This window comes from Methylobacterium sp. BTF04, assembly GCF_010692745.1.
Classification (GTDB): domain Bacteria; phylum Pseudomonadota; class Alphaproteobacteria; order Rhizobiales; family Beijerinckiaceae; genus Methylobacterium.
Genome location: NZ_JAAHTB010000033.1, coordinates 1 through 51,561, shown reverse-complemented (window position 1 = coordinate 51,561; position 51,561 = coordinate 1). Strand labels below are relative to the sequence as shown.

At 67.3% G+C, this 51,561-nt stretch carries 48 protein-coding genes; 23 read left to right on the top strand and 25 right to left on the bottom strand.

What is annotated here, in order from left to right:
• Positions 1 to 122: 122 nt before the first annotated feature.
• From G3T14_RS17570 to G3T14_RS17560, 3 genes are all read right to left on the bottom strand, one after another.
• Entirely contained in the window at positions 123 to 1,667 is a 1,545-nt protein-coding gene (locus tag G3T14_RS17570) for a GMC family oxidoreductase (protein WP_163643830.1), read from the bottom strand.
• Entirely contained in the window at positions 1,664 to 3,100 is a 1,437-nt protein-coding gene (locus G3T14_RS17565; protein WP_163643829.1) for an alpha/beta hydrolase, read from the bottom strand. Before G3T14_RS17565 ends, G3T14_RS17570 begins: the two co-directional genes overlap by 4 nt.
• Before the next feature lie 79 nt (positions 3,101 to 3,179).
• The gene (locus G3T14_RS17560; protein WP_163643828.1) at positions 3,180 to 4,406 is read right to left on the bottom strand and encodes an acyl-CoA dehydrogenase family protein; all 1,227 of its coding nucleotides are present in this window, start codon (positions 4,404 to 4,406) and stop codon (positions 3,180 to 3,182) included.
• 570 nt (positions 4,407 to 4,976) lie between these two features.
• Here G3T14_RS17560 and G3T14_RS17555 point away from each other — a divergent pair.
• Positions 4,977 to 6,101: a PAS domain-containing protein gene (locus tag G3T14_RS17555; RefSeq protein ID WP_163643827.1), complete on the top strand. Its 1,125-nt coding sequence runs from the start codon at positions 4,977 to 4,979 to the stop codon at positions 6,099 to 6,101.
• A gap of 111 nt (positions 6,102 to 6,212) precedes the next feature.
• Here the strand turns inward: G3T14_RS17555 and G3T14_RS17550 are convergent, their stop codons facing one another.
• From G3T14_RS17550 to G3T14_RS17530, 5 genes are all read right to left on the bottom strand, one after another.
• Positions 6,213 to 6,635 (bottom strand): FKBP-type peptidyl-prolyl cis-trans isomerase, encoded by a 423-nt coding sequence (locus G3T14_RS17550; RefSeq protein WP_163643826.1) that lies wholly within the window; start codon positions 6,633 to 6,635, stop codon positions 6,213 to 6,215.
• A gap of 60 nt (positions 6,636 to 6,695) precedes the next feature.
• Positions 6,696 to 7,853, bottom strand: a complete 1,158-nt coding sequence (locus tag G3T14_RS17545; RefSeq protein WP_246733405.1) for a GNAT family N-acetyltransferase — start codon at positions 7,851 to 7,853, stop codon at positions 6,696 to 6,698.
• Positions 7,853 to 9,220: a lipopolysaccharide biosynthesis protein gene (locus tag G3T14_RS17540; RefSeq protein WP_348645300.1), complete on the bottom strand. Its 1,368-nt coding sequence runs from the start codon at positions 9,218 to 9,220 to the stop codon at positions 7,853 to 7,855. Before G3T14_RS17540 ends, G3T14_RS17545 begins: the two co-directional genes overlap by 1 nt.
• Positions 9,221 to 9,350: 130 nt before the next feature.
• A complete protein-coding gene (locus G3T14_RS17535; protein ID WP_246733402.1) occupies positions 9,351 to 10,250 on the bottom strand; it encodes a GDSL-type esterase/lipase family protein in 900 nt (299 codons plus the stop codon).
• Complete coding sequence (locus G3T14_RS17530) at positions 10,208 to 11,308, bottom strand: OpgC domain-containing protein (protein ID WP_163643822.1); 1,101 nt, start codon at positions 11,306 to 11,308, stop codon at positions 10,208 to 10,210. The genes G3T14_RS17535 and G3T14_RS17530 overlap by 43 nt, the downstream gene beginning before the upstream one ends.
• A gap of 273 nt (positions 11,309 to 11,581) precedes the next feature.
• Here G3T14_RS17530 and G3T14_RS17525 point away from each other — a divergent pair, with 273 nt between their 5' ends.
• Positions 11,582 to 13,108, top strand: coding sequence for an ATPase domain-containing protein (locus tag G3T14_RS17525; RefSeq protein WP_163643821.1), 1,527 nt, complete (start codon positions 11,582 to 11,584; stop codon positions 13,106 to 13,108).
• Positions 13,095 to 14,135, top strand: a complete 1,041-nt coding sequence (locus tag G3T14_RS17520) for a sensor histidine kinase (protein WP_163643820.1) — start codon at positions 13,095 to 13,097, stop codon at positions 14,133 to 14,135. Before G3T14_RS17525 ends, G3T14_RS17520 begins: the two co-directional genes overlap by 14 nt.
• 15 nt (positions 14,136 to 14,150) lie before the next feature.
• Here the strand turns inward: G3T14_RS17520 and G3T14_RS17515 are convergent, their stop codons facing one another.
• From G3T14_RS17515 to G3T14_RS17505, 3 genes are read right to left on the bottom strand one after another with little or no spacing between them, the layout of a single operon-like run.
• Positions 14,151 to 14,534 carry a hypothetical protein gene (locus tag G3T14_RS17515; RefSeq protein WP_348645299.1) on the bottom strand — a complete coding sequence of 128 codons (384 nt, stop codon included), beginning with the start codon at positions 14,532 to 14,534 and terminating at the stop codon, positions 14,151 to 14,153.
• Positions 14,531 to 16,075, bottom strand: a complete 1,545-nt coding sequence (locus G3T14_RS17510) for a peptidase S10 (protein WP_163643819.1) — start codon at positions 16,073 to 16,075, stop codon at positions 14,531 to 14,533. The genes G3T14_RS17515 and G3T14_RS17510 overlap by 4 nt, the downstream gene beginning before the upstream one ends.
• 33 nt (positions 16,076 to 16,108) lie before the next feature.
• Complete coding sequence (locus tag G3T14_RS17505; RefSeq protein WP_163643834.1) at positions 16,109 to 16,561, bottom strand: DNA polymerase III subunit chi; 453 nt, start codon at positions 16,559 to 16,561, stop codon at positions 16,109 to 16,111.
• Positions 16,562 to 16,813: 252 nt separating this feature from the next.
• On the opposite strand from G3T14_RS17505, the gene G3T14_RS17500 reads away from it, so the two are divergent.
• A complete protein-coding gene (locus G3T14_RS17500) occupies positions 16,814 to 17,056 on the top strand; it encodes a hypothetical protein (RefSeq protein WP_163643818.1) in 243 nt (80 codons plus the stop codon).
• 18 nt (positions 17,057 to 17,074) lie between these two features.
• Here the strand turns inward: G3T14_RS17500 and G3T14_RS17495 are convergent, their stop codons facing one another.
• The 6 genes from G3T14_RS17495 to tpiA form a co-directional block, all read right to left on the bottom strand.
• Positions 17,075 to 18,241, bottom strand: coding sequence for a glutathionylspermidine synthase family protein (locus G3T14_RS17495; protein ID WP_163643817.1), 1,167 nt, complete (start codon positions 18,239 to 18,241; stop codon positions 17,075 to 17,077).
• A complete protein-coding gene (locus tag G3T14_RS17490) occupies positions 18,241 to 18,876 on the bottom strand; it encodes a DUF1190 domain-containing protein (RefSeq protein WP_163643816.1) in 636 nt (211 codons plus the stop codon). Before G3T14_RS17490 ends, G3T14_RS17495 begins: the two co-directional genes overlap by 1 nt.
• Before the next feature lie 126 nt (positions 18,877 to 19,002).
• Positions 19,003 to 19,401 (bottom strand): DUF350 domain-containing protein, encoded by a 399-nt coding sequence (locus G3T14_RS17485; RefSeq protein ID WP_163643815.1) that lies wholly within the window; start codon positions 19,399 to 19,401, stop codon positions 19,003 to 19,005.
• A gap of 13 nt (positions 19,402 to 19,414) precedes the next feature.
• Positions 19,415 to 21,043 carry a CTP synthase gene (locus tag G3T14_RS17480; protein WP_163643814.1) on the bottom strand — a complete coding sequence of 543 codons (1,629 nt, stop codon included), beginning with the start codon at positions 21,041 to 21,043 and terminating at the stop codon, positions 19,415 to 19,417.
• 231 nt (positions 21,044 to 21,274) lie between these two features.
• Entirely contained in the window at positions 21,275 to 21,676 is a 402-nt protein-coding gene (gene secG, locus G3T14_RS17475) for a preprotein translocase subunit SecG (RefSeq protein WP_163643813.1), read from the bottom strand.
• Between the two features lie 97 nt (positions 21,677 to 21,773).
• Positions 21,774 to 22,538: a triose-phosphate isomerase gene (tpiA, locus tag G3T14_RS17470; protein ID WP_163643833.1), complete on the bottom strand. Its 765-nt coding sequence runs from the start codon at positions 22,536 to 22,538 to the stop codon at positions 21,774 to 21,776.
• A 204-nt stretch (positions 22,539 to 22,742) separates the two neighbouring features.
• On the opposite strand from tpiA, the gene G3T14_RS17465 reads away from it, so the two are divergent.
• The 7 genes from G3T14_RS17465 (at position 22,743) to glp (ending at position 30,519) form a co-directional block, all read left to right on the top strand.
• On the top strand, positions 22,743 to 24,644 hold the full coding sequence (locus G3T14_RS17465) for a peptidylprolyl isomerase (RefSeq protein ID WP_163643812.1): 1,902 nt from the start codon (positions 22,743 to 22,745) through the stop codon (positions 24,642 to 24,644).
• A gap of 6 nt (positions 24,645 to 24,650) precedes the next feature.
• Positions 24,651 to 26,174, top strand: a complete 1,524-nt coding sequence (trpE, locus tag G3T14_RS17460; protein WP_163643811.1) for an anthranilate synthase component I — start codon at positions 24,651 to 24,653, stop codon at positions 26,172 to 26,174.
• Positions 26,175 to 26,267: 93 nt separating this feature from the next.
• The gene (locus G3T14_RS17455) at positions 26,268 to 26,882 is read left to right on the top strand and encodes an aminodeoxychorismate/anthranilate synthase component II (RefSeq protein WP_163643810.1); all 615 of its coding nucleotides are present in this window, start codon (positions 26,268 to 26,270) and stop codon (positions 26,880 to 26,882) included.
• Between the two features lie 38 nt (positions 26,883 to 26,920).
• On the top strand, positions 26,921 to 27,934 hold the full coding sequence (trpD, locus tag G3T14_RS17450; protein WP_163643809.1) for an anthranilate phosphoribosyltransferase: 1,014 nt from the start codon (positions 26,921 to 26,923) through the stop codon (positions 27,932 to 27,934).
• Positions 27,935 to 27,944: 10 nt separating this feature from the next.
• Positions 27,945 to 28,796, top strand: coding sequence for an indole-3-glycerol phosphate synthase TrpC (trpC, locus tag G3T14_RS17445; RefSeq protein WP_163643808.1), 852 nt, complete (start codon positions 27,945 to 27,947; stop codon positions 28,794 to 28,796).
• A gap of 11 nt (positions 28,797 to 28,807) precedes the next feature.
• The gene (gene moaC, locus G3T14_RS17440) at positions 28,808 to 29,293 is read left to right on the top strand and encodes a cyclic pyranopterin monophosphate synthase MoaC (RefSeq protein WP_163643807.1); all 486 of its coding nucleotides are present in this window, start codon (positions 28,808 to 28,810) and stop codon (positions 29,291 to 29,293) included.
• The gene (gene glp / locus G3T14_RS17435; RefSeq protein ID WP_163643806.1) at positions 29,290 to 30,519 is read left to right on the top strand and encodes a gephyrin-like molybdotransferase Glp; all 1,230 of its coding nucleotides are present in this window, start codon (positions 29,290 to 29,292) and stop codon (positions 30,517 to 30,519) included. Before moaC ends, glp begins: the two co-directional genes overlap by 4 nt.
• Before the next feature lie 88 nt (positions 30,520 to 30,607).
• Here glp and G3T14_RS17430 read toward each other — a convergent pair whose 3' ends face one another.
• The 4 genes from G3T14_RS17430 to G3T14_RS17415 form a co-directional block, all read right to left on the bottom strand.
• Complete coding sequence (locus G3T14_RS17430) at positions 30,608 to 31,951, bottom strand: UDP-glucose/GDP-mannose dehydrogenase family protein (protein WP_163643805.1); 1,344 nt, start codon at positions 31,949 to 31,951, stop codon at positions 30,608 to 30,610.
• Positions 31,952 to 32,256: 305 nt separating this feature from the next.
• Positions 32,257 to 34,332, bottom strand: a complete 2,076-nt coding sequence (locus tag G3T14_RS17425; RefSeq protein ID WP_163643804.1) for a right-handed parallel beta-helix repeat-containing protein — start codon at positions 34,330 to 34,332, stop codon at positions 32,257 to 32,259.
• Positions 34,333 to 34,506: 174 nt separating this feature from the next.
• Positions 34,507 to 34,716, bottom strand: a complete 210-nt coding sequence (locus tag G3T14_RS17420) for a DUF1127 domain-containing protein (protein WP_163643803.1) — start codon at positions 34,714 to 34,716, stop codon at positions 34,507 to 34,509.
• Positions 34,717 to 35,086: 370 nt separating this feature from the next.
• Positions 35,087 to 36,952 carry an ABC transporter ATP-binding protein gene (locus tag G3T14_RS17415; protein WP_163643802.1) on the bottom strand — a complete coding sequence of 622 codons (1,866 nt, stop codon included), beginning with the start codon at positions 36,950 to 36,952 and terminating at the stop codon, positions 35,087 to 35,089.
• Positions 36,953 to 37,047: 95 nt separating this feature from the next.
• On the opposite strand from G3T14_RS17415, the gene G3T14_RS17410 reads away from it, so the two are divergent.
• The 11 genes from G3T14_RS17410 (at position 37,048) to G3T14_RS17360 (ending at position 46,642) form a co-directional block, all read left to right on the top strand.
• Positions 37,048 to 37,506, top strand: a complete 459-nt coding sequence (locus tag G3T14_RS17410; protein ID WP_163643801.1) for a tRNA (cytidine(34)-2'-O)-methyltransferase — start codon at positions 37,048 to 37,050, stop codon at positions 37,504 to 37,506.
• 95 nt (positions 37,507 to 37,601) lie between these two features.
• A complete protein-coding gene (locus tag G3T14_RS17405; RefSeq protein ID WP_163643800.1) occupies positions 37,602 to 38,291 on the top strand; it encodes a PspA/IM30 family protein in 690 nt (229 codons plus the stop codon).
• Between the two features lie 57 nt (positions 38,292 to 38,348).
• A complete protein-coding gene (locus G3T14_RS17400) occupies positions 38,349 to 38,621 on the top strand; it encodes a YiaA/YiaB family inner membrane protein (RefSeq protein ID WP_163643799.1) in 273 nt (90 codons plus the stop codon).
• Between the two features lie 52 nt (positions 38,622 to 38,673).
• Complete coding sequence (gene hemF, locus G3T14_RS17395; RefSeq protein WP_163643798.1) at positions 38,674 to 39,600, top strand: oxygen-dependent coproporphyrinogen oxidase; 927 nt, start codon at positions 38,674 to 38,676, stop codon at positions 39,598 to 39,600.
• Positions 39,597 to 40,715, top strand: a complete 1,119-nt coding sequence (locus G3T14_RS17390; RefSeq protein ID WP_163643797.1) for an ATP-dependent RecD-like DNA helicase — start codon at positions 39,597 to 39,599, stop codon at positions 40,713 to 40,715. Before hemF ends, G3T14_RS17390 begins: the two co-directional genes overlap by 4 nt.
• A gap of 143 nt (positions 40,716 to 40,858) precedes the next feature.
• Positions 40,859 to 41,356: a hypothetical protein gene (locus G3T14_RS17385; RefSeq protein ID WP_163643796.1), complete on the top strand. Its 498-nt coding sequence runs from the start codon at positions 40,859 to 40,861 to the stop codon at positions 41,354 to 41,356.
• A gap of 134 nt (positions 41,357 to 41,490) precedes the next feature.
• On the top strand, positions 41,491 to 42,051 hold the full coding sequence (gene hslV / locus G3T14_RS17380; protein ID WP_163643795.1) for an ATP-dependent protease subunit HslV: 561 nt from the start codon (positions 41,491 to 41,493) through the stop codon (positions 42,049 to 42,051).
• An 86-nt stretch (positions 42,052 to 42,137) separates the two neighbouring features.
• The gene (locus G3T14_RS17375; protein ID WP_163643794.1) at positions 42,138 to 43,808 is read left to right on the top strand and encodes a methyl-accepting chemotaxis protein; all 1,671 of its coding nucleotides are present in this window, start codon (positions 42,138 to 42,140) and stop codon (positions 43,806 to 43,808) included.
• A gap of 48 nt (positions 43,809 to 43,856) precedes the next feature.
• The gene (locus G3T14_RS17370; protein ID WP_348645298.1) at positions 43,857 to 44,933 is read left to right on the top strand and encodes a hypothetical protein; all 1,077 of its coding nucleotides are present in this window, start codon (positions 43,857 to 43,859) and stop codon (positions 44,931 to 44,933) included.
• Positions 44,933 to 46,246 (top strand): ATP-dependent protease ATPase subunit HslU, encoded by a 1,314-nt coding sequence (gene hslU, locus G3T14_RS17365; RefSeq protein ID WP_163643793.1) that lies wholly within the window; start codon positions 44,933 to 44,935, stop codon positions 46,244 to 46,246. Before G3T14_RS17370 ends, hslU begins: the two co-directional genes overlap by 1 nt.
• 21 nt (positions 46,247 to 46,267) lie before the next feature.
• The gene (locus G3T14_RS17360) at positions 46,268 to 46,642 is read left to right on the top strand and encodes a dienelactone hydrolase family protein (RefSeq protein WP_163643792.1); all 375 of its coding nucleotides are present in this window, start codon (positions 46,268 to 46,270) and stop codon (positions 46,640 to 46,642) included.
• 56 nt (positions 46,643 to 46,698) lie between these two features.
• On the opposite strand, the gene G3T14_RS17355 is transcribed toward G3T14_RS17360, so the two are convergent.
• From G3T14_RS17355 to G3T14_RS17340, 4 genes are all read right to left on the bottom strand, one after another.
• Positions 46,699 to 47,757, bottom strand: coding sequence for an MBL fold metallo-hydrolase (locus G3T14_RS17355; RefSeq protein WP_163643791.1), 1,059 nt, complete (start codon positions 47,755 to 47,757; stop codon positions 46,699 to 46,701).
• A 5-nt stretch (positions 47,758 to 47,762) separates the two neighbouring features.
• Positions 47,763 to 48,047: a hypothetical protein gene (locus G3T14_RS17350; protein WP_163643788.1), complete on the bottom strand. Its 285-nt coding sequence runs from the start codon at positions 48,045 to 48,047 to the stop codon at positions 47,763 to 47,765.
• A 36-nt stretch (positions 48,048 to 48,083) separates the two neighbouring features.
• Complete coding sequence (locus G3T14_RS17345) at positions 48,084 to 49,184, bottom strand: aromatic ring-hydroxylating dioxygenase subunit alpha (RefSeq protein WP_246733401.1); 1,101 nt, start codon at positions 49,182 to 49,184, stop codon at positions 48,084 to 48,086.
• A gap of 471 nt (positions 49,185 to 49,655) precedes the next feature.
• Positions 49,656 to 50,201 carry a hypothetical protein gene (locus tag G3T14_RS17340; protein WP_163643790.1) on the bottom strand — a complete coding sequence of 182 codons (546 nt, stop codon included), beginning with the start codon at positions 50,199 to 50,201 and terminating at the stop codon, positions 49,656 to 49,658.
• Between the two features lie 178 nt (positions 50,202 to 50,379).
• On the opposite strand from G3T14_RS17340, the gene pgeF reads away from it, so the two are divergent.
• Positions 50,380 to 51,150 (top strand): peptidoglycan editing factor PgeF, encoded by a 771-nt coding sequence (pgeF, locus tag G3T14_RS17335; protein ID WP_163643789.1) that lies wholly within the window; start codon positions 50,380 to 50,382, stop codon positions 51,148 to 51,150.
• Positions 51,151 to 51,561 lie beyond the last annotated feature (411 nt).

Below are 51,561 nucleotides of genomic sequence, written 5' to 3'. Positions count from 1 at the left end.
TGAACAGGCTTCTAGAGACGGCTACCCACACCGTCAACCGATAAAACGCGCCACCGCCACGCTTTGCCGGAAAGCGCTCGAAACAGGCGCCCTCCCCTGCCCGATAGCAGCCCCCCGGTGCCTCATCGGCGCAGGAATGCATCGGCCGTGCGCAGGCTGAGCGCCATGATGGTCAGGGCCGGATTGGCCGCGAGCGAGCTCGGAAACGTCGAACCATCGCAGATCCACAGGTTCGGCACGTCGAAGCTGAGGCCATCCGCGTTCACCACCGCTTTGTCCGCGTCGTGCCCCATGCGGCAGGTTCCGATGGTGTGGGCGACACGCTCCAGAACCCAGATATCGGTGGCACCGGCCGCCTCCCAGATCGACGTCATCACCGCTGTCGCGTGAGCATTCATCCGCGTCTCGTTCGGGCCGTAACCAAAGCTGACCTTGGCCTTACGCATCCCCATGGCGTCGGTCTCGTCCGAGAGGGTCAGCACGTTGGCCTCGCAGGGCAGCGTCTCGCCGTTGATGCCGATCCCGGCGACATGGTTGTAGCGACGCAGGTACTGCGTCAGCTCCGGTCCCCAGAGTCCCCTCCCCCGCGCGACCTGATTGGCGAAGGTCAAAGGCTCGATGCCGAGACTCTGCACGAGATAGCCGCCGACAAAATCGGCATCCTTGGGTCGGATCATGTCCTCGGTGATGAGGGAGGACGGGTAGCCCTTGTTGGGCCGAGTCTCGGCGTCGAACGTGCCCCAGACCTGCGTGGCGACATGGCCCATATAGTTACGCCCAACCTGACCGCTGCTGTTGGCCAGACCGAGATGCAACAGGAGGCGCGGCGTCTCCACTGCGCCCGCGCACAGGAACAAGGCTGCGCAACGCTGGCGCTGATCGATGCCGTCCTTGCGATAGATCACAGCCGTGACATTGCCTGCGCTGTCGCGCTCGATCGCATGAACGAAGCAATCCGGGCGGATTTCCGCGCCGCGGGCGACCGCGAACGGAAGATAGGTCACGTCCATGCTGGTCTTGGCGCCGTTACGGCAGCCTTGGTGGCAATAGCCACAATTGATGCAGGCTTTGCGGGTGGCGCCACCCTGTTGCGCGAAGTCGCGTGACACCACCGCGGCTGGTGCATCGGCGGTGCGGATGCCGAGACCCTCGCAGGCGGCGCTCATGATCTGAGCGGAGGCGTTGCGCGGCACCGGTGGCAGCGGATAGCGCCTGCCGGAATCCCACGGGTATTGGGCCGGCCCGGATACGCCGATGAACGCCTCGACCTGCTCGTAGTATGGCAGCAGCGCGTCATAATCGACCGGCCAGTCGGCGCCCTCGCCGGTCTCGCTGTACAGGCGCAGGTCACGCCGGTCGGCTCGCGGGGTGAACGCGCCCCAATGCAGCGTCGATCCACCAACGCCGGTGCCGCTGTTGTTACCTCCGAAGGCTTCAGGTGTCGCTCCGCCGCTGAGGCGCTCCTTGGTCCAGTAGATTTCGTCGGCCAAAGTCTCGTCGAACGCAAAGCGCGTCGGCTCGAAATTCGGACCGGCCTCGAGGGCGACCACACGTAGCCCCGCTGCTGCCAATTTGGCCAGAAGCGGCGCGCCGCCGGCGCCGGTGCCGACGATGACGGCGTCCACCACCTCGTCAGTGCCGTAACAGTGCATCGTATCGAGGTTCATCGGACTTCCTCACCCGTGGCGACGGGCTCCCAGGCTTCGCGCTCGTTCAATCCGACTGCGGTGAACCCGATTTCGGGAACCCCGTCTCCGCCTGCGCCGATGCCGCTGAAGCCCATCGCCGCCAGGGTCGCCGGATGGGCGAGGTAGATTCGCACCGCGTCGGAGCGCAGGTCTTCGAACCACAGCGTCATGCGGTGGGCGTCGAGCTGTTTCGTCTCGTCGCGGCCGGCGAGATCGCCCGCCTCGGCCGCCTTCAGCAAGGCATCCTGTCTTGCGCCATCCAGGGCATGAAAACCGATGCCATGCGCGGCATGGCCCGCGTCGTCGAGCGTGCGCAGAGCGGCCCGGTAGGCCAGCGGGTCGGGTGGCAGGTCCGCGAACCGCCAGCCATCGCCGGAGCCGCTTCCGAGGCGGGCCTCGATGCGCGCGGCGATGTCGATCCGTCCGAGGCTATCCTGCGGAAGAACGCGATCGAGCACGGACCGCAGGACAGCGAGTTCCACGGGATCGAGCGCAGTTGGCTGATAGGCCGGGTCGTCCGGTGCAGCGCGCGCGCGCAACGCCGCGCGCAAGCGACTGTTGACGCGGTCGGACGCGATCAGCTTTTCGTAGGCGTCGTCGACCCGCGGCCCTTTCGGCGCAGCGGTTTTCGGCGCAGCGGCCAAGGCGGCGATGTGATCGGCCACCGCATCGGGGCGTTCCAGGGGAAGCAGATGGCCGGCGCCTTCCAGCGTGATCACGGTCACCTCGGCGAGATGTGGCGCCATCAGACAGATCTGCGCCGGGGTCCCGAGATCGGCATCCTCCGACCCGGCGAGGATCAACGCCGGCGTATGCAACACCCCGATGCGCTCGCACCAATCCTCGCGGCTGCCGTGCGCAAACCAAGCCTTCCAGGCCGCCGGCTCGGCGCGCAGCACGTCCTCCACCGCTCGTTCCATGAGGTCGGGGACGAGCGGCGCTGCGACGTTGGCGGTGATGAACGCCTCCGCTTCCGTGCGACGCGTCGCGGGATCGGCGTCGATCCACGCCATCATCTCACGGCGCTTGTCCTCCGGCATCGGCTCCGGGCTCGGCGGTGATCCGGCGAGGAGGACGAGGCCGATCAGGCCTCCGAGGTCAGCCTCCGCGCCCTCCGTATCCTCGATCCGCCGCGCCAGGGCGAGTGCCACCTTCGCCCCCATGCTGTGCCCGGCGAGCATCCAGCGTTTCGGCGCCTCGGCTCTGATCCGGCCAGCAACGTGGTCGGCCATCTCCGTGACGGTGTATCCGGAGAGATCAGCCGACGTGCCGAACCCCGGAAGGTCGATCGGCACGCATCGCATCCGGCCGGCGAGCCGCTCGGAGACCTGCGTCCATTCCCGTGCGCTTCCGCCAAGAAAGTGCAGGCAGAACAGGGTTGGCGGCGGGGCGTTGGGATCTGTGTCAGGCATCCCACTGAAGTCGCGCCCGGTCGCGCGCAGTCAAGCATCCCGCCCCGCGACGCCTAGCAGCACCTTCGGAGTGGAACACTCAGGCCCTCGGCAACATCCGATCGCTGATGATGCGGCGCTGGATCTCGCTCGTTCCCTCGAAGATCGTGGTCAGGCGGGCATCGCGCCAGTAGCGCTCCACCCGGCGTTCGGTGGTGTAGCCGTTGCCGCCATGCAGCTGCATCGCCTGATTGGTCACCCGTACCGCCATCTCGGTGGCGAGGAGCTTCACCATGGCGGACTCGCTCTCCGCCGCCTCACCTTCGTCGAGGAGGTGGGCGACCTGTTGCCAGAACGCGCGGGCCTGCGCGACGTCAGCCGCCATGTCGGCAAGAGCGAAGCGCAAGGCCTGAAAGTCGCCGATCGGATGCCCGAACTGCTCGCGCTCCTGCAGGTAGGCTTGGCAATCCTCCACCGCCGCCCTGGCGACGCCGACCGCGCGGGCGGCCGTGTGCACCCGCGCGATGTTCAGACCGCGCTGAACGGAGGCGAAGCCGCCGGAATCCGCATCCGCACCCTGGTCGCCATAGAGGCCGGTGAGACGGTCGCTGTCGGGCACGCGTACGCCGTCGAGTTCGAGCTGCCAGGTCAGGAAGCCGTGATAGCCGATCTTGTCGATGACGTGCCCGGTCATACCCGCCGGGAAGGCGCCCGGCTGCTTCAGCACGAGGAACGGTTCGAGGCCGGCGGAGCGCGGCTCGCCCGCTTCCGGTTCGCGGGTGCGGGCCAGGACCTCGATGAAGTCGGCGGCGAGCGCGAAGCCCGCCCAACGCTTGGTGCCGGTGAGAATCCAGGAATCGCCGTCACGCACGGCACGGGTCTGCACGCCCGCGAGGTCGGAGCCGGCTTTGGGCTCGGACAGGGCGATGGCGCCGATCCAGCGTCCCTGCGCCGAGCGCCGCAGGAGATCGACTCGGCGCGCGTCGTCCATGGTCTGGGTGCCGAGCCCCTGCCCCCGCGCCAAAATGCTGCCGACCGAGAGCCAGGAGCGGGCGAGTTCTTCCGAAACGAGGCAGTATTCGAAGACGCCAAGGCCCAGTCCGCCATGCTCGGCCGGGATCGTAATGCCGAACCAGCCCTTGGCGGCCATCGCGTCGATGAGCGATCGTGGCATCTCGGACTTCTGCGGATCGAGCTCGTCCGCGATCGGCATCACCACGTCCCGCGCGAAGGCACGGGCCTCCGCCTGCAATGCCGCGCGCGCTTCGGTCCGCCAGGGCGACATGAGCTCCGGCGGCCGGGCCTCCTTGCGATCCGACTTCGACATCGATCCTCTCCCCTGCTTCGTCGCGACCTGAGACCGGCCGCAAACCTCATCGCCGCCTCAACCGGGCGACGTTGCAGCGAGACCTAACACGATGGCGCAAGGGTTTCCTAAGGTCCTGCCGCCGACCGCGCCGCATACCCCGAGACCTTTACCCGTGCACCTGCATGCGCCGGCGGGGTCGGTTCAGGCGCGTGTTTCGATGGTCGATACCTTCTCGTTGGCTCGGGCTGGTTGGCTCGGGACCGCGTGCCCGCAAGATCGTATCTGCGAACTCTGAGACGGGAATCCGCGAGTCAAAATCTCATTCCGCTGGTAGGGATCACAACCTTAGATTGAATATAATGTATTTTTTACTTTGGACGATAAGAGTCTCGACTGACCTCGCCAGGTTATAGCCGTCTTGCAACTTTCGGATAAATACGTAGGTTGCAAGCTACAGAACTGGATGCACTAAAAGTTATGCAGCAATTCCTGAAAATTATTATAGGCTAGGGCCGTCTCTGACATTTTTGTACAATATGGTACCTTTAGAGAAATGAGCGCGCTCATTCGGAACTGGATGCCGTTTTCATGATGAGAAAGGCCATGGGGATGGCCGGTAGGGCGGCGACCCTTGATGGACGCACGCACGAATCGGTGAACCGGCTCAACGAGCCGTCGCCCCAACAGATGCTGAAGCTCGTGGAGGACCACGGCCAGATCGGGTTGTGGTCGATCGATCTGAAAACCGGCGAGAACAGGCTCTCGGAAGGGTTCTACCGGATTACCGGGTTGATGCCATCGAACAGCATCGGCGACGTCCTGCACGACCTGTTCCATCCCGACGATCTGCGTATCCGCGAAGAGATGGCGGCGGCCTTGCTGGCCGGCATCCCGATACACCGCGAGTTCCGCATCGTCCGGCCCGACCGCACGGTGCGCTGGATCGAATTCAAGGCAGAGATCGTCCTCGACGCGCATGCGCGCCCGGCCCAGGCCAACGGTGTCATCTTCGACATCACCGGCAGGCACGAGGCCCACCGGCTGATCCAACGGAGCGAGGCGCGTTACCAGGGACTGGTCCAGGCGATCGCCTCGGTGGTCTGGACGGCGACGCAGGACGGTTTTGCCCGATCATGCCCAGGCTGGTTCGAACTCACGGGGCAAAGTGAATCCGAGTGGCATAACGGCGGATGGGACAAGGCGGTCCATCCCGACGACAGGGTGCGGAGTTGGAACGCCTGGCGGACGGCGGTCGCCAATGGCGCGCCCTACGACGAAGATCTCCGCATCAAGTGTACCGACGGCCGCTATCGATGGCTCAACAGTCGCGCAATCCCCGTGTTGAACGAGGATCGCAGCGTCCGTGAATGGATCGGCGTGATGGTCGCGTTGAGCGACGGGACACGCTACCGGCCGTCGGCCGACGAATCTGCGCCCGACGTCATCACCGGCTCCCTCGTGCGCTGCGCCCGGGCGATGCTCAACTGGTCGATCGGCGACCTCGCCACCGCAGCCGGCGTCTCCGGGTCCAGCATCAAGCGCTTCGAGGACGAAGGCGGTACGGCCTTGCGGGAACGCACGCGTGTCGCCGTCCGCAAGGCGCTCGAGAACGCCGGGATCACCTTCCTGGCGCCGCAGCCCGGCAAGGTCGGGATCATCTTCGAGCCCAAGGTCGAGACTGCGCCCTGGCGCGGCGGAGACTTCGACATCTGAACCGACAGCCCCGAAGCATGATGCTCCAGGGCTGTCTTCGTTTCAGGAGCCGCTCGCCGGTACACGGCCCTAAAGAGTCGCGCTCGCCGTTCGGCCCTGTTCCTGTGTGGACTACTTGGCGCCGAGCAGTTCGACGTCGAAGATCAACGTCGCGTTGGGCGGGATCACGCCACCGGCACCGCGGGCGCCGTAGCCCTGGTCGGGCGGGATGATGAGGGTGCGCTTGCCGCCGATCTTCATCGTGGCGACGCCCGTATCCCAGCCGGAAATGACCTGGCCGGCGCCGAGGGTGAAGCTGAACGGCGTTCCCCGATCGCGCGACGAGTCGAACTTCTTGCCTGGCTTGCCGCCTTCGTCGAGCCAGCCGGTGTAATGGACGCTGACCTTCTGGCCGGCCTGCGGCTCGGCACCGGTACCCACGACTTCATCGCGGTACTGGAGCCCGGAAGGCATGGTGACGGTCTCTGCGGCGGATGCGGCTGCGGTCATGGCGAGGAACAAGGCTCCGGTTAGGGCAAAAAGCGGACGAGGCATGCTGCGGGTTTCCTGTCTTGCGTGCCGAGGGCGCGCCTTAACACGGACAGGCCCGCGACGTCAGCGTCTCCCGAGCAGGCGCTTTGCCTCGGTACGCGCCTCGTTCTCGAACCGGGCGAGGCGCAGCCGGCGCTCCAGGCTGATGATCCCGCGGCCCCCGTCCGGCACCGCCACGACTTCAGCGATGGTGACGCGCTCGCGATACAGACTCTCGAGGGCGGACCCCGCCAGGGTCGCCGAATCGAGGCGCTTGGCAAACCCGGTCTCGTGCAGGACGCGGACGATCTCGGCTTCGAGCACCAGTCCCGGAGCCTGCGCCCGCTGGGTCTCGTCGTAGGCGGTCTTGAGCAGGAAGGCGGTCCCGCCGGTGACGAGGGCGAGGCTGATCGCAAGGGGCCGTCCATCGCAGGCGAGGATGTCGGCGCGGATCTGGACCGGGCCGTTCCGGCCGGAGAACACCGTCCGGGCGAAGCGTGCCGCGGTGTCCGTGCAAGCCATCGCGGTACCGGCCTCGCCCTTCCATCCGGCGCGCTCCAGAGCGAGGAACGCCTCCACCGCGTCGGCAAGGGCAGCGCCCTCCGTGGTAGTGACGAGCGATACGGTTCCGCTCTCGCCGAGGCGGCGCTGACGTCGACGCAGATCCTTCAACCGGGACCGGTTGGGATGGCCATCGAGGAACGCGGCATGATCGGCGCGCCGGTCGAGAATCGGACGCGCGAAGCGGGTGACCTCGCCGTGTGCCCAGCCATCCGCCGCCATCGCATCGAGGAGGTCGCGTCCGACGCTCGACTCCGTCGCGAGCAGCGGCCAGCGCCAAGCGCGTCCATGCGACGCCATGCGAAGCCCAGCGACGACGGCGGTAAGGGTGGCAGCGTAGCCAGGACCATCGGCGACGAGGGGAGTCGTCGCAGCCACGAAATGCGAGACGAACGGCTGGGCCACCGGTCGCCCGAGTCCACAGATGTCGTAGCTCATCCGCATCGGCAGGACGGCTTCGAGCCGACCGTTCTGTCGGACCACGACGACCGGGAGATCGGCGGAGGCGAGGCCGCTGTCCCAATGCGCCGCCATGACATGGCGGGTGTAATAGGGATGGGGATCGCGCGCGCGCGCCGCCAGATCGTCCCATGCCGGCCCTTCGGCGAGAAGCGCGCCGAGGGTGACCGTCTCGGCGCGCAGAGCGTCGCGATCCGACCTCGATGCCTGTGCGAGCGCCATCATCGCGCGACCTTTCCGAGCCATCCGGCATAGACCGGCGTCGCGAGGCCGTGGACCGCGCGGGCGCACAGAGCCATGGCGAAACCGCGCGTAACTGTGGCGGTCGCCATGGCGATCGCGGCTCCGACGACCCCGAGCCAGGGAATGAGGGCAAAGCAGAGGGCGCCGGCCAGGCCCAGCATCGCCACCGTGACGACGGCACACAGGCGCTCGCCGCCGAGCATGTTGAGCAGGTCCTCTCCCGGTCCGAACACGCTGGCCGCGATGCTGCCGGCCACCAGGATCGCGAGGATCGGCAGGCTGTCGCGGAACTCCGGCCCGAAGAGGCCGAGCAACAGCGGAGCGGCGGCGATCACGCACAGCCCGATGAGCGCAGTCGCGCCGAGGGTGAGTTGCGCCTGGAGGCGTACGAGGCGCGCCAAGCCCGCCCGGTCGCCCGCCGCATGGGTCGCGGTGAAGCGCTGCGCCGTGGCGGCAGTGGCCGCGAAGTGAACGAAGACGACGAATTGCTGGATGCGGGTCGCGGCGAAATAGAGACCCACCGTCGCCGGCGGCATCAGCAGGCTGAGCGCGACCACATCGACGAAGTTGAAGCCCGCGCTGGCGAGATCGCTTGCGGCGATGGGCAGGCAGGCCCCGAACCAGCGCCGCCAGTCATAGCTACGCCGGCCGGCCGGCAAGATGGTGCGTAGGCGCATCACGAGACGGAACGCCTGCACCGACACGGCGATGCCCGTGGCCATCAGCGTGCAGGCGACGGCGACCAAGGCCTCGGCGGGCGCACCGAGCCCGATCGCGGCCAGCATCGCCGCCATGATCAGGCCCTGCCGCAAAAGATAGGGCGGCGCGATGGCGAGCACCGCCCAATTCTGGCTGCGGGCCACGCCCTCGCAGTAATCCTGCATGGCAAACAGCGGAAGCACGAGCGCCGCGACGAGAAGCGGCGCCGCATAGGCGCCGGCTAGGAGCGATCCCTGCAGCCAGACGAGAAGCAGCCCTACGGCGGCGACCACCACCGCACAGGCCCCGGTCACCAGCGCGCCACCGATCAGGAAGCCGCGCACTTGTGCGAGGTCGCCGCGCGCCTGATCGGCGGGCAGGAAGCGGCACGCCCCCTGCGACAGGCCGAGGGTGGCGGAGTGACCGAGGATCGCGATCCAGACCCAGATGGCGGCAAAGATGCCGTACTCGGTACCGCCCATCAGCCGGGCCATCATCACCTGAGCGATGTAGGCGAACCCCGCGGCCGCGATGCGGATGGCGAAGACGTCGATGGCCGCGCCGGCCGCTCCCGTACGCAAGGCACGCAGGCGTGCGAGCTTGATGCCGAGCGCAGATCCCGCAATCCTGTCCGTCGCTATGCTCACCCCAGCCCCCCGTCCGAGGGCCAACGAGGTACGACAGTGGCATTGCATTGAGGTTAAGTAGCGCGGTTAAAGGTCCTTAAGCCTGCGCTATTTCCGAAGGTCGGCGTCCCCGTCTCGGACCCGATCCCACTCAAGGCTCAGTGGAGGGCGGTGGCGGCGACGCCGCCTTCATCGCCGCATCCTTGGGCGGCACGATCACCACGGCGGGTGTGCCCGAGCTTCCGGTGGAGGCCGGATCGGGCTGCAGCAGCGAGAGCGTAATCGCCCTGGTGACGTGCTCGGCCATGCAACGCAGACCGAGATCGTTCAGGCGGAATTGGCTGCCGAGCATGTGCCCTTCGCCCTTTTCCGATCTGGCGGAGAGAAACCGCATCGCCTCGTAGCGCTGGACCAGCGGCACGCCCTCGCGGGTGGCGACCTCCTGAACCTTGCGGACGATGCTGGTGTAGTACTCGTCGTCGGCCAGACTCGCGGTGTAGAGCGGATTGACCAGGACGACGTCGATTGCGTGCGACTTGATCCACTTCACGGTGTCGTCGAGCGCGCTGCCGAAGGCATCGAGGTCGACGCGAGCGAGCGCATCGTGGGTGCCGACCTGCCAGATCACCAGATCGGGCTCGACCTCGGCCACCATGTTGCGCAGGCGCTCGGCGGCCCCCGAGGCGATTTCGCCCTGCATTCCGCGGCTCTCCACCACCACGTCGACCTCCGGAAGCGAGCGTTCGAGGGCGGTCTCGAGCTTGACCGGATAGGTCGCAGACGCACCGAGACCGGCCGATGACGATCCCACGGCCAGGACCCGCACCGGGCGCTTGTCCTTGAGTGCGAGCTTCACAGCTTGGAGCTTGGCGAGGGTGTAGAGCTTCGAGCCCGGCACCCGGCATTCGGGCGACAGGGTCAGGTCGAGCGCCTCCGCACCGTCGGGGGGCTTGGGCGGCGAAACCACGGTCGCGACGCCTTGTGCCCAGGCCGCGGAGGCGGCGAGCATCACACCGGCGGCGAAGAGGATCGAGGCTTGCGGGAGCGCCATTCGACGAACCATGCGGTGAAACCCAGAGCGAAGAGACCTGATCCTACGACGAATAGATCGACGAAGACACCGCCGCCGGTCCAGAACCGCACGAGTTGCCCCGCAAGGCTCAAGATCGAGCCGACGGAGAACACCGCGAGCGAGTTCCGACCCAGCCCGGCAAGGTAGCCGACGACCGGTCCCAGCCGCGGTGCCAAGACTGCGTAGAGGGTCTGGAACGCCAGGAGCACGCCGAGGAAGTGGATCAGCCGGGCGGGAGACAGATAGGTCTTGTCGAAGGTGAAGATGAGCCGCGGCTCCGGCACCATGAGCGGATCAGGCCGGATCTCCCACACCGACAGGACGATGCCGGTGATCACGAGGACGATCCCGAGTGGCACGAGCCGGGTCGACCAGAGCCGCATCCAGGCCGAGCGCCGGTTCCAGTCCTGCGCCACGAAGCCGAGGACGAGGAGGAGTTGCCAGCAGAACGGATCGAAGAACCAGTCCCCCTCCCCCGGCCAGGACGGGATATTCCATTCGAACACCAGACTGCAGGCATAGAGCGCGAAGGACAGGCCGAGCGCCGCCACTCGGCTGACCCGCGCGAGGAGCACGAAGACCGGCGCGATGCCGAGCAGCACCACGTAGAGCGGCAGGATGTTGAAGAAGCCGAGCTGATGGGTGAGCAGCACGAACCCGACCATGGTCTGGATCGGGTCGGCGAAGAAGCCGCCGGCATTGTGCCATTCGAGCAGGAGCGGATTGTCGAGCAGCAGCGCGGTCCCGGCGATCATCGCGAGCGCGATCGCCATGGTGGTGATCTGTGCCCGGTAGACCTCGATGGTGCGCGAGAGCAGGCGCAGGACCGTCTTCAGCCGAGGCTCGGGCGTACCGTCGCGTCCGCGCGTGGCGATACCGATCGACCAGCCGGCGAGGAACACGAACAGCTCCGCGGCGTCCGAGATGCCGTATTGCGAGTAGGTGTAACGCTCGAAGGTATTGCCCGGAATGTGATTCACGAAGATCGTGACGAGGGCCAAGCCGCGCCAGAAGTCGATCGCGTTGGGTTCGCGCATCGGTGATCCGCACTCCGGCGACTCGAGGGGGGCAGGCGGGCGCGGCCAGGGCCGGCCTCACGCGGCGAAGGCTGGGCCCTGATACGGCTTGGCCGCCGATCTGCAAAGGGTGCCATCATCAATCGCTGTCCGGGCTCGGGAACCGGCGCCCGGTCTCGCGGTTGCTTGGCCGAGCAAGCCCGATCCATCGGAGCGTGTGTCAATAATGCCAAGGACGCCCTATCGCGGCGAACCTATGATGCCGCCATCCTGCCGCCAAGTCTGAGATCACGCATGCCATCTTCCGTCGCCGCCGATGCCGCGCCGATCCTGACCGGCGTCGCGGGCCTCGACCAGATTCTGCACGGCGGCTACGCGGCCCATCGCGCCCATCTCATCGAGGGACGCCCCGGCAGCGGCAAGACCACGCTCGGCCTGCAATTCCTGCTCGATGGCCTGGAGCGGGGAGAGACAGGGCTCTACATCACCCTCTCGGAGAGCAAGCGCGAACTCCTCTCGATGGCCGACCGGCACGGCTGGTCCCTCGACGGCATCAACATCTACGAGCTCATCCCGCCCGAACTCAGCCTCGAATCCGAGCAGCAGCAGAGCCTTGTCCACTCCTCCGATCTGGAGCTCGGCGAAACGGTCCGGATGGCGTTCGCCGAGATGGAACGGGTGAAGCCGTCGCGGGTGGTGTTCGACAGCCTGTCGGAGATCCGTCTGCTGTCTCAGGGCTCGCTGCGCTACCGACGCCAGGTTCTGGCACTGAAGAGCTATTTCCTGCTCAACAATGCCACTGTGCTGATGCTCGACGACCTCAGCGCCGAGGACGACGACCTCAACCTGCATTCGATCAGCCACGCGGTGATCCGCCTGGAACAGGTGACGCCGCCCTATGGCGCTGCGCGCCGACGGCTGCACGTGATCAAGATGCGCGGCACCCAATACGAGGGCGGCTACCACGATTTCGTCATCAAGCGCGGTGGCCTGTGCATCTATCCGCGCCTCGTGGCGGCGAACCACCAAGCGGAGTTCGTCACCGGCTCCATCGCCTGCCGGGTCCCGGAACTCGATGCGGTACTCGGCGGCGGCCTCGACCGCGGCACCACCACCCTGGTCATCGGGCCGTCCGGCGTCGGTAAGTCCACGCTGGCGCTAGGCTACCTGATAGCGGGGCTCGACAGGGGCGAGCGGGGCCTCGTCATCAGTTTCGACGAAACCCTCGGCATCCTTCTGCGCCGCGCCGCCGGCGTGGGCATGGATCTGGGCGTCCATATGGAATCCGGCCTGTTGCAGATCGAGCAGATGGATCCGGCCGAGGTCTCGGCGGGCGATCTCGCCGGCCGCATCCGCAAGGCCGTCGAGGTCGATGGCGCGCGGATCGTCGTGATCGACAGCCTCACCGGCTACATGAGCGCGATGAGCGGACAGCCTTATCTCGTGCTCCAGATGCATGAGATGGTGACCTACCTGAACCAGCAGGGTGTGGTGACGATCCTGATCCTGGCGCAGCACGGCATGGTCGGGCGGATGGATAGCCCCGTCGACCTCACCTACGTGAGCGACACCGTGGTGATGCTGCGCTTCTTCGAGGCCGGGGGCCGCGTACGTCGGGCACTCTCGGTGCTCAAGAAGCGGACCGGCGCGCATGAGGACACGATCCGCGAATTCCGCATCGACGCGCAGGGCTTGCGCGTCGGCGAGGCGCTGAGCGATTTCCGCGGAGTGCTCACCGGCGTGCCCACCTATGAGGGCGACCGCACGAGCCTGCTCGTCGATCGGGAGACACACGGGCGCGGCGACAATGGCCCAGCCTGAACCGATCGTCCTCATCCTGGCACCGGGCGGCCGGGATTCGCAGGTCGCCGCACGAATTCTCGATGAGGTCCGGATTCCATCTCAGGTGGAGGTCAACCTTCCGGGGGTGGTGGAGAACCTCGACCGGGCGGCCTGCGTGGTGGTCACGGAGGAGGCTCTGTTGTCCTCCGACCGCCACGCGATTGCCGACTGGGTCGAGCGCCAGCCGCCCTGGTCGGACTTCCCTTTCGTCCTCCTCAGTCTACGGGGCGGCACGCCGGACGAACGTCTCACAGGTCTCCTCGGCAACGTCACGGTGCTCGAGCGGCCGTTCCACCCGGCCGTGCTGGTCAACGCCGTACGCTCGGCGGTGCGGGCGCGGCGGCGGCAATGGGAGGTTTTTGCCCATCTCGAAGAGCGCCAGAAGACGCACGAACGGCAGGCGCTGCTGATCCGCGAACTGCATCACAGGGTGAAGAACACGCTCGCCACCGTGCAGGGCCTGCTCGGCGCCACCGCGCGCTCGACCAAGGACGTGGACACGTTCTACCATTCGTTCTCGGACCGGATCGTCTCGCTCGGCAAGACCCACACCCTGCTCACCGAGGATTACTGGCAGACGGCTCCGCTCCGGGACCTGCTCGAGAACGAGCTCGGCCACTACAACGACAGCAGCGGCCAGCGCATCCACCTCGACGGGCCGGTCATCGAACTCGCCGCCGACCTTGCTGTGCCGATCGGGATGGCGTTCCACGAACTGACCACCAACGCCACCAAGCATGGCGCGCTATCGGCGCCGGGAGGCCGGGTCACCGTGTCCTGGACGGTGGAGCACACGGAATCCGGGCGCCGGGTCAACCTCGACTGGACCGAATCGGGTGGGCCGCCGGTCACGGTCCCTGAGCGACGCGGCTTCGGCTCCACCCTTCTGCAGCGGGTTCTGGCGCAGCAATGCGATGCGCTGGTGACGATCGATTATGCGCCTACCGGCCTGCATTTCCGCATGGAGGCGCCGATGCCGGAAGACCGACTGGTGCCGAGCTACTGAAGCGCGGACAATCGCCTACTTCACGATCCGGTCGAGCTTGTTGTTGACGAAGAAGTACAGCTCCTTCGCACCCGGCTCGGTGTAGAGCACCTGGACCTCACGGCCGGAGCGGCCCTCGCCGACGAGCACGTCGGTGGGCGGCTTGCCCTTCAGGCGCACGATCTCGCATTCGCCGATCCCGATTTCGATGGCGGCCGCCGCCGTCGGCACCGGCCCCGTGCAGCTTCCATCCCCGGTGAGGACCGGCCCCGCGAAGGTCGGGGCAGGCGGCGGCGGCGCGATCGCGACCGGAATCGGCGGCGGTGCGCCGCGCTCGCTGGAGGTGCACGCGGTCACCGCAAGCGCCGTGAGCCCGAGGATCAAAGCCCGTTCGGCAGGGCGCGACAACAGAGAGATCACGGCTTGTCCTTGGATGCCGGTGCGGCGGCGCGCGCGGCGAGGGCTGCTGCAAACAGGGCGGCGGCATCCTTGTGGAAGGCAGCCCGCGAATCCGGGCGGGAATAGAACATGTGGCCGCCCGGGTACACGGAGAGGGACAGGCGTCCATCGCCGCCGAAGGCCGGCATCTGGTCGATCAGCAGCTTCGAGGCGAAGTAGGGCGTCACGAGATCGGTGAAGCCGTGTGCCACGAGGACGCGCAGGTTGGCATCGAGCGCCATCGCTCCGCGCAACGCGCCCAGGGCCTCGGGTGCCATGCGGCCGCTGCCCCAGGTCCAGCCACGATTGACCGCGCCGTTGAGCAGTTCATAGCGCAGGTCCGGCACGCGGTAGTTCAGCTTCGATCCATAGAGCTCGATCATCGCGCTGGTGAGCGGCGCCTGCAGGCCCGTGAGCAGCGGATCCTCGAAGCCGGAGAACGACGCCGTCGGGTCCGGATCCCATCCGGTGACGCCGGTATCGTAGGCGCTGGCGACACGGCCCTCGTCGCGGCCGATCTCGCGCTGGACGCTGCTGGCGTTGAGCCGCCCCGCCTGACGCCGCACGAAGGCGGGGTCGAGCCCGGTCATGGCCCCGACCGTGTCGGCGAGTCGGGCCACGGCCGCCTTGTCGGCGGGGCCTTTCAGCAAATCGGCCAGATAGGCACCGGTGGCGTAGGCCTCGGTCTCGGCCATACCCTGGAGCGTCGGGATGCCACCGCTGCGCTCGATCGCGGCAGCGGCGAAGGACGGCAGCTTGATCACGTGTCCCCACGGCGTGGTGCGCGGGGCCTGCAGCCAGGCGAAATCGAGGACAGGCGAGAGCAGGACCATGCCCGACAAGCCGACGCCGATCTCTTCCTGGAGCTTGCCGGCGATCAGCGGCCCACGGAATCCGCCATAGCTCTCGCCGACGTAGAATTTCGGCGAGGCCATGCGGTCGTTGGTCCGCAGCCAGCGCGCGATGGCCGAGGACAGCACCGAGGCATCGGTATCGACGCTCCAGTAGCTCTTGGCCTCGCCCGTTGCACGACTGTAACCGGTGCCGATGGGATCGATGAAGACGAGATCGGTGAAGTCGAGCCAGGTGCCGTCGTTGGGGACCAGGGCGATGGGGGCGGACGGGCTGATGCTGGTCCCTTCCACCGGCAACCGCCACGGGCCGATGGCACCGATGTTGAGATAGGCCGAGGCCGCGCCGGGGCCGCCATTGATGGCGAAGGTCACCGGACGGGGCGTGCCGCCCTGCCCAGCCATCGTGTAGGCGATGAAGGCGATTTCGGCCTGGAGCTTGCCGGCCTCGTCCACCAGCGGCAGGCTGCCGGCTTTGGCGGTGAAGCTGAGAATCCGCCCATCGGGGAGCGTGACCGTGTGCTCGGTGGTCGCGTCGGCCGGCAGCTTGCGGCCTTCCGGACCTTTGCGCACCTCGGCCGCCGGCTTCTCCGCGCCGTGCGGCGAGGGCTGCGCGGCAAGCGGCAGCGCAACACTCAGGAGGGCGACGAGCCCGATCACGAAACGTCTCATGGTGATCCTCTCATGAATCGGCGCGAACGCGGCTCACGCCTTCTTTTGCCAGCGGCCGTCGTCGTCCTGCTGCCAATAGGCGATGGTATGGCCGGCGGCCTTGGCCTCCTTCCACTGCTCGCGGGCGCGCAGAAGGGCATCCTGATCGGTCCCGTCGAACAGCACGCAGATGCGGGCGTAGTCGGCCGCATCGGCCGGGAGGGCTGCACCCTCCACCAGGAAGCGGATGGAGGCCGCATTCGGGTTGGTCTCGCGCAGGGTCAGCACCACCGGTTGACTCGCCGCATCGGCGTCGCGGTCGGTACCGTGCGGCAGGAAGCTGTCGTCGCTGTAGGTCCAGAGCTGGTCGTCGAGGGCCTGCAGGCGTTCCTCGCTGGACGCCTGCACCGCCGCCCGCCATTGCCGCGCGAGCGACCGCTCGACGAGGTTCGGCAGGACGCTCTCGAGGGGCTGCTGCTGAAGGTGGTAGAATAGGATTTCGGTCACGCCGCGCATGGTAAGCGCAAACGCGGCGTTTGCCAGCGTGACATGGCTGTCGCACCCGGTCGGCCATCCTACCGAGGGCGCAATTCGGCTAAGACTTCGTCAACCAACGGCCATTATTGCCCACGAGACACAACCGGCCAACAGGCCGACGCCCGGCCGCCGGGCACCTCCTCGACCGTCTCTTTCAATCACAGACGCTGTGCGCGCGACCGGCTCGACCGGCCGGCTGCAGCAACATCAGGATCGAACCCCGTGAGCTTCACCGTCCGCGCGCGCGTTTCCGCACGTCAGTTCTCGTTCCACCACGGCTCGATGCTGGGGGCCCTCGATCAGAGCCTGTCGCTGCTCACGGCCGGGATGTCCGACGTGCAGATCGTCGACGCCAACGGCCGCAGCCACTCCCCGGCGTCGCTCCACCAGCTCCTGTTCGGAGCGCGGGTGGTCGTGGCGGCGCCCGCCGTCGAGACCCTCGAAACGGTGAAGCTCGCCGCCTAATTGATCGGACGGGCGACGCTACCCCTCGGCCTCGATGTAATGCGGCACGAAGAGCGCGGCGTTCGTCGTGATCGGTCCGGCACTCTCGCGGATGCAGAGGCCGGCGGGGGTATCGCCGACGATCCACGATCCGACCAATGGGCGGCGACCGCCGAAGCTCGGCAACGGCGCCAGCGCCTGCCGGATATGGCCCTCTCCGCCATAGGGACCATGATCGTGCGCCAGGACGGCACCGTCCTGTACGATGAGGATATTGGCCCCCTCGCGTGACAACAGCGGCTTCTTCACGAAGGCGGTCCCGAGGGCGGCCTTGCCCGGATCGCCCTCGAAATAGGCCGGGAGGAGATTCGGGTGGTTCGGCGCCATCGCGAACAGATACGGCAACAGCCCCTTGTTCGACAGGATCGCCTTCCAAGGCGGCTCGATGAACCGGGTTGGCGCCGTCGCCAGTGCCCTTCCGAATGCATCGGCGAACGCCCATTCCCAGGGATACAGCTTGAACAGGCGCGAGATCGGCGCCCGCATGCGGTCGACGAACCGCCCGTCTCCGTCGAGGCCGATATCGGCCAGATCGAGAAATCGGGTGGCGAGCCCGGCTTGCCGCGCGCAATCCTCCAGATAGGCGACGGTGCCACGATCCTCCGGCGCATCGGCGTAGGACGTCAGCGCCAGGGTGCCGTCGCCCGGCATGTCCCTCAGGCGTGCGACCAGCTGCTCGTGGACGGCGTTGAACTGATCGCACCCTCGGGCCAGCCGCCCTGCGGCGAGCATTTCCTCGAACCAGATCCACTGAAACACGCCGGTCTCGTAAAGGGCGGTGGGCGTATCGGCATTGTATTCGAGCAGCTTGGCCGGCCCCTCCCCGCCATAGGAGAAGTCGAGGCGCCCATAGAGGGACGGGTCGCGCCGGCGCCAGCTGGAGCGCACGACGTCCCAGGCCGATTCGGGGATCGTGAGGGAGGCCAGGATGCGCTCGTCCTCCACGGCACGTCCGACGAAGTCGAGGCAGAGGGCGTGCAGCTCCGCGCTCGGCGCCTCGATATCCTGTTCGATCTCGGCGAGGGTGAAGGCGTAGGCGTGCGACTCGTCCCAATAGGGATCGCCTTCGAGAGTATGGAAGGTGAAGCCGTTCGCAGATGCCGTCGCCCGCCAATCCGACCGTTCTCCGATCGCGACCCGGCGCATCAGCCGCCGCTCCCGTGCGCGGACCCGCCATGCGATGAAAATCCGCGCCCCGTCGCGCCAAAGCCGCCGAACGAGGCCGGTCGCACGGCGGACGACGCGACACGGGCAAACGAACTGCTACCGCCACTCGTAGTGCTGACCCGCCCGCCCCAACTCGTGCAGTAGCCGCCGGAGCCTGAGCCGACGTAACCCGGGCCAGCCTCGCTCGGGCGATGATCGTAGATCGGCTGCGGATCGAGATCCTGTTCTTCGGTTCTGCCGATGATGTAACCGGCCAGGACCGGCACGAAGCGACCGGTGGCGCTCGCCCCGACACTATCGCCGGTCACGCAATGCCCCGGTCCGTGATGGGACTCGCAGTCGCTTGCCGTTGCGTAGCGCGGCGCCGCATTCGGGTAGGCGAGGCGCACGGTGGCGTAGTCGCGACGACAATCCTCGGAGGTGCGGATCGCCGCGGAGATGCAGGCCTCGGGGCCATTATAGACCAGCACATCCTCCTCGCGCTGCGAGGGGTCGATCCGCGCGAAGCCCCAGGCCGCCGCACCTGCGCCGGCCAGAAGCACCAGGGTGACCGTCTCGGAGCGCTTGGACCCCCGGGGCGCCGGATTCGGGGCCTTCTCGGCCTGCGATGACATCTTTTGCCGGACCGCCTGATGCGGCCCGCCCCCATTCCCCGGCCTGGCGCCGATCCACATAAAATTGGGAACGACCTTGGCGATTGAGAAGCGGTCGTCCGCCGAAATCCGATCAGACCGGTCGGTTCAGTACGTCATCGACGCTGCATCGACGATGCCGCCGGCCAGCGACGCCGCCGCGAGCAGAATCGCCGCGGCCATTTCGCCGGCCGCGATCCGTTGCGAGAGGTCGGGTAGCGCCAAACGCACGACGAAGTAGACCAGCCCCTGAACCACGATGGCAAGGAGCCCCCAAACGATGCAGTCTAGTATCGATTGCGCGTTGTAGATGGCCACTGCCAGCGGCAGCGTATAGCCGACGAGGCTACCCCCGAGAGCGAGCGCAGCGGCGGCGTTGTTCTGTCGGATCAGCGCGATCTCGCGATGCGCCGTCGCGGTCAGGTAGACCACGAGGTACAGCGCGACGAGCCCCGACGCCACGGCGCCGTAGGCGAGGAAGGCCGGCAGCCCCGAGATCGACGTCATCCGCCGCTCCGCCTCAGACCAGCCGGCTTTGCACGATCGCCGCGCCGACGAAGCTCCGGAACAGCGGGTGCGGCTCGAACGGGCGTGACTTCAGCTCGGGATGGAACTGCACGCCGATGAACCACGGGTGGCCGATATGCTCCACCGTCTCGGGCAGGAGGCCGTCCGGCGACAGGCCGGAGAAGCGCAGGCCCTTGGCCTCCAGGCACTCGCGATAGGCCATGTTGACCTCGTAGCGATGGCGATGGCGCTCGGAGATCTCGGTGGTGCCGTAGATTTCGGCGATCTTCGAGTCGGGGCGCAGGCTGGCCTTGTACGCGCCGAGCCGCATGGTGCCGCCGAGATCCCCCTCGGCCGCACGCCGCTCGAGCTCGTTGCCCTTAAGCCATTCGGTGAGGAGGCCGACCACGGGCTCCGCGGTCTCGCCGAATTCCGAGGAATTCGCTTGTGGGATTCCGGCCAGGGAGCGGGCCGCCTCGATGACCGCCATCTGCATGCCGAAGCAGATGCCGAAATACGGGATTTTCCGCTCGCGGGCGTAGCGGGCCGCGCGGATCTTGCCCTCGGCGCCGCGCTGGCCGAAGCCGCCGGGGACGAGGATGCCGTTGATGCCTTCGAGGAACGGCGCGGGATCCTCGCGCTCGAATACCTCGGCCTCGATCCAGTCGAGGTTGACCTTCACCCGATGGGCGATGCCGCCATGGGTCAGCGCCTCGGTGAGCGACTTGTAGGCGTCCTTCAGCCCCGTGTACTTGCCGACGATGGCGATGGAGACCTCGCCTTCGGGGTTGCGCACCCGCTCGGAGATCGTGTGCCAGCGCGACAGGTCCGGCTCGCCTTCCGACTCGATTCCGAAATGCGCCAGCACTTCCCGGTCGAGCCCGGCCTCGCGATACGACAGCGGAACGTCGTAGATCGAGGCGACGTCGCGGGCCTCGATCACCGCGGTCTCGCGGACGTTGCAGAACAGGGCGAGCTTACGCCGCTCATCGCCGGGGATCGGCCGGTCGCAGCGGCACAGCAGCATGTCGGGCTGGATGCCGATGGAGCGCAGCTCCTTCACCGAGTGCTGCGTCGGCTTGGTCTTCAACTCGCCGGCCGAGGGGATGTAGGGCAGCAATGTGAGGTGCACGAAGGCGGTGGCGCCGCGCGGCAATTCCTGACCGAGCTGTCGGATCGCCTCGAAGAACGGCAGGCCCTCGATGTCGCCCACCGTGCCGCCGATCTCGACGAGCACGAAGTCGAACGCCTCGTTGCCCTCCAGCACGAACGCCTTGATGGCGTTGGTCACGTGCGGGATCACCTGGATCGTTGCGCCGAGATAGTCCCCGCGCCGCTCCTTGGTGATGATGTCGAGGTAGATCCGGCCAGTGGTGATGTTGTCGGCCCGCGTCGCCGGCAAGCCGGTGAAGCGCTCGTAATGGCCGAGATCGAGGTCCGTCTCGGCGCCGTCGTCGGTGACGAACACCTCACCGTGCTGGGTCGGGCTCATCGTGCCCGGATCGACGTTGAGGTAGGGGTCGAGCTTGCGCAGGCGGACCGTGTGGCCGCGCGCCTGGAGCAGGGCTGCGAGCGCAGCCGAGGCGAGACCTTTGCCGAGCGAGGAAACCACGCCGCCGGTGATGAAAACGTACCGCGTCATGGGCCTCGGTCCATAAACAAAGGTGGACGATTCGCCAAACCACAAAAACGCTTGTCCCCCGCGCTGCCAGGGCATGCGCGAGGTGGTGTCGTCTCAGGTCGGCTTCGATTCGGATCGTCACCCGACCACCATCGGGCGATACCGCCCCCATCGCGGGAGCGGCGAATTCATCTCAACGACGTGAGGCTACGACCTCGGGCAACCCTCTCGCCGAAAGCGGGAGGATTGCGCTCAGCGCGATTGCGGAGCCTGGGGAACCTCGGGGGCCGCCGGCGCGGCGGGGGCCGGTGCGGTCTGCGTGCCGCCCTGGTTCTGACGCAGGGTGTCGAGCAGGTTCCCAGCATTCGGCTGGGTCGCCGGCTGCGCAGTCCCGGTGCCATCGAGGATCGAGCGCGGCGCCGCACCCCGATGCGACAGGATCGCGAGGGTCATGCTGGTGGTGAAGAACAAGGCGGCGAGGATCGCGGTGGCCCGCGTCAGGGCATTGGCCTGACCGCGACCGGTCATGAAGCCGGCGACACCGCCACCGCCTCCGCCGCCGAGACCGAGGCCACCCTCGGAACGCTGAAGCAGCACCACGGCGATCAGGCCGAGGACGACAATGAGATGGATCGAGATCAGGACGGTCTGCATCGGATATCCAGGAGCGGCGCCGCGTTGGCGCCTGCCGCATATCGGCCGGGCTGTTACACCAGAACGGCACGGAACGCCAACACGGCTGGTTCAGAGTTTAACGCGCGTAGGCGTTGATGATGCCCAGAAAGTCCTCGGCGACGAGACTCGCGCCGCCGACCAGGGCGCCGTCGACGTTCTCCACCGCCATCAGCTCGCGGGCGTTGCCGGGCTTCACCGAGCCGCCATAGAGGATGCGCACGTTCTGCGCCTCGGCACCGATGAGTTGGCCCAACATCTCGCGCAGCGAGGCGTGGACTTCGGCGATGTCGGCCGGCGTCGGGGTCAGGCCGGTGCCGATCGCCCAGACCGGCTCGTAGGCGATGACCGTGTCGGCACCGGTCGCGCCCTTGGGCACGCCGATGGCGAGCTGAGCGCGCACGATGTCGAGGGTACGGCCCTCCTCTCGCTCTTCCTTGGTCTCACCGACACAGATGATGCCGCAGAGGCCGGCGCGACGCGCACCGAGCGCCTTGGCATGCACGCCGTCATCGGTCTCGTGGTGGTAGGCACGTCGCTCGGAATGGCCGACGATGACGTATTTGGCGCCGAGGTCGGCGAGCATCTCGGCCGAGATGCTTCCGGTGAAGGCGCCGTTGGGCTTGGCGTGGAGGTTCTGGCCACCGATGGCGATGCGCGATCCATAGACGGCGGCAACGCAGGACGAGATCAGCGTCGAGGGCGGACAGACCAGCACGTCGACCCGGTCGAGCAGATCGGTCGACAGACCGTTGCGCAAGGCCTCGACCATGGCGATCGCGCCGCGCAGCCCGTTCATCTTCCAGTTGCCGGCAACCAGAGGCCGTCGACCCGCCATCGTCATGCGATCCCCGCTCAATCCGCCGCTCCTTCACCTGCGGGTCCGGCCCTAACAGAGCGGCTGAGGTGGCGCAAACCGCGAAACGGCCGTCCGTGGCGGTCTTTGCGAGCGCGCGCGGATGGTCTATCGCGGGCAGCCCTTATGAAACGATGACGGGTGCGCCGCTTCAGCGACCGCGCTTCACACGACGGACAACCGGACGTTCCGATGCTGCAGAACATGCGCAAGGCCAGCCAGCATTGGCTCGGCAAGATCATCCTCAGCGTGGTCTTCGTCTTCCTCATCGCCGGTGTGGCGATCTTCGGTGTGGAGGAATTCTTCCGGGCGGGCTCGACCTCGACGGTGGCCACTGTCGGCAAGGCCCAGATCTCGGCGGAATCGGTCCGTACCGCCTACCAGAATCAGCTCCAGCGCTACCAGACCCAGACCCGTCGTACCCTGACGCCGGATCAAGCGCGCGGGCTCGGGCTCGACCGTCAGGTGCTGGCGCAGCTCGTCAGCGAGGCCTCCCTCGACCAGCAGACCGCTGCGCTCGGCCTGAGCATTCCGGACGCCGCCGTGCTGCGCGCGATCCAGGAGGAGAAGAGCTTCCAAAGCGCCGATGGCCGCTTCGATCCGGCGCTGTTCTACCAGACCCTGCAGCGGGCCGGCCTCAACGAGGCGGCCTTCGTGCGCGAGCAGCGCGCCGTGGCCGCCCGCCTCCAGCTCGCCGAAGCCGTGGCCGCCGACCTGCACGTACCCCAGGCCCTGCGCGAGGCGGTGCATCGCTACACCACCGAGCGGCGCGCCGTGGCGCTGATGATGCTGCCGCCCTCCGTCGCCGGGGAGATTCCCGCGCCCACCGAGGACGAGCTGAAGGCCTTCTATGAAGAGAACAAATCGGCGTTCCGCGCGCCCGAGTTCCGCGCGGCCAACCTTCTGGTGCTCGACCCGCAAACCATCGCGAAGTCCGAAACCGTGAGCGAGGACGACATCGCCAAGCGCTATGGTCTGGAGAAGGCGAAGTACGGTTCGCCCGAGCGCCGGACGATCCAGCAGATCGTATTCCCGGATGCGGCTGCCGCCGAAGCCGCGCGAAAGACCATCGAATCCGGCGAGAAGCCGTTCGAGGCGGTGGCGGCCGAGGTCGGCGGCGACCCCAAGAACTTGTCGCTCGGCACCCTGACCAAGGCCGAATTGTTCGATCCGGCAGTGGCCGACGCCGCGTTCGCGCTGGCGAAGGACGCGATCAGCGCGCCGGTCAAGGGCCGCTTCGGCACTGTGCTCTTGCGCGTCACTGCCATCGAGCCGGAGACGGTGAAGCCGCTCGCCGAGGTCTCGGCCGAAATCGGCAAGACCATCGCGCTCGAGCGCGCCAGCAGCGGCATCGAGGCCGCCCACGATGCCATCGAGGACCAGCGCGCCAACACCAAGCCGCTGGCCGACATCGCCAAGGATCGCAACCTCCCGCTGGTGGCGATACCCGCCGTGAATGCGCAGGGCCTCGACGCCGCCGGCAAGGCCGTCGAGAGCATCCCCGACCGCGACACCACGGTGGCCGCTCTGTTCCGCTCGGATATCGGCGGCGACAACGAGCCCCTGCGGACCAAGTCCGGCGGCTACATCTGGTACGATCTCAGCAATATCGACCGCGCCCATGACAAGCCTCTCGACGAGGTGCGGGCGGATGTCACTGTGCGGTGGCGCGCTGCCGAGACGGGCAAACGCCTCATCGCCAAGTCCAAGGAGCTGACGGCCAAGCTCGACAAGGGCGAGGCGGTCGACGCCGTGGCCGCCGAGGCCGGGCTCACGGTCCAGACCCTGTCCGACATCGCTCGCAACCAGCCCCAGGGCGACCTGACGGCGGAGATCGTCAACCGCATCTTCGCGACGCTGGTCGGCAAGTCCGCCTCCGCGGAGACGGGCGAGTCGCGTGCCGTGTTCAAGGTGACGGAAGCGACGATGCCGGCCTACGTGCCCGGCACGCCGTCCGACGAAGCCATCGCCAAGCGGTTCCAGGCGACCCTCGCCGACGACCTGCTCAGCCAGTACATCGCCGACGTGCAGAAGTCGGTGGGCATCACCGTCAACCAGACGGCCTTCCGCCGGGCCATCGGCGGCGAGTACTAGGCGGGAATGGCGCACGAGACCGAGTACGCGGCGTTCCGCGACGCCTACGAGGCGGGTCGGGCGACCCTGATCAACCTCACCCTGGTGGCCGACCTGGAAACGCCGGTCGCGGCCTTCCTGAAGTTGCGGGCGGTCCATGCCGGGCCGGCCTTCCTGCTCGAATCGGTGGAGGGTGGCGTCGTCCGCGGCCGCTACTCGATGATCGGGCTCGACCCCGATCTGGTCTGGCGCTGCCGCGACGGAGCGGCCGAGATCGCCCGCGGCCCGGACCTGACGCAGTTCCAGCCGGACGAGTTCCCGCCCCTCGCGAGCCTGCGCGCGCTCATCGCCGAGAGCGCCATCGGCGCCGAGACCGAGGCGGATGCGCTGCCGCCGATGGCGGCCGGCCTGTTCGGCTATCTCGGCTACGACATGGTCCGCGCCATGGAAGACCTCGGGGTGCCGAACCCCGATCCGCTCGGGGTGCCGGATGCGATCCTGATCCGCCCGCGCGTCATGGTGGTGTTCGATTCGGTGCGCGATGTGATCACGGTAGTCGGGCAAGTGCGCCCCTCCCCAAGGATCGGCGCAAGGGCTGCCTACGAGGCGGTGCTGGCTAGCCTGGAGCGCGTGGCCGAAGCGCTCGACGGCCCATTGCCGATCGAAGCCCGTATCGACCCGCGCGAGATCGCCCATCCGGAGCCGGTCTCGAACACCACCCCGGAGGCCTATCTCGGCATGGTGGCGCGGGCCAAGGAATACATCGTCGCCGGCGATGTCTTCCAAGTGGTGCTCTCGCAGCGCTTCGAGGCTCCGTTCTCCCTGCCGGCCTTTGCGCTGTACCGCTCGCTCCGGCGCACCAACCCGGCGCCGTTCCTGTGCTACCTGGATTTCGAGGGGTTCCAGGTGGTGTGTTCGAGCCCGGAGATCCTGGTGCGTGTGCGCGATGGCCGCGTCACGATCCGGCCCATCGCCGGCACGCGCCGCCGTGGCGCGACGCCGGCCGAGGACAAGGCGCTGGCGCAGGAACTTCTGGCCGACCCCAAGGAACGCTCCGAGCATCTGATGCTGCTCGATCTCGGCCGCAACGATGTCGGCCGTGTCTCGAAGATCGGCACCGTCACGGTGACGGGGTCGTTCTTCCTCGAATATTACAGCCAGGTCATGCACATCGTCTCGAACGTCGAGGGCGATCTCGACCCGGCGCACGATACACTTGGCGCCCTGGCGGCGGGCTTCCCCGCCGGCACCGTTTCGGGCGCCCCCAAGGTGCGGGCGATGGAGATCATCGACGAACTGGAGCGCGAGAAGCGTGGCCCCTATGGCGGCTGCATCGGCTATTTCGGCGCGCGCGGCGAGATGGACACCTGCATCGTCCTGCGCACCGCCATCGTGAAGGATGGGCGCATGCACGTGCAGGCCGGTGCGGGCATCGTCTACGATTCCGACCCGGCCTCCGAGCAACAGGAATGCGTCAACAAGGCCAAGGCGTTGTTCCGCGCCGCGGAAGACGCGGTGGTGTTCGCGAGCCGGGCGCGACGCGGGCAGTAGCGGCCGCGTCCAGGTGAGCCGCGATGAACGGCGTGCAGTTGACCGGCTGCCGATGTCTCGTCAAACCGCCGTATCCAGGGCAATGAGCCACCGATGTCCAACGTCCTCGTGATCGACAACTACGATTCCTTCACCTGGAATCTCGTGCACCTGATCGGACCGCTCTGCGGGACGATTTCAGTCGTGCGCAACGACGCCATCACCCTCGACGAGATCCGTGCGCGGGCCCCCGATGCGGTGGTGCTATCGCCCGGCCCCTGTACCCCCAACGAAGCCGGCATCTGCCTCGACGTGGTCAAGCACCTGTCGGCCGAGATTCCGATCTTCGGCGTCTGCCTGGGGTTGCAGGCCATCGGACAGGCCTTCGGCGGCGATGTAGTGCGGGCGCCCTCGCCGATGCACGGCAAGGTCTCGACCATCGATCACCGGGCGTCGGGCATCTTTCGCGGGCTCAACGGACCGTTCGATGCGACGCGCTACCATTCCCTGGTGGTGGAGCGCGGCAATTGTCCCGAGGCGCTTCAGGTGACCGCGGAGGCCGACGGGCTGATCATGGGACTGCAGCATGCAACATTACCGGTGCATGGGGTGCAGTTTCATCCCGAGAGCATCCTGTCGCATCACGGATCGCAGATCCTGCGCAACTTCCTCGACATTGCCGCGGCGTGGAACGCGGCGCGTGACAAGGCGCCAACCGGCGTGCATTGACGCGCCACTCTATCGGATCGTTCGCGCCCCAAGCAGCCATGGAAACCTTCAAGCCTCTCCTCGCAAAGGTCGCGTCCGGTGCGAGCCTCGACCGTGCCGAGGCGCGGCGAGCTTTCGACGCTCTGTTGTCGGGCGAGGTCACACCGGTCCAGGCAAGCGCCTTCCTGATGGCCCTCAAGGTCCGCGGCGAAGCCCCGGACGAGATCGTCGGCGCCGTCGAGGCAATGCGTGCCCGGATGGTGGCGGTGGCGGCCCCTGTGGGGGCCATCGACGTGGTCGGCACCGGCGGCGATCATTCGGGCAGCTACAACGTCTCGACGCTGGCGGCGATCCTGGTGGCGGCCTGCGGTGTGCCGGTGGCCAAGCACGGCAACCGCGCCGCGACCTCCCGATCGGGCGCCGCCGACGTGCTCGCCGCGCTCGGCGTGCGGATCGGGCTCGACCCCGCCGGGCTGGAGCGTTGTCTGGCACAGGCCGGCCTGTGCTTCATGTTCGCCCAGACCCACCATGCCGCCATGCGCCATGTCGCTCCGGTGCGGGCTGAGCTGCCGACGCGGACGATCTTCAACATGCTCGGGCCGCTGGCCAATCCGGCCGGTGTGCGCTTCCAGCTCTTCGGCGTCTCGGCACCGGCCTGGGCCGAGCCGCTCACCCGGGTGCTGGCCGAACTCGGCACCGAGCGGGTCTGGACCGTGCATGGCTCGGACGGCCTCGACGAGATCACCGTCACCGGCCTCACCGCCGTGGTGGCGCTGGATTCCGGGCGGCTCTCGCACTTCACTATCGACCCACGCGACGTCGGAATCCCGCTTCATAGCCTCGACGCCCTGCGCGGCGGCGATCCCGAGCACAATGCGGCGGCCCTGAGCCGCGTCCTCGACGGGGCTGCGGGAGCCTACCGCGACATCGCCGTGCTGAATGCCGGCGCCGCCCTCGTGGTGGCGGGCACGGCCTCCAGCCTGTCCGAGGGCGTCGCCCGCGCCGTCACCGCGATCGACAGCGGTGCCGCCCGCGCGACGCTCGCCACACTCGTCACCGTTTCCAATGCCTGAGGGCTGCGCCATGACCGAGCCCGCCGAGACGAAGCCCTCGAGCGCAGCCGCTCCCTCCGAACGCAAGGACGTTCTGGCGCGCATCGAGACCTACAAGCGCCGCGAAATCGCTGAGGCGAAGCTGCGCGTGCCCCAGACCAAGCTGGAGAAGCGCATTGCCAAGGCGGCGCCGCCACGCGGCTTCGCCGATGCCATCGCGGTCCACATCGCGCAAGGTCGCCCCGCCCTGATCGCCGAGGTGAAGAAGGCCTCGCCCTCCAAGGGCCTGATCCGCGCCGATTTCGATCCGGCCATCATCGCCGCTGCCTACGAGGCCGGGGGCGCCACCTGCCTGTCGGTTCTCACCGACACGCCCTCCTTCCAAGGCAAGCCCGAATACCTGACCGCGGCCCGCGACGCCTGCGCCCTCCCGGTCTTGCGCAAGGACTTCCTGTTCGAACCGTATCAGGTGTTCGAGGCGCGGGCCTGGGGTGCCGATTGCATCCTGGTGATCATGGCCTGCCTCGACGACGACGAGGCGGTGGCCCTGGTCGAGACGGCACACGATCTCGGCATGGACGTTCTGGTCGAGGTTCACGACGCGGCCGAACTCGCCCGCGCGATCCCGCTGGGTACGCGCCTCCTGGGTATCAACAACCGTGATCTGAAGACCTTCGAAGTCTCATTCGAGAATTCGATTCGGCTCGGCCAGGCCGTCCCCGCAGACAGGATCGCGGTGGCCGAGAGCGGTATCTCCGGTCATGCCGACGTAGTCCGCCTCGGGGAGAACGGCCTGCACACCGTGCTCGTCGGCGAAAGCCTGATGCGGGAGGCGGACGTGAAGGCGGCCACGGCCCGATTGCTCTTCGGCGATGCGGTTTGAGGGAGCGAGCCATGGCCGAACTCACCCATCTCGACGCGGCCGGGGCGGCCAACATGGTCGATGTGTCGGACAAGCCCGCCACCACCCGCACGGCACGGGCCGTCGGCACCGTGGTGATGCTGCCCGAGACCCTGCGGCTGATCCGCGAGGGCGATGCCAAGAAGGGCGACGTGATCGGCACCGCGCGCCTGGCCGGGATCATGGCGGCCAAGCGCACCCACGAGTTGATCCCACTCTGCCACCCGCTGCTGCTCACCAAGGTCCGGGTCGATTGCGAGCCGGACGACGCGCTTCCGGGTCTGCGCGTGACGGCCGAGGTGAAGGTGTCGGGGCAGACCGGCGTCGAGATGGAGGCGCTCACCGCCGTCTCGGTGGCCTGCCTGACCATCTACGACATGGTGAAGGCCGCCGATCGCGGCATGCGGATCGAAGGGATCCGTCTCCTCGCCAAGGACGGCGGCCGCTCCGGAGCCTACCGCGCCGAGGATGCCGCATGAGCGGCCTGATCCCGGTCGCGGAGGCGCTGGCCCGAATCCTCGCCGGCATCGCGCGGCCGGTGGAGGCGGAGATCGTGCCGATCGCGGACGGCGCCGGCCGCACCCTGGCGCAGGATCTAACCGCGCTGCGCACCCAGCCTCCGTTCCCGGCCTCTGCCATGGACGGTTATGCCGTCCGCAGCGCCGACGTGGCGGCCTGCCCTGCCGAACTCGCGCTGATCGGCACCAGCGCCGCCGGCCATGGTTTTTCGGGAATGCTCGGGCCGGGCCAGACCGTGCGGATCTTCACCGGTGCACCGGTACCGGACGGCGCCGACGCCATCCTCATCCAGGAGAACGCCGATCAGGCGGGCGCGGTCGTGACCGCGCGTGAGCCCGTGGCGACCGGGCGCTTCGTTCGCCGCGCCGGGCTCGATTTCCGTGAGGGCGACGTTCTGCTTCGCACTGGCGAGACGCTGGATGCCCGCCGGATCGCGCTTGCCGCAGCCGGTGGCCACGGTCGCGTGAGCGTACGCCGCCGCCCCCGTGTCGCCATCCTCGCCACCGGCGACGAACTGGTTGCGCCGGGCGAGACGGCCGCCTGGGATCAGATCGTCGCCTCGAACAGCCTCGCACTCGCGGCACTCGCCCGCGAGGCCGGCGCCGAGCCGATCGACCTCGGCATCGCCGGCGACAGTCTCGACGCCCTCGACGCGGCTTTAGGCCGGGCCGTGGCGGAACGAGCCGACCTCCTCGTCACCCTGGGTGGCGCTTCGGTGGGCGACCACGACCTCGTGCAATCCGCGCTGCAGGGCCGCGGCCTCGAACTCGGGTTCTGGCGGGTGGCGCTGCGGCCGGGCAAGCCGCTGATGCATGGGCGCCTCGGAGCCATGGCGGTGATCGGATTACCGGGCAACCCGGTCTCCTCCATCGTCTGCGGCCTGCTCTTCGTGGTGCCGGCGATCCGGGCGTTGCTGGGCGACCCGCAGGCCGGCGCGGACCACAGCGAGCCGGCCACGCTGGGATGCGCCATGGCGGCCAATGACGGCCGGCAGGATTACCTGCGCGCCAGCCTCGATACCAATCCGGACAGGGTGCCGGTGGCACACCCGGAAGACCGCCAGGATTCCTCGATGCTGTCGGTCCTCGGCCAAGCGGAAGCCCTGCTGATCCGCCCACCGCACGCTCCCGCCGCGAAGGCCGGCGACCCGTGCCGCATCCTTCGGCTCGACCGACGCATCCTGTAGCGCCTGCCTTGAACCTTTAGGCTAAGCATACCGGACCGTTTCTGGCGACGGCCCCGGTGGATACGGGCGCGACACTGCGAAAACGGACTCACTGATCGAGGTCGACGCTCATGCTCGACGGGCGCGTGTCGGACTGGCCGATGCTGGTGTAGTCGAAGCCGCGGCGCTTCATATCGTCCGCACGGTAGACGTTGCGCAGATCGATCACGATGCGCGCCGCCATGGTGTCGTGCAGGGTCGCCCAGTCGAGCGCCCGGAAGGCATTCCACTCGGTGACGATGACGAGGGCATCGGCCCCCTTCGCGCACGCATAGGCGTCGGTGGCGTAGGTGATATCGGGCATCAGCGCACGGGCCGCCTCCATGCCCTCGGGATCGTAGGCCACGATCCGGGCGCCGCCATCCTGCAGGCCGGCGATGACCGCGAGGGAGGGTGCATCGCGCATGTCGTCGGTGTTCGGCTTGAAGGTCAGGCCGAGGATCGCGATGGTCTTGCCGCGCACGGAGCCGCCGCAGGCGAGGATGACCTTGCGGGCCATGGCGCGCTTCCTCTGCTCGTTGACCGCCACCACGGTCTCGACCAGACGCACCGGCGTGCCGGCATCCTGCGCCGTCTTCACCAGCGCCAGGGTGTCCTTGGGAAAGCAGGAGCCACCATAGCCCGGCCCGGCATGAAGAAATTTCGAGCCGATGCGATTGTCGAGCCCGATGCCGCGGGCGACCTCCTGGACGTTGGCCCCGACCTGCTCGCACAGGTCCGCGATCTCGTTGATGAAGGTGATCTTCGTGGCGAGGAAGGCGTTGGCGGCGTATTTCGTCAGTTCGGCGGTACGCCGGCCGGTGACGAGGATCGGCGCCTGGTTGAGGTAGAGCGGCCGGTAGATCTCGTTCATGATCGCGATGGCGCGCGCATCCTCGGCACCGATGACGATGCGGTCGGGCCGCTTGAAATCGGAAATCGCCGCGCCTTCGCGCAGGAATTCGGGGTTCGAGACGACCGCAAATTCGGCATCGGGCCGAACCTCGCGAATGATGCGCTCGACCTCGTCGCCGGTGCCCACCGGAACGGTCGATTTGGTCACGATCACCGTGAAGCCGGTCATCGCCGCGGCGATCTCGCGCGCGGCCGCATAGACGAACGACAGGTCCGCAAAACCGTCGCCGCGGCGCGAGGGTGTTCCCACCGCGATGAAAATCGCTTCGGCCTGCGCCACGGCGGGACCGAATGCGGTGGTGAAGCTCAACCGCTCCTGGCGCACGTTGTCGGCCACGAGCGCGTCGAGACCCGGCTCATAGATCGGCATCTGCCCGGCATTGAGCAGCGCGATCTTGGCGGCGTCGTTGTCGACGCACACGACCTGATGCCCGAAATCGGCGAAGCAGGCGCCCGAGACGAGGCCGACATAGCCCGACCCAACCATTGTAATTCGCATACAGCTGTCTCCCTGTCGGCAGGCGCGCTGACGACAGATTCCGCTCCACCTCGCGGGCTTTCGCTGACCCGCGCAGGATCATTCGTCAAGGATTTTGTCGAGAAATTTTCGAAGCATAGCGTGCCGGCTTAATTGTTTGCACGGATAATTTTTATTTACGTCGATTAATAGCAAATAATAAAATCGATTTATATTCCGATATTTTCTTGGCGCTACATGATGACATTCAAGATTTTCGTCGGCGGATTACCCATCGGACCCAAAACGCCTAAAGTCGCATCTTCATCCGAAAAACAGCAACGATTTCAAGGCGCAAAAGGCCGCTTGAGTACCTTGGACCGCCACATCCGCGCCGTATCGGCCCATGAGCCAGCCGAGCTACCGGCGCCGGTCATAGTCGCGAACGCGGCCGGATCGCTCTCCCCGTCCGGCACGGAAACCCGGAGGCCTTCGGGGCCGAGATTGCGCGCGATCACCTGATCCTCCGCTCGGGCACCATCGGTGTAGCGGAACGGCTCGCTGTCGAAAAAGGTGTTTGCGACGATGGTATTGTGCAGGGCGATAGCGGGACGCTCGGTGAGGATCCGAGCAAGACTCGGATAGCGCGTCCGCCAGAGCGGGGAGCCCGTCGGCACAGCGACGAGCGCACCGCGCAGCTCTGATTCCGGATCGTCGATCGAGTCCTTGGCCCAGGTCTGGCCCCGTGAATCGATGTGGATCGCCGGGCTCGAGCGAACGAAGAGGTTGTCTGTCACGGCGTTGTCGCGGCCGCCGCCGATGAAGACCGGCTGGTCGACCCGTAAAAACAGGTTGGCGCGGATTGCGAAGCCACTCGCCATGTCGTCGAGATAGAGGCCCTTGACCTCGAAAGATGGTGCCGCCCGGATATCGTGCAGGAAGTTATGCTCGATGGTGGTGCCGCGGGCCGTCCAGTCCCGCCCGGCATAGATCGCACCGCTGTCGGTCGATCCCGATAGAAGGTAGGCGATCTCGTTCCAGGCGACGCGGTGATCGTTGCCGCGCAGATGCAGGGCGTATTCGTCGGTATCGTGGATGAAGTTGCCCTCGACGGTCTGCCCGACGCCATCCACCGCGATGGCGGGGCTTTGGGTGCGGGCCAGCCGGGCATAGTCGGACAGGCGGCAATCGCGCACGAACAGGCGCCCGGGCGTGAGCGTCGCGCGATCTCCGCCGGTGATCCGGATGCCTCCGGCGCCGATCTGCGTGATGTCGCTGCGCTCGATCCCGCTCGCGGTCGAATCTTCGACCACCAGGGCGTGGCCGCCGGCCCGCGTCAGGACGCTGCGTGAGACGACCACGTCCGAGGCTCTGGTCACCCGCACCAGGGTTCCGTGCGCCTGTTCGAGGTTGAGAGACTCGAAGCGGATATGCGACGCGTCCGCGACGTCGATCAGCCCATCCGTAACACTGGCTTCCACGAAACCGGAAGGATCGCGCGGCCAAACCAGAAGCAGCCCCCAGCCGGGGTCACGCCACCATTCGCCGGGTTCGTCGAGTTCGCTCAAGGCGTGGACGATGCGAAACCGCGCCCCCGCGGCGATCCCGTCGAACGGACGCTCGCCAAGGACGAGCCGCTTCGAACCGGCTTCGACGATGGTCACGGGCAGCGTTTCGAACAGCCAGTTCCAGCGCCAATAGCCCTCCGCCCAGAGGTCGGTTTCGCCGCGCCAGCGCTCCGCGCGATCACCCTCGGGGATGAAGCGCGGCTGTTGCGGATCGCTTGTCGCGTCCGACGCCACCTTGCCCCAGCCTTGGTTCGGCCAGCGGGCCGGCCACAGGGCCCCCTGTGCGTCGTAGACCTCGAACGCCAGCGGCGCATCGCGGCTCTTCAGGAGGCGGGGCTCCTGGATTCGAGCAGTCGCCGTCAGCGCCGCCGGAAGCCGATAGGCGCGGACCTGTGCCCGCGCCTCGACCGGAAGGCGTCGGAGCAGATCGGGGGGAATGCCACCGGGAGACGGCTCGAGTCGCACGCTTCCGACGATGCGGGTCGACCCATCGGCTGCACCCCGCACCACCAGCGGCGCCTCGGCGGTCCCGCCCTGCCCTGCTCGAAAACGCGCCGGCTGGTCGAACCGATGGATTCCAGGTGCGAGGGCGATGACGATGGCGCGACGCGGGTCGGTGCGATGCTGGCGGCCCGCCAGATCGATCGCCGCCTGCAGCGTCGACACGGACGGGCCGGCGCCGGAAGACGCGCGTTCCCGCCCGGACGGTTCGACAACGATGGTGGTCGGACCTTGCGCGGATTCCAGCGTCGACGCGCCGGAGAGCAGCACAACGACGAACCCGGTGGTGACCTGCAGTCTCCGCCTCGTCAGGCCTTCGACGGCGCGAGCCCTATCATCCTGCCGAACCGCCATCGCCTGCTCACCCTGGGCCGACGAGCACGCGAGGTGCTCCCCAATTTCCAGGCGCGACCATAGTGCAGCGTCCAGAGAAAGGGATGCCGGTCCAGGCGAAGGGCTACTCAGAAATTACCCTCTGCGGCCACCGCCCGTTCTGCGGTCGCCTTCGTTGGTCCGGGTCTCGCGTGATCAGGCGGTGGGGTGAGCGAACACACCGGTGGACTGGCTGAAGGCCACATGCTCGCGCGAACGGTAGCGGCGCGCCTTCACGAGGATCTTCGCGTCGAAGCGCTCGACTCCGACATCCTCGAGCTGGCGATCCGTGAGACCGGCGAGCTGGCGGGCGGACTCGTTCTCCTTCCAGGAGGCCTTGAGGTCCGTGATAAGCGACTTGAACATGACGTGTCTTCCGAATGCAGCTTGGTCTTTGTGGCATCGCAGCGACGCCGGGTGGCGCTGCAGCAATGTCGCTGAACCCGAGCTATGCGGAGCGGACCGCCGGCACGAGGGGTCGGGGCGTAGGGCACCCATGCTCAATGAGCATGGAATGAGCAAAGCTTGTTTAATCACTAAGCAGCTCGGGCCGCGATAGACGTCTGATCCGCTGGTTGCAAAGCGAAATTCGCGCTCTTGGATTGCCCGTATCCGGTGCATGCCGGTGGCGCGGAAATAGCCATGCCTCGAACCGGCACGGCGCACTTCGGGCGCGCAGCGTCAGGGTGTGGGAAAGCACATTCCGAGGGGGAATCCGCTAGTCCTGAGGCCCCCGTTACTCCGCGGCGTCCTCGAAGGACGGCGAGGCGTCGCCGAGGAAACCGCCGGATTGGCGTTCCCACAGGCGTGCGTAGAGGCCGCCGCTCCTGATCAGTTCGGCATGGCTGCCCTCCTCGACGATTCGGCCCGCATCGATGACGATGAGCCGGTCGAGGGCGGCGATGGTGGACAGGCGATGGGCGATGGCCAGCACGGTCTTGCCCTGCATCAGCGTGTCGAGACTCTCCTGAATCGCGGCCTCGACCTGGCTGTCGAGGGCCGAGGTCGCCTCATCGAGGATCAGGATCGGCGCATCTTTAAGGATGACGCGCGCGATGGCGATGCGCTGGCGCTGTCCGCCCGAGAGCTTCACGCCCCGTTCTCCCACCTGCGCGTCGTAGCCACGGCGGCCCTTGTGATCGACAAGGTCGCGGATGAACCCATCGGCCTCGGCGAGGCGGGCCGCATGCGTGACCTCCTCCAGGGTCGCATCGGGGCGGCCGTAGGCGATGTTGTCGCGAATCGAACGATGCAGCAGCGACGTATCCTGCGTGACCATGGCGATGGCGCTACGCAACGAGCCCTGGGTGACGCCCGCGATATCCTGACCGTCGACGAGGATGTGCCCGCTCTCCAGGTCGTGCAGGCGCAGCAGCAGCGCGGTGATGGTGGTCTTGCCGGCGCCGCTGACCCCGACGAGCCCGACCTTCTCGGCCGCGCGGATATGCAGGTTCAGGCGTTCGATGATGCTGGCGTCGCCGCGCCCGTAATGGAAGCTGACGTCCTCGAAGCGGATATCGCCGCCGGTCACCGCCAGGGTGGCGGCATTCGGCCGGTCGACGATGCCGTGCGGACGCGAGATCGTCTGCATGCTCTCTTGGATCACGCCGACATTCTCGAAGATCCCACGCACGGTCTGCATCACCCAGCCCGACATCGCCATCAGGCGGAGGACCAAGGCAAGACCGGCCGCCGCTTCGCCGGTGGTCATGCCGCCGCGCTGCCACAGGGCGAGGCAGACCCCGGCCGTGGACACCACCAGCATGCTGTTGAGGATACCGAGCAGCGTCGTGGTGGAACTGACGAGCCGAAACTGGCGCAGATATGCCTTGGTATGGACGTCGACGGCATCGCGCACCGCCGCGCGCTCCTCGCGGTCGCGAGCGAAGAGCTTCACCGTCAGGATGTTGGTGTAGCTGTCGACGATGCGGCCGATCAGGGCCGAGCGGGTATCGGCGGTGGCGAGCGAGCGCGTGCGGGCCCGCGGCACGAACCACCGGGTCAAAGCCGCATAGGCCACCACCCAGAGCACCACCGGCAGGGCGAGCCAGAGGGAGATCGAGCCGAACAGGCCGATGGCGGTGACGGCATAAATCGCCACGTACAGCAGCGTATCGATGAAGACGACCGCAAGCTCGCGCACCGCCGGACCGACCTGGACCACGCGGTTGGCGAGACGCCCGGCGAAATCCGCCTGGAAATACGAGAGCGAGTGGCCGAGCGTGTAGAGATGGGTGCGCCAGCGGATCTGGTTGGTCGCCTGCGGAACGATGAGCTGGTTCGACAGGATTTCGTGCAGCCAGATCGTGATCGGCCGCACCACGAGCACCAGACCGGCGGCGAGCATGATCCTGAGACCGTGATCGGCCCAGATCGTGGCCCGGTCGGCGGTGTTGAGCAGATCGATGAACCAGCCCATCAGCAGGTAGAGCGAGGCCTCGACGGTACCGGCCAGCAGCGCGACCACGAACAGCACGGCCAGTGCCGCCCGCATCGGCTTCAGGTAGAAGCCGGCAAAGCCGGTCACGGTCTTGGGGGGCATGCGCTCATCGTCGAAGGGCGCGAACGTATCGATGCGGCGCTCGAGCCAGTCGAGGAACATGTCGTGACAATCCGGTTGCGGCGGCAAGCCTAGAGCTAGGCGGTTGCGGCGCCCTGCCAACCGGGGGGCGATGCCGCACGAGGAATGAGACACCGATGCTTCGCCTTGCTCTGTATCAGCCCGACATCCCGCAGAACACCGGCACGATTCTGCGCATGGCCGCCTGCCTCGGTGTTGCGGTGGAGATCATCGAGCCGGCGGGCTTCGACGTGTCGGATAGGCACTTGCGCCGCTCGGGGCTGGATTACCTCGATCAGGTGGTGATCACCCGGCACCGGTCCTGGACCGCTTTCGAGGCATGGCGCCGCGAGGCGAACCTCCGGCTCGTGCTCGCGACCACCACCGGCGCCCTTCCGTATACCGACTTCGCCTATGGCCCCAGCGACTGCCTCCTGATGGGACGCGAATCCGCCGGCGTGCCGGAGGCGGTCCATGCGGCAGCCGATGCGCGGGTGGTGGTCCCGATCAGACCGGGTCTTCGCTCGCTCAACGTCGCGGTCTGCGCCGCGCTGATCCTCGGCGAAGGCCTGCGGCAGACAACGGGCATGCAATGACGCTTTTGAACGGCGTGCATATTCGCACTTGAACGCCGTTCAAACCGTGGCACAACCGATGGCGACGGCACCGCTCGTCGATCGGGAGACAGCCCATGTTCAACGTGTTTCGGACCTTGGCACGCGGCGCGGCCGCGCAGGCGCGTGAAGAGATCATCGACCGCAACGCCCTGCTGATCCTCGACCAGCAGATTCGCGAGACCCGCGCGTCGCTGGAGCGCAGCCGGTTGGCGCTGGCCACGTCGGTGGCCGGCGACAAGGCCGAGGAGCGCCGCCTCGCCGAGGTCGAATCCCGCAGCGTCGATCTCGAGGAGCGCGCCTTGGCCGCCCTGAAGGCCGGGCGTGAGTATCTCGCCGGCGAGGCTGCCGATGCCATCGCCGAACTGGAGGCCGAGCGCGACGCCATCCGCGCGGCGCGGGTGCGCTTCGCGAAGGAGCTGGCCCGCATCCGGGCCGTGGTCGCCGATGCGACGCGGCGCCAGAGCGAGCTCGAGCGTGGCCGCCGCATCGCCGCCGCAGCGGAAGCTGCCCGCCGCCTCGGCGTCACGGCGACGCCCCAGGACCGCGCCACCCTCCGGGAGGCGGAGGCGACGCTAGCCCGCCTCCGGGACCTCCAGCACGCGGCGGCCGACACCGAAGCCGCGCTGGCGGAAGCAGAGCCCGGCACCGACATCGCCGAGCGCCTGGAGCGAGAGGGCTTCGGCCGCAGCACCCGCCCGGCCGGAAGCACGATTCTCGATCGCCTGCGCCGCCGCGCCGAGGCCGGGCCGAACGATCACGCCTGACGCGACAGTTTTACCATCACGCCGTCCGAACACGCATCGCATCCGGGGAATCCCACCATGAATAACGAGACCACGCAGCATTCCGGCGCCTGGGTCGCCTTCACCTACGCGTCGTTCCTGGGGGCCGCCGCCATGGTGGCGCTCGGCATCCTGTTCATGCCCATCGACATCTGGATGAAGGGCTATTTCGCCATGGGGGTGATCATGCTGGTTCAGTCCTGCATCACCGCGACGAAGACCCTGCGTGACGTCCATGAGGGCCGGCGCATGGTCAATCGGATCGAGGACGCCAAGACCGAGCGGCTGCTGATGTCGGTGGGCAAGGATTGAGACCGCCTTTCGCGAATTGACGGCCGGGCGGCGGGATGGGAAATCCCTTCCCATGACGAGCCAAGCTCCCTCACCGCCCGCCCTGCCCGAAGCCGAGATCACCGCGCTGAAGGGCCAAGCGACAGCGTGGTTCACCACCCTGCGCGACAGGATCGTCGCCGCTCTCGAAACCCTCGAGGCGGAGGCCACCGGACCGTTCCATGCGGATGCGCCGACAGAGGCCGGCACCTTCGTGAAAACCCCGTGGCAGCGCACCGACCATACCGGCCAACCGGGCGGCGGCGGCACCATGGCGATGCTCAAGGGCCGGGTGTTCGAGAAGGCCGGCGTCCACGTCTCGGCGGTGCACGGCGAGTTCGCACCGGAATTCCGGGCACAGATGCCCGGGGCGTCCGAGGATCCGCGCTTCTTCGCCACCGGCATCTCGCTGATCGCGCATCCGTGGAACCCGAACGCGCCCACCGTCCACATGAACACCCGGTTCGTCGCCACCACGAAAACCTGGTTCGGCGGCGGCGCCGATCTGACCCCCGTCCTCGAGCGCAGGCGCAACCAGGATGACCCGGACAGCCTGACCTTCCATGCGGCGATGCAGGCAGCCTGCGACGCCCACGCCCCGGCGGCCGATTACGCCCGCTACAAGGCGTGGTGCGAGGAATATTTCTACCTGCCGCACCGCAAGGAGCCGCGCGGCATCGGCGGTATCTTCTACGATTATCACTGGACCGGTAACCCGGAGGCGGACCTCGCCTATACCCGCGACGTCGGTGGCGCGTTCCTGAGCGCCTATCCGGCGATCATGCGGGCCAACATGGGGAAGCCCTGGACGGAGGAGGACCGGCTGGAGCAGCAGGTCCGGCGCGGACGCTACGTCGAGTTCAACCTGCTCTACGACCGCGGCACCATCTTCGGGCTGAAGACCGGCGGCAACGTCGCCTCGATCCTGTCCTCGCTGCCGCCCACGGTCCGGTGGCCGTGACGGCCGACCTGCCGACCAAGTTCGCGCCCCAGCAGGACGCGGCGCTGAAAGCCATCGCCGATTGGCGCAAGGGAGGCGGCGGTCAGGTGTTCCGCCTGTTCGGCTATGCCGGAACCGGCAAGACCACCCTCGCCCGACGCATCGCCGACGATGTCGACGGCACCGTGGTGTTCGGCGCCTTCACCGGCAAGGCCGCCTCCGTCATGCGCCAGAAGGGCTGCCACGACGCCGCGACGATCCACAGCCTGATCTACCGCACCAAGGAGACCGAGGAAGGCGGCCCCGCCTTCACCCTCAACCGTACCGGTCCGGTCTCGAAGGCCGAACTGATCGTCATCGACGAGTGCTCGATGGTGGATTCCGATCTCGGAAACGACCTTCTGTCCTTCGATAGGCCGGTGCTGGTTCTCGGCGACCCCGCGCAATTGCCGCCCGTGCGCGGCGGCGGGTTCTTTACCGAGGCCGAGCCCGATGTGATGCTTACCGAGGTGCATCGCCAGGCCGCCGACGATCCGATCGTCCGCATGGCGATGACGATCCGCGAAGGCGGCCGCCTCACCATCGGCGAGTATGGCCGCAGCCGCGTGGTCTCGCGCCGGAACATCGATCCGGCCCACGTCATTGCCGCCGACCAGGTCCTGGTGGGCATGAACAAGACCCGCCGGCTCTACAACAACCGCCTGCGCGAGATCGCCGGTCACACCGACCCGATGCCGGCGGTGGGCGAAAAGCTCGTTTGCCTGCGCAACGACCGCACAAAGGGCCTGCTCAACGGCTCGACTTGGACCGTCCATGCGCAGCGCGCGGCACAGCGCCCCGACACCATCCGCCTCGACGTGGTGCCGGAGGACGACCCGGCCCTGCGCCGTCGCCCCATCGACATCAAAGTGCTCCGCGCGGTGATGTCGGGATCGGAGGAGGAGATCCCGGCCTTCCTCAAGCGGGAGACCGACGAATTCACCTACGGCTACGCCCTCACCGTCCATAAGGCGCAGGGATCGCAATGGGACGACGTGGTCTTGTTCGACGAATCCTTCGCCTTTCGCGAGCACCGGGCCCGCTGGCTCTATACCGGCCTGACCCGGGCGGCGCAGTCGATCACGGTGGTGGTGTAGGGCAGCCGCGTATACCGGCGCGCCCTCACCCGAACGGGCATGAGGGGCCGCAACGTCCAACCCGTGATGATCGGCACGCTATCGCGGTGTCGTCACGTGCGTTAGCATTTCGGTGGTCCGACCGAAGCGGGTGTTGAGAAGCCTTGCGACGCCTCCTGAAGTTCCTCCACACGATGGGGGCCATCGGCCTCATGGGAGCGATGGCGTCCCTGCTGGTACTGCTGAGCATGGCGCCTCCGCCGACCTCTCTGGCCGGTTATGCTTTGATCCGCGGCGCGATGAGTATGATCGCCACGTGGATCTTCTTCCCGTCGCTAGGAGTGACGCTGGTTGCCGGCCTGCTCGCGATCGCGGCGAACCGCGGCTTTCACAGCGCCGGCTGGGTCTGGCTCAAGGCCGCCACCGGCATCCTGGTTTTCGAAAGCGGCTTCGTCGGTGTTCTGGGTCCGATGCAGCAGGAGGCCGAACTCAGCGCCCGTGCACTGGCTGGCGAAATTAGTCCGCAGATCCTGGCCGAGACGCTCGGCCCCGAGCGCAACACGCTCTGGGTGCTGCTCGCGATCGCCACGGCCAATGTCGTTCTCGGCGTCTGGCGGCCGCGGCTGATACGTCGCCGCGCACAGAGCCCGGCCCCGGACTAGTGCCCCGATTTGTCGGGATGGTCGCTGAAATGACGAAAAGCACCGGCTCGCCAGGGAGGTGGTGCCGGACCCCACCTGTGGCGTTCCCGCGCGCGACTTCCTAAATGTTCGCCCAGACCGATCAGGAGCCCCCCTTGGCACAGAACGATTCCGGCCCGCCGCAGATGCATGCCACTACGATTCTCATGGTCCGCAAGGGCGGCCGGGTGGTGATCGGCGGCGATGGGCAGGTCAGCCTTGGGCAGACCATCGTGAAGGGCAATGCGCGCAAGGTGCGCCGCCTCGCCAAGGGCTCGGTGATCGGCGGCTTTGCCGGTGCGACAGCGGACGCCTTCACCCTGTTCGAGCGGCTCGAAGCCAAGCTCGAACAATATCCCGGCCAGCTCACCCGCGCCTGCGTCGAACTCACCAAGGATTGGCGCACGGACCGCTACCTGCGCCGCCTGGAGGCGATGATGCTGGTGGCGGACCGGGAGGTCAGCCTTCTTCTCTCGGGAGCCGGCGATGTGCTGGAACCGGAGCACGGCGTGATGGCGATCGGCTCTGGCGGCAATTATGCGCTCGCCGCTGCGCGGGCCCTGGAAGATGGCGTTCACGACGCGGAAGCCATCGTTCGCCGGGCGATGGGTATTGCGGCGGAGATTTGCGTCTATACGAACGGCAGTCTCGTCATCGAAACGTTGGATACCGCGTAGCGCGGCTAAGAACTGCCGTCGGTTAACCGTCCATTTCAAGATTCATCCTAGACACCTTGAACGTGTGTCTAGGGAACCCACCGACAATGACAATCAGGGCGAAAATTCTGGCCTTCGTCTTCGCGTGTAGCGCGGTGACGCTCATTGTCGCCGGCGTTGCGATCAGTTCGCTGAACACGCTCCATTCCGCCATCGAGCAGGCCCGTCACGCCTCCCAGCGCTCGATCGACGCGGTGACGCTCAATCGCTTCGTGACCACGGTGGTGCTGGAGGCGCGCGGCATCTACGCGGCGAAGGACACCGCCGATGCGGTGAAATATGCCGAGCGCCTGCGCAAGAGCCTCGACGGCATGAACGCCCTGCTGAAGGCCTCGGCTCCGAACGTCCCGGCGGACGAACAGGCGTTGTTCGCGAAGGTCGTGGATGGTGCGGCGGCGTTCACGCCGCTTCGGATGGAGACGGCGCGCCTCGGCACCGAAGTCTCGCCGAAGGCCGCTGCCGATCAGGGATTCAACGAGGCCAACCGGACGAACCGGCAGGCTTACCAGGACAGCATCGACGCGCTGGTGTCGAAGAGCCAGAACCGGCTCGCAGACATCGAGACCGCCACCGACGCTTTGTATTCGCAGCGCTTCGTCCTCCTCGTGGCCCTCGCCATCGGCGGTCCCCTCGGCTGTCTGCTGATCGGCGGCTTCGTCGGAAACAGCCAGATCGCGCGCCCCCTCGCCGGAGTCTCGGCGGCGATCCATCGCCTCTCCGAAGGCAATCACGTTCTGCCCGTCGTGGCGCCGCGCCGCGACGAGATCGGCGGAATTTGGCGCAGCATGCAGGTGTTCGCGCACACGATGAAGGAGGCCGAGGCCCTGCGCGAGACGCAAGGCCAGGAATCCGGCCTCGCCAATGCACGACGCCATACCGAGCGCAATGAACTCGCGGACCGCTTCCAGGGCAAGGTCGGCGGCCTCGTCACGAACCTCACCGGATCGGCCTCCGAGATGGAGAAAGCCGCGCGCGCCATGGCAGACAATGCCGAGCAGACCAACCTGCAATCGCACGCGGTGCTGGCCGCCGCGCAGGAGACCGCGCAGAACGTCCAAGCCGTGGCAGCCGCAACCGAAGAACTCGCTGCCTCGGCCCATGAGATCGGCCTCCAGGTCGACCAGACCTCGGCCGCGGCTGCCGGTGCAGTGGCGGGCGCCACGCGCACCCAGGCTCGGGTGCAGGTGCTGGCCGACAGCGCCGCCCGGATCGGCGACGTGGTCGCGCTGATCTCGCAGATCGCCGGCCAGACCAACCTGCTGGCCCTCAACGCCACCATCGAGGCAGCCCGTGCCGGCGAGGCCGGGCGTGGCTTCGCCGTGGTCGCCGCCGAGGTGAAGGGCCTCGCCGCCCAGACCGCCCGCGCCACCGACGAGATCACCCTGCAGATCGCCACCATCCAGGACGCTACCCGCGACACCGTCGGTGCGATCGCCGAGATCGGGTCGACCATCGGCGGCGTCCACCGGATCGCGCAAGGCGTGGCAGCGGCCGTCGAGCAGCAGCAGATCGCCACGCAGGAGATCGCCCGGAGCGTCAGCGATGCCGCTCAGGGGACCTATTCGGTGACGCAGACCATGGCGCAGGTTCAGGCGGCAGCGGTCCAGACCGGCGCCGGCGCGGCGCAGGTTCTCGCCTCGGCCGAGCGCCTGAGTCGCCAATCCGGCCTCGTCGGTAGCGAGGTCGAGAGCTTCGTCGGCAGCATCCGGGCCGCCTGATTGGACAAGAGCCTGGAAAGCGGACCGCCGGGCGCTTAGATCGGCGACGTGCGACAGATTGAAAACTCAGACCTGCTCCTCCGCGCCGTAGCGCGCGGGATCATCACTCAGGATCAGGCGGTCGCCCTCGACCGCCTGAACGCCGAGCGGCCGGAGGTGGCCGATCTGCCGCGCGACGACGAGCGCCTGCGCTTCGTCTCCGGCTTCGCCGATATCTTCGTCACCATCGGGTTGCTGCTCTTCCTCGGCACGGCGGCGTTTTTCGGAATCGATCAGCTCCGTCCCGCTGGTGGCTATGCCCTCGTGGCGGCTCTCGCCTGGGGCCTCGCCGAGTTCTTCACCCGGCATCGCCGCATGGCCTTACCGAGCATCGTCCTGCTGGCGATTTTCGCGGTCTCGACCTTTTCCGCAGCTGGCTTCGGCCTTACCGCCCTGACAGGCGGACCCGACCTCGGCGCGATGCCGTCCGACGTCCTCCTGGCCCTCGACACCGCACCGCTGGCGGTGGCCGGCGCCTCGCTCGCGACGCTTCTGCTCGTTGTCGGGCACTACTATCGCTTTGCCGTACCGATCACGGTGGCGGCCGGTGCGGCCGCTCTCGTGGGCCTGGTGGTCGCCCTCGCCACCGCATTCGCACCCGGGATCGCCCTGGCCTATGCCAACCTGCTCCTGCTCGGCGCCGGGCTTTGCGTGTTTGCCCTGGCCATGCGCTTCGACATGTCGGACCCGCAGCGGGTGACGCGGCGCACCGATATCGCGTTCTGGCTTCACCTCCTCGCCGCACCGCTGATCGTCCATCCGATCCTCGGCACGGTGGCTCTGACCGATGGGGCGAGCGGGGCCGACGCGATCCTGGTCCTCGGCATCGTCGTGCTGTTGACTGCGGTCGCGCTCGCCACCGACCGACGGGCGATCCTGGTCTCGGGCCTGACCTATGCCGGGTTCGCCTTCGGCGCTCTGATCCGCAAGGCCGGATTCTCGGGCGGCATCCTGCCGGCGAGCCTGCTGGTGCTCGGTGCGTTCATTCTGGTGTTGAGCGCCGGCTGGCATCCCCTTCGCAAGCGGGTTCTGCGCGCCCTCCCCCGCCCCTGGGCAGCTCGGCTGCCGCACCCCCTCGGAGCGTGATGACCACCTTTACTCCCCGCGAGATCGTCTCCGAACTCGATCGCTTCATCGTCGGGCAGGCGGATGCCAAGCGCGCCGTCGCCATCGCCCTGCGCAATCGCTGGCGCCGGCAGCAATTGACCGGCCCGCTTCGCGAGGAGGTGGCCCCGAAGAATATCCTGATGATCGGCCCCACCGGCTGCGGGAAGACCGAGATCGCCCGGCGTCTCGCCCGGCTCGCGGGGGCGCCCTTCCTCAAGATCGAAGCGACCAAGTTCACCGAGGTCGGCTATGTCGGCCGTGACGTGGAGCAGATCGTCCGCGACCTCGTCGAGGTCGGCATCGGCCTCAAGCGCGACGAGAAACGCCGCACTGTCCAGGCCAAGGCGGAAGCCGCAGCCGAGGCGCGGATCCTCGATGCCCTGGTCGGACCCAGCGCCGGTGCGGCGACCCGGGACAGCTTCCGCAAGAAGCTGCGCGCCAGCGAACTCGACGACAAGGAGGTCGAGATCGAACTCGCCGCCAGCGGCAATGCCGGCATGCCGATGTTCGAGATCCCCGGCATGCCCGGCGCCTCGATGGGCGCGGTCAACCTCGGCGACATGCTCGGCAAGGCGCTGGGTGGCCAGAAGGGCAAGCCGCGCCGCATGACGGTGAAGGACGCCTACGCGCCTCTCCTGGCGGAGGAATCCGACAAGCTCGTCGACTCCGAATCCCTCACGCAGGAAGCGATCCGCGACGTCGAGGACAACGGCATCGTCTTCCTCGACGAGATCGACAAGATCTGCGCCGGCGAGGGCCGCTCCTCGGCCGACGTGTCGCGCGAGGGGGTGCAGCGAGACCTTCTGCCCCTGATCGAGGGCACCACGGTGGCGACCAAGCACGGGCCGGTGAAGACCGACCACATCCTGTTCATCGCCAGCGGCGCCTTCCACGTCTCGAAGCCTTCGGACCTGCTGCCGGAACTGCAGGGACGCCTGCCGATCCGCGTCGAGTTGCAGCCACTCACCGTCGAGGATTTCAAGCAGATCCTCAACACCACGGAGGTGAGCCTGCTCAAGCAGACCGTGGCGTTGATGGCGACGGAGGGCGTCACGCTCGCCTTCACCGACGATGCCGTGGACGCGATCGCCCGCGTGGCGGTCGATGTGAACAACTCGGTGGAGAATATCGGCGCCCGGCGCCTCCAGACCGTGCTGGAGCGCGTGATCGACGAGATCTCCTTCACCGCCACCGATCGGTCGGGCGAGACCGTGCCGATCGACGCCGCCTATGTGCGATCCCGCGTGGAGAGCCTGGCGGCGAACGCGGATTTGAGCCGGTTCATCCTCTAGCGACAGTCGCTTCGGCTACGGTTGGATACGCTGGGGCGTGCGAACGCCAAGGATATCCTGGCGGCTCTGAGCGAAATCACCAAGGACCCGGAGATCGACGCGAAACGCATCGTTGTCGCCGGAGAAAGTCTCGGCGGCTGGAATTTCCTGGCGGTCGGCGGTCTCGGGGACCCGCGCATCCAAGCGGTGGTGAACTTCCACGGAGGGCTGCGCACATCGAGCTGTAAGGTCGGCGCTGAGGCCCTGATCGAAGGAGCCAAAGCTTTCGGCGCCGGAAAGGCCGTTCCGTCACTGTGGATCTACGGAGACAACGTGTCGCCCAGAGCTACAAACGCGCCTCATACCGCCGCCGCTCAATTCCTTCGGTCACTGGCAACCAAAGGCTCCCTCTCCTGAAAGGAGAGGGAGCCTGTTGCGCTTGGGCCAGCCGAGGTCATCAACCGGAATCCGTATCATCCCTCCCACGCCTGCCCCGGCCGCAGGGCCACGAAGCGTTCCGGGGCGATCCCGTTCTCCGCGCAGGCCACGGCGAGCGCCTCCATCGGCCGCTCGACGCCCTCGTCGGTGAGTTGGAAAGTGCCCCAATGGTGCCCGAGCATCTGGTCGGCACCGAGCATGAGCCCGGCCTCCACTGCCTCCGCTGGGTTCATGTGCTGGTCCTTCATGAACCAGCGCGGCTCGTAGGCGCCGATCGGCAGGGTCGCGAGACGCGGCGGTCCGAACCGGGTCCGGGCATCGCGAAAAATCGCGCCGTCACGCAAGGCCGTATCCCCCGAATGATAGTGCACGCCGACGGGGGTGGTCAGCACGAACGAGCACCACAAAGCCATGCGTCGATCGTTGAGTCCCCGGGCCGACCAGTGGTTGGCGGGCGTGAGGTGGATCGTGATGCCGCCGCCGAGGTCGACCGATTCACCCCAATCGCGCGTCTCCACATGCAGGGTGTCGTCGTAGGCGCGCAGGATCGCGTCGTTGCCGAGGGGAGCGATGATCAGCGGCTGGTAAACCTGCCAGAGCCGCGCGACGGTCGGCCCGTCGAGGTGGTCGTAATGATTGTGCGTGATCAGCACCACGTCGATGGGCGGCAAGTCTGCGAACGATATCCCCGGTGGATTCGCACGCTTGGGTCCGGCAAAGCGCAAAGGGCTGGCGCGCTTCGCGAACACCGGGTCGACGAGGATATTGCGGCCGGCGACTTGGAACAGATAGCTCGCATGGCCGATCAGGGTGACCCGTAGGCCATCGTATCGCTCGGGCGGAACGTCCGCATAAGGGCTCGGAAACAGCTTCGGCCACGGCTCACGGCGGCGATTGCGCTGCCACTTGGCGATGTCGGCCAGATCCTTGTCCGGCGGTTGGTCGGGACCGTGGAAACGGACGCCATCGAAATGGTCGCTGACCGGACCGCGATAATACGGATTGCGGTTACGCTTGTGTGCGGCGTAACCGACCCCGCCGAGCGTCATCACCGTAGCGGCGCTGAGCGCCGTGATCAGACCATGCCGTTTCATCGACCTCAGATGGCGGCGTGCGTCGTTCCGTCAAGCGGCCGAGCTTCCAGATCGCATGCAATCGGGTCGGTCTGTTCGGTGGCGTTGGCGAGTTCGCCGGCAAGGGCACGGATTTTCCGATGGGCCTCCTGCTCGATCTCCTGTTTCGTCCGGTTCTCGATGGGAACCACGACGACTCCGGTGATACGGCCATGCGCGGCCAGCAGCGTGAAGTTGAAACGGCCCATACGACTGCGCCGGACGACATAGTGCGGCTTTGCCAAAGCGCTCTTCCTCTCGCTCGTCGACATCAAGTCGACAGATACGAGGCGAGAGCCCGAAAGGTTTCAGGAGCGCCAGCGCAACTCCTGGCGTGCGAGGGGATTGTGGAACGCTCGCCCGTCGCGCGCAGCGGCGAGCGCCTCGCGCTTGAGGCGAAAATACCATTGCGATGGGAGGTCGCCCTGGCCGAACAGCACCATGGTCGGCTTGCGGTCGAGCCCGGCTTGAGCGTGCTGCAGCACCTGCTGGTCCTGCGTCAGGAACTGGCGCATCAGCGGGTATGCCAGCGGCTTGAGCAGGTTGAGCGCCGGCATGTTCCAGTACAGGGCGTTGGTGAGCATCGTGCGGTTGTGGGTCAGCGGCGTCGCGAAGGTGTAGTTCGCCACACGCTTGGTGCCGGCCTCGATCCGCTCGAGACGGACACCGGGGAGCCGGAACTCGATCTCCACCGCGGGCGCGCCGCCGAGCAGCTTGTAGATCGGCGAGCTGGTGGTGGTGGCATGGCTGGTCATGGTGAAGCCGTGTGGGGTCGGCGTGAAGGTCTTCACCTTCTCGCGCAGCGCCTTGGACGGTCGGAACCACCAGGAATCGTGGACGAACGCGACGTGGCCCGGATCGACGAGGCTGAGCGTCGTCAGATCGAACGACGCCTCCACCACGAGTTCGACCACCAGTGAGCCGGCGGCGATGAAGCCGAGCTCGGGCAGGGCCGGCCGGTCGGCGCCGGTGACCGGCCCGAGATAAGGGTTGACCCAGGCGAAGCCCGCGCTCTCCTGGATCGGGAAGCGCTGTACGGCGATCTTCGAGAAATCGGCTGCGTCGGAAGAGGACAGCGTCGGCACGTCGCGGCACCGTCCATCCGTGCCGAAGCGCCAACCGTGGAACGGGCAGGTCAGGGACGCGCCGTCGAAACGCCCCTTCGACAGGGCCATGCCCCGATGCGGGCAGCGGTCGCGCAGGGCGAACGGCGCACCGTCCGCGTCGCGACCGAGCACGATCTGCTCGCCGTTGAGTTCGACGGCCCGCACTGCTCCGGCCTTCAGCGAGTCCGAACGTCCGACGCAGTACCAGGCGTCGGGCAGAGGCTGACGCATGGCGTCCGGGTCGAGGGCGGCCTCATCGTCGCGCCCCTCGGAGGGCACCGGCATACGCAGGGTAGGAGGCATCGAGGTCTCGACATCCGTAACCGTGCGAAGCGGGTCGCCCGGCCGGCGGACCGCCCCGCTCCGTGTGGGGTCCGACCCGTTTAGAGGGTTTTCCGGTTCGGTGGACCCGGCCGACGCAAAGAAAACGCGACAGACCCGACGCGGATCCGGCACTGAGGCCGGCAAACCCGGCGAGGGAGCGGCGAGACGGCGCAGCCGCGGACCTTTTCAAATCCAGATCGACACCCTAGCTTTCACGCATCGCAACGAACGAAAGGAGGTGATCCAGTGTCTCATTGTCATCAGCCGCTCTCTCCGGCTCATCGGACCTGGACCGTCGCCTCCGGTGCTGTTTTCTAGCATCAGGGCGCCGTTCTGACGGGTTCGGCCGGACGACCAAGTGGTTCGGCAATGGAAGGGCCGCCCCGATGGGGCGGCCCTTCGGCTTTTCAGGTGTCTGAAGCCGCTCCACGCCGCCTTTCGGGACGATGTCTAGCGCTTCTGGAACAGCGGCTGGGCCAACGCTTCGGCACGCGCGATCCAGAGATCGCGCTCGGCGCGGACGTCCTTGAGCACCTCGGCCTCGGCTTCCATCTTGGCGCGGACGTCGCGCAGATCGGTCATGAAGCGCGCCTGAACCTCGTTGAGGCGATCACGCTCGGCGCGAACCTCGTCGAGTTCGCGCATCTCGTCCTCGACATGAGCCCGCAAGGACCGCAATTCCTGGGCGAGGACCTCCTGGAGCGCATCGTAGCGATCCGCCTCGACGTGCAGCTTGGCCTTCAGCATCAGGTTTTCGGCCATGAGGTCGGAGACGTCCTCCTCGACCGCATCCGCGCCCTTGGGGACCGGCCGCGCGACCACGCGGGGCGTCCAGTTCTGTGCCGGCGGCGCGATCTCGGCGACCGGCTCTTCGATCTCGGCGGCGGGCTGTCCGCTGGTGGCCGCCTTCATGGCCGCGAGCCAATCGCGGAGAGGGCCCGGCTGGGGCCGCGCGACGGCGTCGTGGTTCGGGTATTGACGGGCTGGTTCCGACATCGGGTGCGTCCTCGGCTTCGAGAGCATTGCACCAAAACATACTTAACGAACCGTAAACGTTAACGAGTTCGGGACGTCCCGGCCTGGAGCGTCCCCCGCGGGCACGGTTCGGTGACGGTCGTCCTGCGCGGTGGAACACGCTATCGGTCGTACTCCGTCCCTGGACCGACAGGCCGCCATGTTCCTCGAAGCGCCCGAACTCACCGCCCTCCCCATGATCCGACACGCCTTCTTCACCCGGAAGGGCGGCATCTCCGAAGGGCTCTACGCATCGCTGAACGGCGGGCTCGGTTCGAACGACGAGCCGGACCGCGTCGCGGAAAACCGGGACCGCATGGGAAAGCATCTCCAGGTCGGATCGGATCACCTCGTCAGCCTCTACCAAGTCCATTCCGCCGAGGTCGTGGTGGTCGAGGCGCCGATCGCGCTGGCGGACCGGCCCAAGGCCGACGCCATGGTGACGCGGGTACCGGGCCTGGCGCTCGGGATCGCCACGGCCGATTGCGGCCCGATCCTGTTCGCCGATCCGGTCCATCGGGTCGTCGGTGCCGCCCATGCCGGCTGGAAGGGCGCGCTCACCGGGGTGGTCGAAGCGACAATCCGCGCCATGGAAGGGCTCGGCGCCAGCCGTTCCGCTATCGTCGCCGTGCTGGGGCCGACCATCACGCAACCCGCCTATGAGGTCGGGCCGGACTTCATCGCCCGGTTCCGGGTCGAAGCCCCCGGATTCGAGCGCTTCCTCGGCCCCGGAGCGCGGCCGGATCACGCCCAGTTCGATCTGCCGGGCTTCATCCTCATGCGGCTGGCCGAGGCGGGCGTCGGGAGGGCTTCGGATCTCGGCCGCTGCACCTATGCCGATCCGGAGCTGTTCTACAGCTTCCGCCGTACGACCCATCGCGGCGAGCCCGATTACGGCCGCCTGATTTCGGCCATCACCCTCGCGGTCTGATCGGGCCCGGAAGACCTGCGACAATTTGTCAACGTCGTGTGACATGAAAAGCGTGGCCGTAATTGAACCTTGGCCGTTCGCGCGTGTTCTTTGTGCAAGTAGCCGAGAGGTCAAACGGGTTTTGCCACAAAGGGGCCGCGTTCACTGCGGTCGGCGTGCCCGTAAAGCAACAGCTTCTTCGACGCTGCTGAACTAAAGACGGGGAACTGCACCGGACGTCCTCCCAACGAGCGGCGGTGCACAGATTTAGAGGACCAGAGACCATGAAATCCTTCGTTCGGGGCGCAACCGCCCTCGCCGGCATCGCACTTGCCGGCTCCGCTTTCGCAGCCGACCTTCCGCGTCGCGCTGCCCCACCGGTGTTCATTCCGGTGCCGGTGTTCACCTGGACCGGCTTCTACGCCGGTTTCA

Bases quoted from the DNA above. Each gene is read 5' to 3' on its own strand.
- G3T14_RS17455 (WP_163643810.1), top strand. From the start codon at position 26,268: ATGTCCAACGTCCTCGTGATCGACAACTACGATTCCTTCACCTGGAAT.
- G3T14_RS17355 (WP_163643791.1), bottom strand. From the start codon at position 47,757: ATGAAACGGCATGGTCTGATCACGGCGCTCAGCGCCGCTACGGTGATG.
- glp (WP_163643806.1), top strand. From the start codon at position 29,290: ATGAGCGGCCTGATCCCGGTCGCGGAGGCGCTGGCCCGAATCCTCGCC.
- G3T14_RS17495 (WP_163643817.1), bottom strand. From the start codon at position 18,241: ATGCGCCGGGTCGCGATCGGAGAACGGTCGGATTGGCGGGCGACGGCA.
- G3T14_RS17375 (WP_163643794.1), top strand. From the start codon at position 42,138: ATGACAATCAGGGCGAAAATTCTGGCCTTCGTCTTCGCGTGTAGCGCG.
- G3T14_RS17550 (WP_163643826.1), bottom strand. From the start codon at position 6,635: ATGCCTCGTCCGCTTTTTGCCCTAACCGGAGCCTTGTTCCTCGCCATG.
- trpE (WP_163643811.1), top strand. From the start codon at position 24,651: ATGGCGCACGAGACCGAGTACGCGGCGTTCCGCGACGCCTACGAGGCG.
- G3T14_RS17465 (WP_163643812.1), top strand. From the start codon at position 22,743: ATGCTGCAGAACATGCGCAAGGCCAGCCAGCATTGGCTCGGCAAGATC.
- G3T14_RS17485 (WP_163643815.1), bottom strand. From the start codon at position 19,401: ATGACGTCGATCTCGGGGCTGCCGGCCTTCCTCGCCTACGGCGCCGTG.
- G3T14_RS17340 (WP_163643790.1), bottom strand. From the start codon at position 50,201: ATGTCGGAACCAGCCCGTCAATACCCGAACCACGACGCCGTCGCGCGG.
- G3T14_RS17570 (WP_163643830.1), bottom strand. From the start codon at position 1,667: ATGAACCTCGATACGATGCACTGTTACGGCACTGACGAGGTGGTGGAC.
- pgeF (WP_163643789.1), top strand. From the start codon at position 50,380: ATGTTCCTCGAAGCGCCCGAACTCACCGCCCTCCCCATGATCCGACAC.
- G3T14_RS17520 (WP_163643820.1), top strand. From the start codon at position 13,095: ATGGCCCAGCCTGAACCGATCGTCCTCATCCTGGCACCGGGCGGCCGG.
- G3T14_RS17555 (WP_163643827.1), top strand. From the start codon at position 4,977: ATGATGAGAAAGGCCATGGGGATGGCCGGTAGGGCGGCGACCCTTGAT.
- G3T14_RS17410 (WP_163643801.1), top strand. From the start codon at position 37,048: ATGCTTCGCCTTGCTCTGTATCAGCCCGACATCCCGCAGAACACCGGC.
- G3T14_RS17350 (WP_163643788.1), bottom strand. From the start codon at position 48,047: ATGTCGACGAGCGAGAGGAAGAGCGCTTTGGCAAAGCCGCACTATGTC.
- trpC (WP_163643808.1), top strand. From the start codon at position 27,945: ATGACCGAGCCCGCCGAGACGAAGCCCTCGAGCGCAGCCGCTCCCTCC.
- tpiA (WP_163643833.1), bottom strand. From the start codon at position 22,538: ATGACGATGGCGGGTCGACGGCCTCTGGTTGCCGGCAACTGGAAGATG.
- hslU (WP_163643793.1), top strand. From the start codon at position 44,933: ATGACCACCTTTACTCCCCGCGAGATCGTCTCCGAACTCGATCGCTTC.
- G3T14_RS17510 (WP_163643819.1), bottom strand. From the start codon at position 16,075: ATGAGACGTTTCGTGATCGGGCTCGTCGCCCTCCTGAGTGTTGCGCTG.
- G3T14_RS17345 (WP_246733401.1), bottom strand. From the start codon at position 49,184: ATGCCTCCTACCCTGCGTATGCCGGTGCCCTCCGAGGGGCGCGACGAT.
- G3T14_RS17415 (WP_163643802.1), bottom strand. From the start codon at position 36,952: ATGTTCCTCGACTGGCTCGAGCGCCGCATCGATACGTTCGCGCCCTTC.
- G3T14_RS17535 (WP_246733402.1), bottom strand. From the start codon at position 10,250: ATGGCGCTCCCGCAAGCCTCGATCCTCTTCGCCGCCGGTGTGATGCTC.
- hemF (WP_163643798.1), top strand. From the start codon at position 38,674: ATGACGAGCCAAGCTCCCTCACCGCCCGCCCTGCCCGAAGCCGAGATC.
- G3T14_RS17405 (WP_163643800.1), top strand. From the start codon at position 37,602: ATGTTCAACGTGTTTCGGACCTTGGCACGCGGCGCGGCCGCGCAGGCG.
- moaC (WP_163643807.1), top strand. From the start codon at position 28,808: ATGGCCGAACTCACCCATCTCGACGCGGCCGGGGCGGCCAACATGGTC.
- G3T14_RS17425 (WP_163643804.1), bottom strand. From the start codon at position 34,332: ATGGCGGTTCGGCAGGATGATAGGGCTCGCGCCGTCGAAGGCCTGACG.
- G3T14_RS17490 (WP_163643816.1), bottom strand. From the start codon at position 18,876: ATGTCATCGCAGGCCGAGAAGGCCCCGAATCCGGCGCCCCGGGGGTCC.
- G3T14_RS17560 (WP_163643828.1), bottom strand. From the start codon at position 4,406: ATGTCGAAGTCGGATCGCAAGGAGGCCCGGCCGCCGGAGCTCATGTCG.
- G3T14_RS17420 (WP_163643803.1), bottom strand. From the start codon at position 34,716: ATGTTCAAGTCGCTTATCACGGACCTCAAGGCCTCCTGGAAGGAGAAC.
- G3T14_RS17430 (WP_163643805.1), bottom strand. From the start codon at position 31,951: ATGCGAATTACAATGGTTGGGTCGGGCTATGTCGGCCTCGTCTCGGGC.
- secG (WP_163643813.1), bottom strand. From the start codon at position 21,676: ATGCAGACCGTCCTGATCTCGATCCATCTCATTGTCGTCCTCGGCCTG.
- G3T14_RS17530 (WP_163643822.1), bottom strand. From the start codon at position 11,308: ATGCGCGAACCCAACGCGATCGACTTCTGGCGCGGCTTGGCCCTCGTC.
- trpD (WP_163643809.1), top strand. From the start codon at position 26,921: ATGGAAACCTTCAAGCCTCTCCTCGCAAAGGTCGCGTCCGGTGCGAGC.
- G3T14_RS17400 (WP_163643799.1), top strand. From the start codon at position 38,349: ATGAATAACGAGACCACGCAGCATTCCGGCGCCTGGGTCGCCTTCACC.
- G3T14_RS17545 (WP_246733405.1), bottom strand. From the start codon at position 7,853: ATGGCGCTCGCACAGGCATCGAGGTCGGATCGCGACGCTCTGCGCGCC.
- G3T14_RS17525 (WP_163643821.1), top strand. From the start codon at position 11,582: ATGCCATCTTCCGTCGCCGCCGATGCCGCGCCGATCCTGACCGGCGTC.
- G3T14_RS17480 (WP_163643814.1), bottom strand. From the start codon at position 21,043: ATGACGCGGTACGTTTTCATCACCGGCGGCGTGGTTTCCTCGCTCGGC.
- G3T14_RS17565 (WP_163643829.1), bottom strand. From the start codon at position 3,100: ATGCCTGACACAGATCCCAACGCCCCGCCGCCAACCCTGTTCTGCCTG.